This window comes from Corynebacterium tuberculostearicum (genome assembly GCF_046097465.1).
Classification (GTDB): Bacteria; Actinomycetota; Actinomycetes; order Mycobacteriales; family Mycobacteriaceae; genus Corynebacterium; species Corynebacterium tuberculostearicum_I.
This window is the reverse complement of sequence record NZ_CP175799.1, coordinates 514,057-570,303: the sequence shown is the minus strand read 5'-3', so window position 1 is coordinate 570,303 and position 56,247 is coordinate 514,057. Positions and strand designations below refer to the sequence as shown.

The 56,247-nt window shown below is 60.9% G+C and carries 57 protein-coding genes and 1 pseudogene (1 of these 58 only partly in view); 11 read left to right on the top strand and 47 right to left on the bottom strand.

The annotated features are described in order from the left end of the window. The 4 genes from groL to ACKFRX_RS02750 all read right to left on the bottom strand — a co-directional run. Positions 1–669, bottom strand: partial view of a chaperonin GroEL gene (gene groL / locus ACKFRX_RS02765; RefSeq protein ID WP_005326837.1) — the start only. 948 nt of this gene lie to the left of the window's left edge; 669 of the gene's 1,617 nt are visible here — the first part of the coding sequence; the start codon lies at positions 667–669; the stop codon falls past the left edge of the window. An 8-nt stretch (positions 670–677) separates the two neighbouring features. Then, positions 678–971 carry a co-chaperone GroES gene (gene groES / locus ACKFRX_RS02760; RefSeq protein ID WP_005322702.1) on the bottom strand — a complete coding sequence of 98 codons (294 nt, stop codon included), beginning with the start codon at positions 969–971 and terminating at the stop codon, positions 678–680. Between the two features lie 186 nt (positions 972–1,157). Then, positions 1,158–2,399: an FtsX-like permease family protein gene (locus tag ACKFRX_RS02755; RefSeq protein WP_250411585.1), complete on the bottom strand. Its 1,242-nt coding sequence runs from the start codon at positions 2,397–2,399 to the stop codon at positions 1,158–1,160. Then, entirely contained in the window at positions 2,383–2,988 is a 606-nt protein-coding gene (locus ACKFRX_RS02750; RefSeq protein WP_408928073.1) for an ABC transporter ATP-binding protein, read from the bottom strand. The genes ACKFRX_RS02755 and ACKFRX_RS02750 overlap by 17 nt, the downstream gene beginning before the upstream one ends. Before the next feature lie 112 nt (positions 2,989–3,100). On the opposite strand from ACKFRX_RS02750, the gene ACKFRX_RS02745 reads away from it, so the two are divergent. Next, the gene (locus tag ACKFRX_RS02745; protein WP_408928072.1) at positions 3,101–4,243 is read left to right on the top strand and encodes a sensor histidine kinase; all 1,143 of its coding nucleotides are present in this window, start codon (positions 3,101–3,103) and stop codon (positions 4,241–4,243) included. Next, positions 4,240–4,875 (top strand): response regulator, encoded by a 636-nt coding sequence (locus ACKFRX_RS02740; RefSeq protein WP_408928071.1) that lies wholly within the window; start codon positions 4,240–4,242, stop codon positions 4,873–4,875. The genes ACKFRX_RS02745 and ACKFRX_RS02740 overlap by 4 nt, the downstream gene beginning before the upstream one ends. 18 nt (positions 4,876–4,893) lie before the next feature. Here the strand turns inward: ACKFRX_RS02740 and ACKFRX_RS02735 are convergent, their stop codons facing one another. The 12 genes from ACKFRX_RS02735 to ACKFRX_RS02680 form a co-directional block, all read right to left on the bottom strand. Further along, positions 4,894–6,354 carry a fibronectin type III domain-containing protein gene (locus ACKFRX_RS02735; protein ID WP_408928070.1) on the bottom strand — a complete coding sequence of 487 codons (1,461 nt, stop codon included), beginning with the start codon at positions 6,352–6,354 and terminating at the stop codon, positions 4,894–4,896. A gap of 122 nt (positions 6,355–6,476) precedes the next feature. After that, complete coding sequence (locus ACKFRX_RS02730; RefSeq protein WP_005322709.1) at positions 6,477–6,905, bottom strand: hypothetical protein; 429 nt, start codon at positions 6,903–6,905, stop codon at positions 6,477–6,479. Between the two features lie 91 nt (positions 6,906–6,996). Further along, positions 6,997–8,040, bottom strand: a complete 1,044-nt coding sequence (gene tsaD, locus ACKFRX_RS02725) for a tRNA (adenosine(37)-N6)-threonylcarbamoyltransferase complex transferase subunit TsaD (protein WP_005326850.1) — start codon at positions 8,038–8,040, stop codon at positions 6,997–6,999. A 9-nt stretch (positions 8,041–8,049) separates the two neighbouring features. Continuing rightward, positions 8,050–8,538: a ribosomal protein S18-alanine N-acetyltransferase gene (rimI, locus tag ACKFRX_RS02720; protein ID WP_408928069.1), complete on the bottom strand. Its 489-nt coding sequence runs from the start codon at positions 8,536–8,538 to the stop codon at positions 8,050–8,052. Then, positions 8,535–9,242: a tRNA (adenosine(37)-N6)-threonylcarbamoyltransferase complex dimerization subunit type 1 TsaB gene (tsaB, locus tag ACKFRX_RS02715; protein ID WP_005326854.1), complete on the bottom strand. Its 708-nt coding sequence runs from the start codon at positions 9,240–9,242 to the stop codon at positions 8,535–8,537. The genes rimI and tsaB overlap by 4 nt, the downstream gene beginning before the upstream one ends. After that, the gene (locus tag ACKFRX_RS02710) at positions 9,242–9,751 is read right to left on the bottom strand and encodes a hypothetical protein (protein WP_005326856.1); all 510 of its coding nucleotides are present in this window, start codon (positions 9,749–9,751) and stop codon (positions 9,242–9,244) included. Before ACKFRX_RS02710 ends, tsaB begins: the two co-directional genes overlap by 1 nt. A 163-nt stretch (positions 9,752–9,914) precedes the next feature. Beyond that, positions 9,915–11,504 (bottom strand): aspartate:alanine exchanger family transporter, encoded by a 1,590-nt coding sequence (locus tag ACKFRX_RS02705; protein WP_408928068.1) that lies wholly within the window; start codon positions 11,502–11,504, stop codon positions 9,915–9,917. 89 nt (positions 11,505–11,593) lie between these two features. After that, positions 11,594–12,094, bottom strand: a complete 501-nt coding sequence (gene tsaE / locus ACKFRX_RS02700; protein WP_005326859.1) for a tRNA (adenosine(37)-N6)-threonylcarbamoyltransferase complex ATPase subunit type 1 TsaE — start codon at positions 12,092–12,094, stop codon at positions 11,594–11,596. Continuing rightward, entirely contained in the window at positions 12,084–13,181 is a 1,098-nt protein-coding gene (gene alr, locus ACKFRX_RS02695) for an alanine racemase (RefSeq protein ID WP_408928067.1), read from the bottom strand. Before alr ends, tsaE begins: the two co-directional genes overlap by 11 nt. 88 nt (positions 13,182–13,269) lie before the next feature. Further along, positions 13,270–14,793 (bottom strand): ABC-F family ATP-binding cassette domain-containing protein, encoded by a 1,524-nt coding sequence (locus ACKFRX_RS02690; protein WP_408921509.1) that lies wholly within the window; start codon positions 14,791–14,793, stop codon positions 13,270–13,272. Between the two features lie 192 nt (positions 14,794–14,985). Further along, positions 14,986–16,857 (bottom strand): glutamine--fructose-6-phosphate transaminase (isomerizing), encoded by a 1,872-nt coding sequence (gene glmS, locus ACKFRX_RS02685; RefSeq protein WP_408928066.1) that lies wholly within the window; start codon positions 16,855–16,857, stop codon positions 14,986–14,988. 96 nt (positions 16,858–16,953) lie between these two features. Next, positions 16,954–19,758: an FAD-binding and (Fe-S)-binding domain-containing protein gene (locus ACKFRX_RS02680; protein WP_408928065.1), complete on the bottom strand. Its 2,805-nt coding sequence runs from the start codon at positions 19,756–19,758 to the stop codon at positions 16,954–16,956. Between the two features lie 204 nt (positions 19,759–19,962). Between ACKFRX_RS02680 and ACKFRX_RS02675 the strand changes: the two genes are divergently transcribed. Next, on the top strand, positions 19,963–20,796 hold the full coding sequence (locus tag ACKFRX_RS02675) for a dienelactone hydrolase family protein (RefSeq protein ID WP_005328042.1): 834 nt from the start codon (positions 19,963–19,965) through the stop codon (positions 20,794–20,796). 4 nt (positions 20,797–20,800) lie between these two features. On the opposite strand, the gene ACKFRX_RS02670 is transcribed toward ACKFRX_RS02675, so the two are convergent. The 11 genes and pseudogenes from ACKFRX_RS02670 to eccCa form a co-directional block, all read right to left on the bottom strand. After that, positions 20,801–21,061 carry a hypothetical protein gene (locus ACKFRX_RS02670; protein WP_005322739.1) on the bottom strand — a complete coding sequence of 87 codons (261 nt, stop codon included), beginning with the start codon at positions 21,059–21,061 and terminating at the stop codon, positions 20,801–20,803. Next, positions 21,061–22,860 (bottom strand): hypothetical protein, encoded by a 1,800-nt coding sequence (locus tag ACKFRX_RS02665; protein ID WP_408928064.1) that lies wholly within the window; start codon positions 22,858–22,860, stop codon positions 21,061–21,063. Before ACKFRX_RS02665 ends, ACKFRX_RS02670 begins: the two co-directional genes overlap by 1 nt. Further along, on the bottom strand, positions 22,857–23,138 hold the full coding sequence (locus ACKFRX_RS02660) for a hypothetical protein (protein WP_005322741.1): 282 nt from the start codon (positions 23,136–23,138) through the stop codon (positions 22,857–22,859). Before ACKFRX_RS02660 ends, ACKFRX_RS02665 begins: the two co-directional genes overlap by 4 nt. A gap of 145 nt (positions 23,139–23,283) precedes the next feature. After that, a complete protein-coding gene (glmM, locus tag ACKFRX_RS02655) occupies positions 23,284–24,627 on the bottom strand; it encodes a phosphoglucosamine mutase (protein ID WP_179387396.1) in 1,344 nt (447 codons plus the stop codon). Between the two features lie 48 nt (positions 24,628–24,675). Beyond that, positions 24,676–24,953 (bottom strand): annotated as a pseudogene (locus ACKFRX_RS02650) (type II toxin-antitoxin system HicB family antitoxin). Positions 24,954–25,045: 92 nt separating this feature from the next. Continuing rightward, complete coding sequence (gene rpsI / locus ACKFRX_RS02645; protein WP_204610198.1) at positions 25,046–25,579, bottom strand: 30S ribosomal protein S9; 534 nt, start codon at positions 25,577–25,579, stop codon at positions 25,046–25,048. Continuing rightward, the gene (rplM, locus tag ACKFRX_RS02640) at positions 25,579–26,022 is read right to left on the bottom strand and encodes a 50S ribosomal protein L13 (RefSeq protein ID WP_034668278.1); all 444 of its coding nucleotides are present in this window, start codon (positions 26,020–26,022) and stop codon (positions 25,579–25,581) included. Before rplM ends, rpsI begins: the two co-directional genes overlap by 1 nt. A gap of 405 nt (positions 26,023–26,427) precedes the next feature. Then, complete coding sequence (locus ACKFRX_RS02635) at positions 26,428–26,715, bottom strand: WXG100 family type VII secretion target (protein ID WP_005322746.1); 288 nt, start codon at positions 26,713–26,715, stop codon at positions 26,428–26,430. A 69-nt stretch (positions 26,716–26,784) separates the two neighbouring features. Next, positions 26,785–27,099: a WXG100 family type VII secretion target gene (locus ACKFRX_RS02630; RefSeq protein WP_005328030.1), complete on the bottom strand. Its 315-nt coding sequence runs from the start codon at positions 27,097–27,099 to the stop codon at positions 26,785–26,787. A gap of 142 nt (positions 27,100–27,241) precedes the next feature. Further along, positions 27,242–28,366, bottom strand: coding sequence for a type VII secretion-associated protein (locus ACKFRX_RS02625; RefSeq protein WP_408928063.1), 1,125 nt, complete (start codon positions 28,364–28,366; stop codon positions 27,242–27,244). Beyond that, entirely contained in the window at positions 28,367–32,086 is a 3,720-nt protein-coding gene (gene eccCa / locus ACKFRX_RS02620; RefSeq protein WP_408928062.1) for a type VII secretion protein EccCa, read from the bottom strand. Between the two features lie 154 nt (positions 32,087–32,240). Between eccCa and eccD the strand changes: the two genes are divergently transcribed. Continuing rightward, positions 32,241–33,668, top strand: coding sequence for a type VII secretion integral membrane protein EccD (gene eccD, locus ACKFRX_RS02615; protein WP_408928061.1), 1,428 nt, complete (start codon positions 32,241–32,243; stop codon positions 33,666–33,668). Continuing rightward, complete coding sequence (locus ACKFRX_RS02610) at positions 33,668–34,816, top strand: S8 family serine peptidase (protein ID WP_408928060.1); 1,149 nt, start codon at positions 33,668–33,670, stop codon at positions 34,814–34,816. The genes eccD and ACKFRX_RS02610 overlap by 1 nt, the downstream gene beginning before the upstream one ends. On the opposite strand, the gene eccB is transcribed toward ACKFRX_RS02610, so the two are convergent. From eccB to secY, 12 genes are all read right to left on the bottom strand, one after another. After that, positions 34,806–36,092, bottom strand: coding sequence for a type VII secretion protein EccB (gene eccB / locus ACKFRX_RS02605; RefSeq protein ID WP_150851298.1), 1,287 nt, complete (start codon positions 36,090–36,092; stop codon positions 34,806–34,808). The two genes, ACKFRX_RS02610 and eccB, sit on opposite strands and share 11 nt — an antisense overlap. 74 nt (positions 36,093–36,166) lie before the next feature. Beyond that, the gene (gene truA, locus ACKFRX_RS02600) at positions 36,167–37,060 is read right to left on the bottom strand and encodes a tRNA pseudouridine(38-40) synthase TruA (RefSeq protein WP_408928059.1); all 894 of its coding nucleotides are present in this window, start codon (positions 37,058–37,060) and stop codon (positions 36,167–36,169) included. Between the two features lie 135 nt (positions 37,061–37,195). Then, on the bottom strand, positions 37,196–37,693 hold the full coding sequence (gene rplQ, locus ACKFRX_RS02595) for a 50S ribosomal protein L17 (RefSeq protein ID WP_049360576.1): 498 nt from the start codon (positions 37,691–37,693) through the stop codon (positions 37,196–37,198). A gap of 72 nt (positions 37,694–37,765) precedes the next feature. After that, positions 37,766–38,776 (bottom strand): DNA-directed RNA polymerase subunit alpha, encoded by a 1,011-nt coding sequence (locus ACKFRX_RS02590; RefSeq protein WP_005322760.1) that lies wholly within the window; start codon positions 38,774–38,776, stop codon positions 37,766–37,768. A gap of 114 nt (positions 38,777–38,890) precedes the next feature. Further along, positions 38,891–39,496, bottom strand: a complete 606-nt coding sequence (gene rpsD, locus ACKFRX_RS02585; RefSeq protein ID WP_005322762.1) for a 30S ribosomal protein S4 — start codon at positions 39,494–39,496, stop codon at positions 38,891–38,893. Between the two features lie 21 nt (positions 39,497–39,517). Continuing rightward, positions 39,518–39,922, bottom strand: a complete 405-nt coding sequence (gene rpsK / locus ACKFRX_RS02580) for a 30S ribosomal protein S11 (RefSeq protein ID WP_005322764.1) — start codon at positions 39,920–39,922, stop codon at positions 39,518–39,520. 3 nt (positions 39,923–39,925) lie between these two features. After that, the gene (gene rpsM / locus ACKFRX_RS02575) at positions 39,926–40,294 is read right to left on the bottom strand and encodes a 30S ribosomal protein S13 (RefSeq protein ID WP_005322765.1); all 369 of its coding nucleotides are present in this window, start codon (positions 40,292–40,294) and stop codon (positions 39,926–39,928) included. A 183-nt stretch (positions 40,295–40,477) separates the two neighbouring features. Then, positions 40,478–40,696, bottom strand: a complete 219-nt coding sequence (infA, locus tag ACKFRX_RS02570) for a translation initiation factor IF-1 (protein WP_004566852.1) — start codon at positions 40,694–40,696, stop codon at positions 40,478–40,480. A 263-nt stretch (positions 40,697–40,959) separates the two neighbouring features. Continuing rightward, positions 40,960–41,811: a L,D-transpeptidase gene (locus ACKFRX_RS02565; protein ID WP_179387389.1), complete on the bottom strand. Its 852-nt coding sequence runs from the start codon at positions 41,809–41,811 to the stop codon at positions 40,960–40,962. Between the two features lie 65 nt (positions 41,812–41,876). Next, a complete protein-coding gene (gene map / locus ACKFRX_RS02560; protein WP_408928058.1) occupies positions 41,877–42,671 on the bottom strand; it encodes a type I methionyl aminopeptidase in 795 nt (264 codons plus the stop codon). A 2-nt stretch (positions 42,672–42,673) separates the two neighbouring features. After that, the gene (locus ACKFRX_RS02555; RefSeq protein WP_239228607.1) at positions 42,674–43,219 is read right to left on the bottom strand and encodes an adenylate kinase; all 546 of its coding nucleotides are present in this window, start codon (positions 43,217–43,219) and stop codon (positions 42,674–42,676) included. After that, positions 43,219–44,544 (bottom strand): preprotein translocase subunit SecY, encoded by a 1,326-nt coding sequence (secY, locus tag ACKFRX_RS02550; RefSeq protein WP_005322770.1) that lies wholly within the window; start codon positions 44,542–44,544, stop codon positions 43,219–43,221. The genes ACKFRX_RS02555 and secY overlap by 1 nt, the downstream gene beginning before the upstream one ends. Before the next feature lie 375 nt (positions 44,545–44,919). Here secY and ACKFRX_RS02545 point away from each other — a divergent pair, with 375 nt between their 5' ends. Both ACKFRX_RS02545 and ACKFRX_RS02540 read left to right on the top strand, forming a co-directional pair. After that, entirely contained in the window at positions 44,920–46,227 is a 1,308-nt protein-coding gene (locus tag ACKFRX_RS02545) for a class I SAM-dependent methyltransferase (protein WP_408928057.1), read from the top strand. Between the two features lie 11 nt (positions 46,228–46,238). Continuing rightward, complete coding sequence (locus tag ACKFRX_RS02540; protein ID WP_408928056.1) at positions 46,239–47,741, top strand: FAD-binding oxidoreductase; 1,503 nt, start codon at positions 46,239–46,241, stop codon at positions 47,739–47,741. Between the two features lie 97 nt (positions 47,742–47,838). Here ACKFRX_RS02540 and ACKFRX_RS02535 read toward each other — a convergent pair whose 3' ends face one another. The 7 genes from ACKFRX_RS02535 to rpsH all read right to left on the bottom strand — a co-directional run bounded on the left by ACKFRX_RS02535 (position 47,839) and on the right by rpsH (position 51,209). Continuing rightward, positions 47,839–48,327 carry a hypothetical protein gene (locus ACKFRX_RS02535; RefSeq protein ID WP_408928055.1) on the bottom strand — a complete coding sequence of 163 codons (489 nt, stop codon included), beginning with the start codon at positions 48,325–48,327 and terminating at the stop codon, positions 47,839–47,841. A 238-nt stretch (positions 48,328–48,565) separates the two neighbouring features. Further along, positions 48,566–49,012 carry a 50S ribosomal protein L15 gene (rplO, locus tag ACKFRX_RS02530; RefSeq protein WP_005322777.1) on the bottom strand — a complete coding sequence of 149 codons (447 nt, stop codon included), beginning with the start codon at positions 49,010–49,012 and terminating at the stop codon, positions 48,566–48,568. A 3-nt stretch (positions 49,013–49,015) separates the two neighbouring features. Next, positions 49,016–49,201, bottom strand: a complete 186-nt coding sequence (gene rpmD / locus ACKFRX_RS02525) for a 50S ribosomal protein L30 (RefSeq protein WP_023020587.1) — start codon at positions 49,199–49,201, stop codon at positions 49,016–49,018. 3 nt (positions 49,202–49,204) lie between these two features. Then, a complete protein-coding gene (gene rpsE / locus ACKFRX_RS02520) occupies positions 49,205–49,828 on the bottom strand; it encodes a 30S ribosomal protein S5 (RefSeq protein WP_005322780.1) in 624 nt (207 codons plus the stop codon). A gap of 40 nt (positions 49,829–49,868) precedes the next feature. After that, positions 49,869–50,270: a 50S ribosomal protein L18 gene (gene rplR / locus ACKFRX_RS02515; protein WP_408927124.1), complete on the bottom strand. Its 402-nt coding sequence runs from the start codon at positions 50,268–50,270 to the stop codon at positions 49,869–49,871. A 3-nt stretch (positions 50,271–50,273) separates the two neighbouring features. Next, positions 50,274–50,810: a 50S ribosomal protein L6 gene (gene rplF, locus ACKFRX_RS02510; protein WP_005322792.1), complete on the bottom strand. Its 537-nt coding sequence runs from the start codon at positions 50,808–50,810 to the stop codon at positions 50,274–50,276. Between the two features lie 15 nt (positions 50,811–50,825). Continuing rightward, a complete protein-coding gene (gene rpsH / locus ACKFRX_RS02505) occupies positions 50,826–51,209 on the bottom strand; it encodes a 30S ribosomal protein S8 (protein ID WP_005322799.1) in 384 nt (127 codons plus the stop codon). A 355-nt stretch (positions 51,210–51,564) separates the two neighbouring features. Here rpsH and ACKFRX_RS02500 point away from each other — a divergent pair, with 355 nt between their 5' ends. Then, positions 51,565–51,813: a DUF6457 domain-containing protein gene (locus tag ACKFRX_RS02500; RefSeq protein WP_040424880.1), complete on the top strand. Its 249-nt coding sequence runs from the start codon at positions 51,565–51,567 to the stop codon at positions 51,811–51,813. Beyond that, complete coding sequence (fdhD, locus tag ACKFRX_RS02495; RefSeq protein ID WP_408928054.1) at positions 51,813–52,631, top strand: formate dehydrogenase accessory sulfurtransferase FdhD; 819 nt, start codon at positions 51,813–51,815, stop codon at positions 52,629–52,631. Before ACKFRX_RS02500 ends, fdhD begins: the two co-directional genes overlap by 1 nt. Here fdhD and ACKFRX_RS02490 read toward each other — a convergent pair. Further along, positions 52,628–53,413 carry a formate/nitrite transporter family protein gene (locus ACKFRX_RS02490; RefSeq protein WP_408928053.1) on the bottom strand — a complete coding sequence of 262 codons (786 nt, stop codon included), beginning with the start codon at positions 53,411–53,413 and terminating at the stop codon, positions 52,628–52,630. The two genes, fdhD and ACKFRX_RS02490, sit on opposite strands and share 4 nt — an antisense overlap. A gap of 142 nt (positions 53,414–53,555) precedes the next feature. Between ACKFRX_RS02490 and ACKFRX_RS02485 the strand changes: the two genes are divergently transcribed. Then, positions 53,556–54,437: a hypothetical protein gene (locus tag ACKFRX_RS02485; RefSeq protein ID WP_408928052.1), complete on the top strand. Its 882-nt coding sequence runs from the start codon at positions 53,556–53,558 to the stop codon at positions 54,435–54,437. Positions 54,438–54,888: 451 nt separating this feature from the next. Then, positions 54,889–56,163, top strand: coding sequence for an IS30 family transposase (locus ACKFRX_RS02480; protein WP_408928029.1), 1,275 nt, complete (start codon positions 54,889–54,891; stop codon positions 56,161–56,163). The last annotated feature ends 84 nt before the right edge of the window (positions 56,164–56,247 follow it).

Below are 56,247 nucleotides of genomic sequence, written 5' to 3'. Positions count from 1 at the left end.
GTTGCGGACGAGCAATACTGCGGCGTCATCCAGCACGGCGTGGTAGGTCTCTTCCTCCGTAGCGAAGTACGGGGAAAGGTAGCCCTTGTCAAAGGAAATACCCTCGGTGACATCGACGGCGGAGTCGATGGTCTGGGATTCCTCGACGGTGACCACACCGTCCTTGCCCACCTTGTCCATGGCGCCGGCAACCATCTCGCCGACCTCCGGGTCGCGGGAGGAGACGGTGGCTACCTGGGCGATTTCAGAGGAGGAGTTGACCGCGGTGGCGCGGGCCTTAAGCTCCTCGACGGCCTTTTCGGCCGCCGCCGCGATGCCGCGGTTGAGCTCGATCGGGTTGGCGCCGGCCGCCACGTTGCGCAGGCCCTCGAAGATGAGCGCCTGGGCCAGCAAGGTAGCGGTGGTGGTGCCGTCACCAGCGGTGTCATTGGTCTTGACCGCAACGGACTTGACCAGCTGCGCGCCGAGGTTCTCGAACGGCTCCTCGATGTCGATATCGCGGGCGATGGTCACGCCGTCATTGGTGACGGTGGGGCCACCGAAGGCCTTGGACAGCACGACGTTGCGGCCGCGCGGGCCGAGGGTGACCTTGACGGCATCAGCCAGCGTATCGACGCCGCGCTGGATTCCCTCGCGGGCTTCTTGGTCGAATGCAATGAGCTTTGCCATAAGTGGGCCTACTTCTCGATGACGGCGAGCAGGTCACGGGAGGACAGCAGCAGGTACTCCTCGCCGTTGTACTTCAGCTCGGTGCCGCCGTACTTGGAAAAGACCACGGTATCGCCTTCGTTGACGCCTACCGGGGTGACCTCACCCTTGTCGTTGGTGCGGCCTGGGCCTACTGCAACGACGGTAGCTTCCTGTGGCTTTTCCTTGGCGGAATCCGGGATAACCAGGCCGGAAGCGGTGGTGGTTTCAGCTTCTACGATCTGTACGAGGACGCGGTCCTCGAGAGGCTTAATGTTTGCCATGATGTTTCCTCCGTAGTGTTCGTATGCGCGCCGGTATGGCGCGCGCGTGCCGGTTGTGGATGTCCAGCACAGCCGTCGTCGCGGGTGAACAACTGTGGGTCAAACAACCTGATTAGCACTCTACCCTCGTGACTGCTAACCCTCAACAATGACCCGGCCCACATTCCGACACCCTCAGCGATCCCTTCAGCGCTCTCGTTGCCCGGCGCGGACAAAGCCGGCCAGCGCCAGCTTGACGACGCCCACGGCGATAAACATGGCACCAAAAATCACGGCGAAGGCCGGCCACCACAGCTCGTCTACCAGCGTTCGGCCGAAGGAAACCTGTGGGGTGAGCAGGTGGTGGAGTGGGAGGAGCGTCGCCAAGCACAGCGCCCAGACCACGCCGGCCGCAGTCAGGGTGAGGCACGCCGCCTCCCCTACTTGCACGCGCGCCCAGGCCGAGGGAGTGGCGCCAGCCAGCGTGAGGCCGCGGATATCGGAGGCGATGCGCCCGCGCATGAGCAGTGAGGTAAGCACGGCGCCCACGATGCTGGGGGCAAAGACCGGCCCTAAAAGGGCGACAAAGACCTGCCACGAGGACAAGGTGCCGCCGACGCCTGCATCGTTTCCAAAGCGCAGGCCCGAGCCGACGGCGACGATAAAGCCGCCGAGGAGCACCCACGGCACGATGTGTGGGGTGGAAAAGTGCCGGCGCACCCGCACGTTGGCCCCAGCGATGCCGGCCGCGCGGGTCCATTGGTCGATACCGGGCATGAGCCAAGGTAAGAAGAGGGCGACGAGGATGACGAGCCCCATCTCGGCCGACAAGAGGTCACCCGGGTCATCGATGTGCAGGCACCCGTAGACCGTGCCGCCGATAGCCGCGGCCGCAAGCAGGAATTTCACCAGAAGCCACATCGGGTGTGCGGGAGTACGCGGCCGGAACACGCGGCGCAGCGGAGGCAGCGCACCAACCAGGGCCGCGGACGTGCAGACGGATACCGCAATGGCGGTGACCTGGCCGGTAACGGCGATATCCGGCATGGGGATGCCGTCGCTGCGCAGGGCGCGCACGCACGGGTCAAGCAGAGGTCGGGCCGGCAGCACGCCGAGAAATCCGGCAGCCGCGCTGACCGCTGCGACTTGGCCCAGAATGAAGGCAACGATCATCCACCCGGGCATGCCCACCATGCGCCAAGAACGGTAGACCGGCTCGCGCTCGGCGATGATAAGGCGCATCTGCGATAGCGTCACCAACACCACCACGCACAGGGCCATGCCCAGCACCGTGCCACCCAGCGGGCCGGCGGGATTTTCTTCGGCCCCGGAGGAGGCAACCAGCATGGCCAGCGCCAGGGTGCACGAGGTGGAAGACACCACCAGGGTCAGCGCCACGGCCAGCCACGATAGCCAATTGGACTGTAAGTCCTTAAGCCACACCAGCATGGGCCACCTCCTCTAAGGAGATGATCCTGTCGGCCGCCTCAGCGGCGAGGTGCGAGTGGGTCACCATGACCACGCTGGCGCCATCGCGGGCGGCGGCGCGCAGGTGGGAAAGGACGGTGGATGCGGTGGCGTCGTCAAGCGCGCCCGTAGGCTCGTCGGCGAAGATATAGGGCGCCTGGGCCAGCAATGCCCGGGCGACGGCCACGCGTTGCTGCTGCCCGCCGGAAAGCTGCGCGGGCAGGCGGCGCTCCAACCCAGCAAGGCCGAACGAATTAAAGACCTCCGCCACCTTGCCGCGTGCAGGCCGCCGGCCGGAAAAGCGCGCGGTCAAGGTGGCATTGCGCTGCGCGTTGAGGGATTCCAGCAGGTTATAGTCCTGAAACACAAAGGCTCGCTGCTTGCGCCCCGGCGCATTGACTCGGCCGGAGGTGGGCTTATCGAGCCCGGATAACAGGTTCAGCAGCGTGGTTTTCCCGCTGCCGGAAGGCCCCATGATGGCGACGAATTCGCCTGGGGCGATGGACACATTCACGCGATTGAGCACGGTGCGGCGGCCGTAGCGCTTGCTGAGGTTATCTGCTTTTAACATGCCTTTGATTCCACTCGGCCGCGCAGAAGAAAGACATGGAGTGGGCCGCCCAGAAAATGGTAGAGCTAGCTCTACTGCCCCACCCTGGGTAAGGCGGCTAGGCTCATGGGTTATGCGAACCCTCAAAGCCTGCGCGTGGAGCCTCGTCCTCGGCGCGCTATTTATCCCGGCGTTGGTGGTTTCGGTGCTGATGCTGCCGTGGATTCCGCTGGTGGGACGCGCCGCGGAATTTGTCGGCCGGTTGGGTGCGCGGTGGATGGGCGTGGAGATCCCACCTCGGCGCGCAGGCCGGTGGTTTGATTGGCAGCAGTTTTATCACCTTATTGTGCAGCTATTGATTTCGGCTGCCTGCTTTGCCGCGTGGACTGCCGTGGGCTTTTCGGCGGGCGTGCTGGCAATTGCGCCGTTCGTGCCAAATACCGAATTCTTCTTTGGTGGGTGGTCTACCTCCAACCGGCCGCTCATTTTCTTTACCTGCTGGCTCACCGCGGCGCTGCTGGTGGCTTTATTGGTAGGACTTAACCGCCTCTTGGTCTTGGCGTCAACCTCGCTAACCCGGCTGGCGTTGAGCCCTTCGGCCGAGGAGTTGGCGGCCTCGCGCGCCACGCTTATCGATGCCTTTTCCGGCGAGCGCCGCCGCATCGAACGCGAGCTGCACGATGGCCCACAGCAGTACCTCACCGCACTCAAGCTCAACCTGGCCGCGGCGAAATTGCAGGCCCCTCCCGAGGCGCAACCGGCCCTGGCCGATGCGGAACATAATGCCTCATTGGCCTTGGCCTCCCTGCGGGCGACGGTGCGCGGCATTGCCCCGCAGGTGCTTTTCGACGCCGGATTAATCCCCGCCCTCGACGAGCTACTCGCCCACTCCGGACTGGAGACCGAACTACACGTCGAAGGTGCTGAGCGCTCCGTGGATGAAACCACTGCCCTGCTGGCTTACCACGCGGTGGCCGAGGCGCTTACCAATGCTTCCAAGCATGGCGCGGCCACCCAGGCGACGGTAACGGTTGCTTTCGGGCAGACGTTGCGCCTAGACATCGTTGATAATGGCACCGGACCCTGCCCCGGCCCCGGAGCTGACTTCGGCCCCGCAGCCAAGAAGCCAGGTGAGCCGGGCACCGGTCTCGCCGGGCTGCGCGAACGCGCCGCCGCACTGGGCGGAACGGTGAACTTTTCGGCAGCAGATGACGCGGCTGCGCGCGAACGCGGTGGCCGACTGCAGGTCGAATTACCGCTGAAGGAGGCCGAATGAAACTACTACTAGCGGAAGATTCCGCGCTGCTGCGCGCGGGGCTCGAGCAGCTACTTAGCACCTTGGGCCACAGCGTTACGGCGGCCACGGATGCCGAAGAACTGCGCGCTATTGCCGGGCAGGAAGATTTTGACCTGATTATCAGCGATGTACGCATGCCACCGACCATGACCGACGATGGCTTGCGCGCCGTGCATGACCTGCGAGCAGCCAATCCCACCCAGCCGGTGGTGGTGTTGAGCCAATACGTAGCGGCAAGCTACCTCGACCAACTCTTGGAGCACGGCGGCTTTGGCTACCTGCTCAAGGAGCGCGTTTCTGATGTGGAAGAATTCGTGCGCACGCTAGACGAGGTCGCCCGCGGCGGCACCGTGGTGGACCCCGAGGTGGTCACAGCGTTACTGTCGGCGCGGCGTACTGGTTTAGCCCAGCTCACCGCCCGCGAGCGGGAGGTACTGGGGCTTATGGCCCAAGGATTGAGCAATAAAGAAATTGAAGACACGCTCGTTCTTACCGCCGGAGCGGTAAGCAAGCATGTCTCCAATGTGTTTATGAAGCTCGGGTTTCGGCCCGAGGATTCCAACCGGCGGGTCAAGGCCGTATTGGCGTGGCTGCGCCATACGGAGCGCTAGCCAATGGGGCGACGCTAGCTACTTCTTCGAGCTGAGCCCGCCGAAAATATCGCTGGAGCTCAGGGAGCTGCCGTCCTCCGGATCCTTGGGCACCTCTGGGGTGTCTGGGTCGGTGGACTCGGTGGAGTCGGCGGGGTCGGTGGCGTCGTCGGCAGGCGCAGCGCCGCGATCCTTCTTCTTGAGGGAAACCTTGTCCACCAGCGTGTTATCGCCTTCGTTGAAGGTGGTGAAGGTGAGCTTGTCATCGGAGACGTCCACGCGCATGTAGTCCTCGGTGTAGTCCTGGCGCCACATGGCGGTGGACTCGTGGGCAAGCTTTGGATCGATGGTCTCCATGCGCGCGCCCTTGTGCTTTTTGTTATTCACGTCGGTGAAGTCGTAGTACTTGCCGCCGCCCGCGGTGGTGGTGGTCAAGTACAGCGCCTCGCCATCCTTGGGCTCGAGAACATCGCCGCGCTGCGGCTTCTTTTCAGGCAGGACCGGCTTGTTGTTCTTCATCAGGTGGCTGCGGGTGTAGATGTGGTCGTGGCCGGAGAGCACGGCATCGACATTGAGTTCAGACAGCACCGGGGTGAGCTTCTCGCGCAGGTTGGTGACGTCCTTATCAAAGTGATGCGAGCCCTGGGAGTACGGGCCGTGGTGCATGCCGACGACGATCCAGTCATTATCCGCGCCGCGGGATTCGATGGCCTCGCGCAGGAACTGCTCGTGGCGGGCGATATCGGCGTCGGAAGAAGCATTGGAGTCCAGGCCGATGAAGAGTACGTTATTGCGCTCGAAGTAGTGGTCGCGGATATCGTCCGCCTGATGCGGGTTGGAGAAATGCTCATCATGATGCTTCATGGTAAGGTTATAAGTCTCGTGATTGCCCGGGACCGTGTTGGTGGGGATGTGACGAATCTCCGGGGCGGAGAAGTACGCATCGTACTGCGGTACCTGCGCACCCCAGCCCTCAACCTGGTCACCCAGCGACCAGATCATGCTGGCATTCGGCACGTGGGAAGCCGCGTGACCGATGGTCTTGCGCCACTGTTCGGCTTGGTCATCCACCTTGAGGTCCACGCCGATCTGCGGGTCAGCGACGGTAAGGAAGGACCAGTCATCGCCGTTGGAGCCGGTGTTAAAAGTCTCTGGCTCGGACCAGCCGCCTTCCTCGGAACCAACGCGGTAGGAATATTCGGTATCCGGCTGCAGGTTGGTAGCGGTGGCGAACTGGGACTTGTACAGCAAGGCGCCAAAGTCGCGCTCGTCGGCGCGGAAGGTCGTGGTGCCTTCTGGGCCGGTGACCTCGAGGACCTCGTCTGCCTTGGACTTGGTGCGCCAGGTGACCATGACCTGGGATTCATCCTCGCCCGGTTGCAGGATGGTGCGGTAGATGGGCGAGTCAGCGGCCAGCGCCGGGGTGGCGGGCACGATGGCGGCGCCACCCACGGCGAGGGCGGTGGCGAAGGAGGCGACGAAGCGCGATGAACGAAGCATACAGTTTTCACCTTTGGAGTCTTAGAAGAAGCGGTACGGCTCCCTAGAACACCATAAGAATGTGAACACCGTATTACGAGCGCGCGAAAAGCGTTTGAACCCTACCTGTGAGGGGCTGGGGTTTAGAGGCTCTTATCGGAGTTGATAACGGCCGCGCGCCAGAGGGTGTATTCCTCCGGGTTATCTTCGCGGTAGTTCTTCACTGCGCGAATGCCCTGTTCCACGGACTCGATGACGGCATCGATGGTGGTGTCTTCGCCCTCAGCATCGACAAAAATGACGGGGCCGCAGATGGAGCGGATGGGATCCTGCAGGAAAGCGGCGTTGCCGGTGGCGGCTGCGTTGCGCGCCAGGGAGGCTACCGGGTTCGGCTCGGCGCCCTCGGCCTTGGCTTCGGGGTTGTAGAGCGCGGCGTAGGTGGTGCCATCTTCCTGGAATACAACGGAGACGCGGTCCTCGGTGGTGCCGCCCAGGAACTGGTTGGCGTGTTCCAGCTCGAACTCGAGCTTGCGGCGGGTGAGATCAGGGTTGACAAGGAAACCGACGGTCATGAGAGAAAGCTCCTTCAGAAAGCCAAGAGGGCATGAACGCTCTTTAGAGTACCGGCCCACTGCCCCGCCTGCAGCGCGAGCGAGAAGAACTTTAGGTTAACTGCGGCTCTTCTACATCCAGCTGGGTATCGGTGCCTACGCCGAGACCAGAGGGCTGGGCGCCTTCGTGGATGAGCTGCGCGCCGATGGCCGCGATCATCACGCCGTTATCGGTGCACAGGGAAAAGCGCGGCACGCGCAGTTCCACCCCGGCGGCGGCGCAGCGCTCGGCGGCCAGCTCGCGCAGGCGGGAATTAGCGGCCACGCCGCCTCCCAATAACAGCACGCGGGCGCCGGTGTCCTCGCAGGCACGCACGGCCTTGGCAGTCAGGACATCGGCCACGGCTTCTTGGAAACTGGCGCATACATCTTCCACGCTGATGGTCTCCCCTGCCTTTTCGGCGCGTTCCACGTAGCGGGCCACGGAGGTCTTGAGCCCGGAGAAGGAAAAGTCGTGGCGGTGTGGGCCGCGCAGATCCTCGGCGCGGGACATGCCGCGTGGGAAGTCGATGGTGGCCTCGCCGCGGGCAGCGAGCTTATCAATCACCGGGCCGCCCGGGTAGCCCAAACCAAGGAGGCGGGAGACTTTGTCGTAGGCTTCACCGGCGGCGTCGTCAAGCGTAGAGCCCAACTCGCGCATGGGCTTGCCGACGGCCTCTACCTCCAACAGCTGCGTATGCCCGCCCGAGACCAAGAGGGCCACCGAGTGCGGCAGCTCTTCGCCTTCCAGGTTGGCCACCGCAACGTGGCCGCCGAGGTGGTTAACGCCGTAGAAAGGCACGCCCCAGGCCGCGGCATAGGCCTTGGCGGCCGAGGCTCCCACCAGCAAGGCACCGGCCAGGCCAGGTCCCACGGTGGCGGCGATGGCATCCGGCTTTTCGATGCCCGCCTCATTCAGCGCCGCTTGCATGACCTGCGGCATGGCCTCAAGGTGGGCACGGGAGGCGATTTCCGGGACGACGCCGCCGAAACGCGCATGCTGCTCCATGGAGGAAGCAACGGCGTTAGCGATGATCTCCATGTGGCCGTCCTCGCGCAGCTCGACGATGCCCACGCCGGTTTCATCGCAGGAGGACTCGATACCCATGATCTTCATGACTGCTCCTTAATCTTCTGGGCGATCGGACTGACGCGGGCGCACCATCACGTGCGCATCCGCCCCGGAAGGTTGGTAATAGTTCTTGCGGATCCCCTGCTTGGCAAAGCCGTAGCGCTCATACAGGCCAATAGCGGGATCATTGCCCACGCGAACCTCGAGGAAGACCGGGGCGTCCTTGAGATCCGCGATATGGCAGATATTGTCCATCATCATCCGCGCGATGCCGCGGCGCTGCGCGGCGGGGTCGACGCCAATGGTGTGGATTTCAAACTCCGGGTCCGCGGCCGGGCCCATCATGCCGATGCCCGCATAGCCCAACAGCTTTACGGGCGTTGGTTCCTCGATCGCGCCTTCCACCCCGAAATAGAAGTTGAAGGGCTGGGCCATTTCTTCCCGGAAAATCCGGCTGGACCACGGAGTTTCGCCTGGAAAAAGGACCTCTTCCAGCTCGGCGCACCGGGGTGCATCGGCCGGGGTTAGCTCGCGCAGCCTCACAGCTCGACCTTCGGGATGGCGGCAGAAAGCTGTTGCTGCTTTGGCGGGACCGCATCTGGGCGGCGCAGGTACAGCGGCACGACGGGGGCCGGTTCTGCCTCGAGGTCGGCCGCGGCAACGAGGGCCGACGCGGTCGGATGGGCCGCGCGGTGCGGGAGGGCGGCGAATCGCTCGGGAAGTTGCCCAGCAAGGCGGTCAGGAATGATGACCTCGGCGGTGGAGGCAAGTTCCACCTCGAGTTCGGCCGGTTTCGTCACCGCAGGACCAGAAATGCGCTGCACACCGGAGTCGGTAGCGCGATAAGTGGCCCAGTAGATCTCTTTGCGGCGGGCGTCGGTAGCCACCAAGGCGGTCGCCTCGTCGGCCGCGGCGGCAGGTTCTACGTGGAGGTCGGCGGCGGCCGCGATGGCATCGTGGGTACAGATGCCGTGGAGGGGGATAGAAAGGGCGTCGGCAAGCGCGGAGGCCGTCGCCATACCCACGCGCAACCCGGTAAATGGTCCCGGGCCCACGCCGGTGACCACCGCATCGAGGTCGGAATATTCCATGCCCGCCTCTGCGAGGACCTCGGTGATGGTAGGAATGAGCAGCTCATTATGCGCGCGGGTATCCTCCAACACGCGCCCGGTGGTCTGCCCGGTGACGGTATCCACCACCCCGGTAACCAGGGCGGTGGTGGCCGTGTCGATCGCGAGGACGCGCATTAGGCAACCATCTTCCAGGTGCCATCCTCGCGCTGGAAGCCCAGCGGCTGGGTGCCCTGGATCATGGGAACGCCGCCATCAAGGCTCTGGCCCTGCTGCTCCATGGCCTTGACCTGCATGTCAATCATCTCGCACACCTCCACCTTTTTCGGATCCAGCTCTTCGATGAAGGGCTTAGCGCTCTGGGAAATGGCTACCGCGTAGCTCTTGCCTTCCGGCACCGCACCATCTTCAAAGGTGATGTTCTCGGTATCGATCTGTGCCTCTTTGACCTTGTCTTCGCGCATGCCCGGGCAGATGAAACCAATGGCGGGGTACTCCTCGCCATAGACATCGGTAGGCATGACGGTCATGACCTCCAAGTTATTTGGCGCCTTGGCCAGCGTGGAGGAGAGGTTGCCCTCCAGGTGGTTTTCCTCGCGCAGCGTGGAGGAGGCAAGAAGAACCATCATGACAACGATAAAGATGGCGATGATGACGGCAGTGAGGTTGCGAGCGAATTTAGTCATGGGGTGAGTATGGCTCCTTGAAAAATGTTTAAGTTTCAGGCGGGCGGCGGTAATTCTGGCAACCGATGCTACCTGGTTCACCGCAACACAAAACCCACAGGGTAGTGCCTGCCAGTGTAGGCGGGCGACCCTGTGGGTGAGTAATTAACGCGAGATATTGCCGCTATAGCAACAGCAAGAGCAATACCTGCGAGGCAATAATCTTGCCGATAATTGTGGTGGGATAGACCGTGGCCCATCCGCGGCCGGCCAACTCGGTGCCGGTTTGATCACGAATGTAGGCAAAGACTGCGGGGTTGGTGGTCATGCCGGCCGCACAACCCATGGCCTCGTCCCACTTCAGCTTGAGCACCAGCATGCCGATGACGCCGATCAGGATGGCGGAGACCAGCGTAATGATAAGGCCCACGCCCATGATGGTCAGGGAGGACGGATCCGTCAGGGCATCACGGAAGGAGGCGCCGGCCGAGGTGCCCACGCCGGCCAGGAACAAGGTAAGGCCCATATTGGACAAGGTCTCACGGGTGTGGAAGGGCATCTGCCAGTTCAACGGGCCGGTACGGTTGAGGTAGCCCAAGAGCAGGCCAACGACCACGGGGCCGCCACCAAAGCCCAGCTGCAGGGTGGAGCCACCCGGCATCGGAATCGGGATGAGGCCAAGCAGCATACCCAAGGTCAGTCCGATGGCCATGGACAGCAGGTCCGCATTACCCAACGCGGCCTCAGAGTCACCGAGGTACTTGCGCACGTACGGCAGGCGGCTCGGGCTGGTGACCACGCGAACGCGATCCGAGTAGTTGAGCACAGTGTCTGGGTGCGGGACGAGGTCCTTATCGCCCTTACGGATACGAGCGATGATAAAGCCGTGGTCGAGGGCCTTGATCTCGCGGATGGACTTACCGGCAATTTCCGGGTTGGACACGGTAACGCGGGTGTATTTAAGCCCAGCGTCCTCGGTCAGCTCCACTGGGTGTTCTTCACCCAGGATCTCAATGGCCTTATCGACGGCCTCTTCGGAGCCGTTGAGCAGGTAGGCCTCCCCCTCGCACAGTGGCATTTCCGGGACGGCGAGGCGGTGGCGCTCCTCATCGGAGATGATACGAGTAGCCACTACGGTCTGGCCGGTAACGCGGTAGATATGGCCAGCGGTGTCATTGAAGTTCTTGGTCAGGCGCACGCCTTTGGCTACGAGCTCGGCGGGAATCATGCCCTCTGCGCGGGCATCTTCCTCATGGTTGGCTTTGACAACCTTGGCGCCGATGGCGGCGACGAGAATCGCGCCAATCACCGCGCCTGGGTAGGCCAAGGAGTAACCGACGACCGGGGTGGAATCGCCCACCATTTCCACCACGGCAGCCATGCCCGGCGTGGAGGAGAGCGAACCGGCGAACATACCGACGGCCTCTGGCACGCTCATGCCAAAGGCACGGATAAGGCCATAGCCAACGGCGACCAAAATAACCAGCATGCCCAGCATAAAGACGGTGAGCTTCCAGCCGCGGGTTTTAAACTCACGGACGAAGGAAGGCCCGAAGTTGAGGCCAATGGCATAAACGAAGATCGCCAGGCCAAATTGATAGACCAGCGGCGGAATTTGGATATCAGGATTGGCAGTAGATAGACCCAGTGCCACAAACATCGCGGCCGCGGCACCGAGAGAGATGCCGAAGATCTTGATCTTGCCAATCGCTAGACCCACCGCCATGATGACGAAGAGAGATAGCAAAGGACTTGAGGCGAGAAAATTCAACACCTTAATAGAATTACGTGGTGGTTATACCCGGATCAAGTTTGCTTTCTGGGATATTCATCACTTAATCCCCCTTAAGGTCAAGATATGTGCTATACAACACCTTGCCAAGACCATGTGAAGCGGCGAACATCCTCTTCTGCGCCGGCATAGTCCACCGGCTCGCGGTCAATGCTGATAAATAGGTAGCGCTCCGCAATCTGTTCCACGAGTCCCCCGCCCCATTCGGCAATAACCACGGCGTCCTCTAGCTCCGTGTCCAGATCCAGCGCGTCGAGCTCCCCTAGCGGGTCCCCAGAATTAGCACCGCCTTCATCGAGCAGGCGGTAGGCATCCACGTGCACAAGGTCCGGCCCGCCCACCGTTGAGCGGTGCACGCGGGCGATAACGAAGGTTGGCGAGGTAACGCGACCTTTAACTTGCATGCCCTTGGCGACGCCCTGCGTCAGCGTCGTCTTTCCAGCCCCCAACGGCCCATCCAGGATCACTACATCGCCGGCTTCAAGCGCCGCACCCAGCTCTTCACCAAAGGCATAGGTGTCTTCCACCGTGGATAGGTCGCGGCTGCCGGATTCCGGGAAACTACTGCGCATCATCTTCTCCTATATATTCGCGTTCGGTGCGGCCATCGGGCAGGCACACCACCTCATAGTTGATGGTGCCTGCTGCCGCGGCGAGATCCGTGGCGGATACTCCCCCGTTGCCAAAGATCACGGCATCTTGCCCCGTGTCCACGCCATGCGGGTTCTCACCTAAGTCCACCACGATCTGATCCATGCAGATTCTTCCTACTTGCGGGTAGAGGTGCCCACCAATGCCCACGTGCAAGTCGCCCTGATAGCCGCGCGGCAGGCCATCGGCATAGCCACAGTCCACCGTGGCCAAAAATCCCGGCTTATCCGCCTTCCATGTGAGTCCATAGCACGTGCCCTCACCCGCTTGAATGGGCTTGACGTTAAAAATCTGACCGGACCAGGTCATGGCCGGGCGCAGGCCATGCTCGCGCCCCTCGATGGGCTCCAAGCCATAGCAAGCGGCGCCGACGCGCACCTGCTCGAAATAAGAGGACGGACGTGTCAGCACTGCGGGCGAATTGGCCAGGTGATTGACCGGGCATTCCAAGCCAATCTCACGCGCGAGCTGCAGGGCCGTGCGGAACGCTTCCTCTTGGGCGTCATTGTGCGGATTATCCGGCTCATCGGCGCACGCAAAGTGGGACATGAGCCCAAGCACCTTGATGTGTGGGGCATCGCGCAGCACCTTAAAGGTCTCTGCCCAATCCCCTTCGTCCACACCGGAGCGGTGCATGCCGGTTTCCACCTTGACGTATACCTCGGCAGGAAAATCGGCCTTGACCAGCTTATGCGCCTGCTCAAGGGAGTTGACCGCTACCTCGATTCCGTTCGCCAAAGCTTCTTCGAGGATTTCATCTGTTTGCCAAATCCACGCCACGATGGGCGCATCCACGCCCGCGCGGCGCAGGTCCACCGCCTCCCGCAGGGTGGCCACGCCAAAGCAATCCGCACCGGCGCGCGCCATCACCGGCACAACCTTGGCCGCGCCGTGCCCGTAAGCATCGGCCTTGACCACGCACATCAGCTTGACCTCCGGACCCACCTTTTCCTTGATGCGGCGGACGTTGTGCGCAATGGCGGAGAGATCAATCGTGGTTTTCAGCATGCCCACCATTGTGCCACTGCTCACCCTTGGGCTGAATTCGGGCAGGGTGTGGCGCACTGACTCGCGATACCTCCACCTTGGAGTCGGCTCATCCAATGTCCTCTATAGAAACTTGCCTCGTAAGTTTGATCCGCGAGCAGAAATCTTCATCATGGCTAACCACTAGCAATGCGCCCCGATAGTTTTTCAAAACTGAGACCAACCAATCAACAGTTGAAATATCGATGTTGTTAGTCGGCTCATCGAGCATTAGCAATTGCGGCGCCGGATCCGCTAAGAGCACTCTGGCGAATTCCGCCCTAAATCTTTCGCCTCCCGAGAGGGTCCCTGTCAACGCATGAACCGAGTCAGATTGAAACAACAACTGAGCTAGCTGATCACGGATGAACTGCGGATCCTCTCGTGGATTCGCGTTGGTAACCACGTCCCATACGCTTAGAGAAGGATCTAATCCAATTCGTTGACGCAAATACCCCGAGTTGCCGATCACGTAGCCCGCCTCACCGGAGTTAATTCGGTTTAAGAGCGTGGTCTTGCCACTTCCATTTGGTCCTGACAAGCGCACCCGTTCTGGGCCGACAATCGTCAGCCCAGGAATCGAAATAACCCGCTTTCCTTCCGGCAGCTCAGTTTGTGGCAGCTCGATATAGACCGAATCATCATCTCGTATGTTTCGCTCAGCTCGAGCTAAAGAGCGTTGGGCCGCTTCAACTGCGTCTGAATGGATTTGCGCTCTGCGTGATGCCGTCTTTTCGGATCGCTGCTTATCAAGCTTCATCGTCATGCCTGGTTTGCGCTTCGACTCCGCGAACTTCTTTCCACGGCGCGCATCACGCGCAATTCGTGTTTGCATTGCTTGTTGTTCGCGGAGTTGCTGCTTATAAGTCGCCTTGGCGGTAGATACTGCTTTTTGAGCTACTTCCTGTTCTGCATTAATCGTGGCTAGGTAGTCGGAATAGTTGCCTTGGAAGAAGCGTAGGTTCCCATCCCTTAATTCCGCTACCTCGGAAACTACATCCAACAGGTCTTTGTCATGGCTTACCACTAGCACCGGCGCCGCGGCATTTACCAACATATCTTTCAGATGCTTCTTAGCAGTTCCGTCGAGGTTATTGGTCGGTTCATCGAGGACAATGAAATCCGGCTCGGACAAGAACACCGCCACCAAAGCGACGCGGACCGCTTCACCTCCAGAGAGGCTTTTGATAGGGCGGTCCAACGGGATATCCAATCCGGCGGCGGAAAGGGCAGCGGCAATGCGCTCACCGACGTCCCATTGCTCCCCAATTAACTCATAGAGTTCTGGTTCATACTCACCGGCTTCGACTGCGGAAATCGCCGTGAGCACTTGGGTGACACCGAAGATGTCTGCTACTACATCATTTTCATTCCAAGCAAGGTCTTGTGGCAGGTACGCTATCGATTCCGGCTTTTCCACCGTTCCAGCAGTAGGCAAGATTTTGCCAAGGATGACGTTTAACAGAGTTGTCTTTCCTGCACCATTATCCCCAATCAGCGCAGTTAAAGGGCTAGAAAAGGCACCGTTTAGGCCACTGAAGCAGGTTGTGCCATCGGGCCATACTAGGGAAAGGTCGTTCAATAAAATAGGCATGCTTAAATCCGTTCTTCCTTTAGTGTTTTACGCAAAAACACGACGGATGAGCACTGCCTACTCCTTTCACCGACAACAATTGCTCCCAATAGCATAACAGATTCAAGCTTCAAAGAAATGCCAAAGCCCCCTTACCTCCCACGCAAGAAACGCGGCAAGTAAGGGGGCTTAACTAGTACCGTTCGGCGTGGATTACTCCACGGTCACGGACTTGGCCAGGTTACGCGGCTGGTCCACGTCGTAGCCCTTGGACTTGGCTACGTGAGCGGCGAAGATCTGCAGCGGCACGGTGGCCAGCAGCGGCTGCATGAGGGTCGGCGCCTTCGGGATGCGGATGACGTGGTTAGCGTAATCCTCCACGGCGGTATCGCCTTCTTCCGCAATCACGATGGTGATGGCACCGCGGGCGCGGATCTCCTGAATATTGGAAACGACCTTGGAGTGCAGGGAGTCGCGGCCGCGCGGGGACGGCACGATAACGAAGACCGGCTGGCCTTCCTCAATCAGTGCAATCGGGCCGTGCTTGAGCTCGCCGGCGGCAAAGCCCTCGGCGTGCAGGTAGGCGATCTCCTTGAGCTTGAGCGCGCCTTCAAGAGCTACAGGGAAGCCGACGTGGCGGCCCAGGAAGAGCACGGATTCCGCATCCTTCATGGAGTTGGCCAGGTTGGCCACCTGGTCCTCTTCATCGATGACGTTTTGGACCTTGTCCGGCATGTGGCGCAGCTCAGCGAGAACGCTCTGGATTTCATCGGCGAACATGTTGCCGCGCAGCTGGGCCAGGTAGAGGCCAAGCAGGTAGGTGGCGGTAATCTGCGCCAGGAAGGCCTTGGTGGAGGCTACGGCGATTTCCGGACCGGCGTGGGTGTAGAGCGCGGCATCGGATTCGCGCGGGATGGACGAGCCCTGGGTATTACAGATGGCAATAACCTTGGCGCCCTGCTGGCGGGCGTGACGCACGGCCATCAGGGTATCCATGGTCTCACCGGACTGAGACAGGGCGACAACCAAGGTCTTTTCGTTCACGATCGGATCGCGGTAGCGGAACTCGTGGGCGAGCTCGACCTCGGTAGGAATGCGGCACCAGTGCTCGATGGCATAGCGTGCCACGTGGCCGGCGTAGGCGGCGGTACCGCAAGCGATGACGATGATCTTGTCGATGGACTTCAACACGGTCTCATCGATGCGCAGATCATCGAGAGCCAGCTGGCCCTGTTCATCGAAGCGGCCGAGCAGGGTATCGCGCACAGCGGCGGGCTGGTCGTGGATTTCCTTTTCCATGAAGGAATCGAAGCCACCCTTTTCGGCAGCGGCGGCATCCCACTTGATTTCAAAAGGCTTGCCCTGTGCAGGGTTGCCCGCATAATCGGTGATTTCTACCTCGTCGGCGGTGATGGTCACGACCTGGTCGTTGTCCATCTCCACGGCGGACTTGGTGTAATCGATGAAGCCAGATACGTCGGAGCCGAGGAAGTTCTCGCCCTCGCCCAGGCCGATAACCAGCGGCGAGTCGCGGCGAGCGGCAACGATGCGATCGGCCTGCTCGGCGTGGATGGCCAGCAGGGTGAATGCGCCCTCGAGGCGGGAGCAGGTCAGCTGCATTGCCTTGGTGAGGTCACCAGCGGCCTCGTTGTGGAAGACATCGCCCAGCAACGTAGCGGCAACCTCAGTGTCGGTCTCGGAAACGAAGTTGTAGCCCTTGTTCAAAAGCTCGGACTTGAGCTCGGCAAAGTTCTCAATGATGCCGTTGTGCACCACGGCCAGCTTGCCGCCATCGACCACGTGCGGGTGCGCATTCAGGTCGGTAGGGCCACCATGGGTAGCCCAGCGGGTATGGCCAATGCCCAGCACGGAGTCTGGCAACGGGCGGGCCTCAATCTCGGCATCCAGCGCAGCGACCTTACCGACCTTCTTGCGCCAGCTAATGTCCCCATCGGCGTACATTGCTACGCCAGCGGAGTCATAGCCGCGGTATTCCAAACGGCGCAGCCCTTCCAAGACTACGTCGAGGGCGAAGTAATCACGGTCACCACCAGCGTGACCAATATATCCAACAATTCCACACATGGTTGCTGATTTTACAGCACGGGGAAGAAACCTCTAGGCGGGCGGGGCGTCGGCAAGCGGGGGCATAGCGCCCCGCCCGCTAGTGCGCTGGGAAAACTAGCGCGTCGCCTGCTCCAAAAGTTCCAAAATGTGGTGATAATCCTCGCCGGTAGCACGGGTCAAGCCGAGCTCGCAGGTGCGGTTGGTCGAGGCGTGATACTGCGCCCCGATTTCCTTGACTTGCGCTGCTTCGGCGCGCGTTGCGGCGTCGGTTAGCTCCGGGTGGAGCATGCCGCGATCGCCGGCATAGCCACAGCAATTCCAGTCAGTGGGAATGTGTACCTCGGCCGCTGCGGCGCGGGCTACCTTCTCCACGTCTTCCATCATGCCCAGCTGGAAGGCAGAGCAGGTGGGGTGCACGGTCACGGAGGCCGCGGGGTTCTTGACCGCAAGCTGCGGCAGGAGGGTATCGGCCGTAAAGCTAATGGCGTCGATGACGGTAATGCCTACCGACTCCAGCATGTCCTTAAATCCGGCGGTACAGCTGCTGGCGTCCACGATGACCGGCAGGCGCGCACCATCGGTGGCCTCCATGACGATATCGCGCACGCGCTGCTCCATCGCATCGTGGCCGGCCTGCATGCCCTTGGACGCCCATGGGGTGCCACAGCAGAGCTTGTCGATGCCCTCCGGAACCTCCAGCGCTACCCCGGCGCGCTCCAAGAGAGTCACGAAGGAATCGGTAGTGCCTTTGCCACCGCCCTGCGGGCCAAACATGGTGTTCACGCAGGCTGGCAGGTAAATTCCGGTGGTCTGCGCGTAGCGGTCACCCACGCGCCCGGCCAAGCGGCCGCGGGACTTGCCGCCCTTGCCCAGCTCCGGCTGGTACTGCGGCAGGTTATCGGTGCCGATGAGGCTGCGGCCCACATCGGTGACCTTCTTGACCAGCTCGGTGGGCAGCAGGTGCGCGCCGGTGAGCGCCAGCCCGGCGCCTTGGCTAACCACCTGCCAATTCTTGGCGGCAGCGCCCCACAGCTTCTGCTGCGCCGGCTGGGCCTCCTCGCGGCGCAGGCGCTTGATGAACTTGCCGGTATCGATACCTACCGGGCAGGCGGTGCGGCACATGGAATCCACCGCGCAGGTCTCGATGCCCATGTATTCATAGGCCTCATCCAGCTCGGCTACGAGCTGGCTATCGCCGGCTTCTTCCGCGCGCTTGCGGGCGCGGCGCACCACAATGCGTTGGCGTGGGGTAAGCGTGAGATCACGCGACGGGCAGACCGGCTCGCAGTAGCCGCACTCCACGCAGCGGTCCACTTCCTCTTCCACGGTGGGGTTGAGCTTGATGTTTTTGATGTGCGCATCGGGGTCATCGTCCAAGATGACGCCCGGGTTCATCGTGTTGCTGGGATCGCAGGCCCGCTTGAGTTCCTGCATGACCGCGTAAAGCTCGTCGCCATACTGGCGGCGTACATACGGCGCCATGGCGCGGCCGGTGCCGTGCTCGGCCTTGAGGTTGCCCTCGGCCGAGAGAACCAAGTCCACCATGCCCTCGTTGAAGTCGTTATACCGACCGATAGCGTCATCGCCTTCAAAGCGGTCCGTGAGCAGGAAGTGGATATTGCCGTCCTTAGCGTGGCCGAAGATAACGGCGTCGTCATAGCCATAGCGGGCAAAGAGTTCCTGCAGGGAAGAACAGGTATCAGCCAAGTCCCCCACGGGCACGACGATGTCTTCCAAAAGCGCGGTTGTACCGGACGGGCGCGCCTCAGCGACCTGGGCATACAGGCCCTTGCGGAAGCTCCATGCGGTATTGCGCGAAGCGGCATCGGCCGAGAAGGCAGCCGGCGATTGCAGCGGCAGCTCGCGCAGGAGCTGCGAGCCCTTGCCTTCCTTCTCGCGCAGTTCTTCTTCCGCGTCGGCATGGTACTCAATGAGCAGTGCGGCCTGCTTGTCCACATCGAATCCGGTGATGGCCTGCGGGACCTTATCAAAGCCTTGGCCTACGCGGATCGAGGCAGAGTCCATTAGCTCCAGGGTGGCCGCCCCAGTATCTAGCAGGGCCGGCAGGGACTTGGTGGCGGCGGTGAGGTCATCAAAGACAGCCACCGTGGTGGTGGTCAGCTTGGAAATCGGCACCGTGCGGAATACCGCTTCTGCAATGAAGGCCAGGGTTCCCTCCGAGCCGATGAGCAGGTGCTCAAAGAGCTTGACCGGACTATCAAAATCCAGGAAGGAATTGAGGCCATAGCCCATCGTGTTTTTCAGCTGGAAGTGGCGGCGGATGATGTCCACGGACTCCTGGTTATCGCGCACGCGACGCTGCAGGCGGGTGAGCGTTTCCACCAGCTCCGGTTCCTGCTCTTGGAACTGCCGGTCTGCATCCGCATCGGCGGTATTGATCACGGTGCCGGTAGGCAGCACGAAGGTTAGCGATTCCAGAGTGTTATACGTATTGAGCTCGGTACCGCAGGCCATGCCGGAGGAGTTATTGGCCACTACGCCACCGATGGTGCAGGCAGATTCACTGGCCGGATCCGGGCCGAGCTTGCGGTTGCGCAGGCCCAGGCGGGCGTTGACCTGGCGCACCGTGGCGCCGGGCTGGACGCGCACGCGCTTGCCCTCATCCAGCACCTCAATGCCGCGGAAGTGCTTGCGCACGTCCACCAGGTAGCCATCGCCGGAAGCCTGGCCGGCAAGGGAGGTACCACCGGAGCGCAGGGTGACCGGAACATTCTGCTGCCGGCCCGCGCGGAAGATGGCGGCCACGTGCTCGGCCGAGCGGGCCTCAATGACTGCCTTAGGGGTGTACAGGTAGTGCGAGGCATCGGAGGCATGTGCCACGCGGTCAATAACCTCGGTCTTTACCTCCATCCCATAACGAGTAGAAAGTTCTTCCACATCAACGACGCCGGTAGTCATGTACCGCAGCCCGCCTTCCCAGAAAAATAGAGTATGTAGTTGCCCACACATTGCACTCCCCTACCCACAGGGGCGCAAGTTAGGAGGGGCTTAGGAAAGCCTTTCCACCACACCCGCGGCTCGGCTGGATACTACGCAGACATTTCTCAGATAAACCCGCACCCTTTCCCGCCTAGCGGGTGATCTTCATCTATCCTTGAATGCGTGTCTGCGAATTTGAATAAACATCTAGCAACGTTGTCGAAGCGCGGTCGCAACCGAGTTTTGGTTGGCGACCTTGACTATGCCGGAGTCACCGGCAAGGTTTATACCCCTGCGGAGGGCCAAAGCCTGCCCGCCGTGGCCTTTGGCCATGACTGGATGCACAAGATTAAGGATTACCACGCCACCCTGCGCCACCTGGCTAGCTGGGGCATCGTCGTGGTAGCCCCCGATTCCGAGACCGGCCCCTTCCCTAACCACCGCAACCTGGCCGCGGATATGGAATCCGCGCTGCAGATTGCCGCTGGGGTAAAGCTTGGCGCTGGCAATATTACGGTCTCCCCGGGCAAGCTCGGCATGATTGGCCACGGCATGGGTGGTGGCACGGCCGTGCTTGGCGCCTTGGATAACCAGAAGGTCGCCGCCGTCGCCGCGATTTACCCTTCCATCACCGCGCCGTCTGCGGTGCAGGCGGCCCGCCGCATTACTACCCCGGGCTTGGTCATTGGCGCCGGCCAGGAAGACATTTTCAATGCCGGCAACCCCGCCAAGCTGGCCCATAACTGGAATGGCCCAGTCTGCTTCCGCGCCATCGACAAGGGCAGCCACGCCGGCTTTACCGAAGATCGCCTGCGCAAGCTCGCTATCGGCACCGCCGCCTTCCAGTCCGGCCCTACCGAAATCGCCCGCGGCTTGGTCACCGGCTTCCTGCTGGCCACCCTCAATGGCGATTCCACCTATGACGCCTTTGCGGATCCAGAGGCGAGCGCCAAGAAGGTCGAAAGCCTCGTAGGCGAGGACTTGGCCGAGCGCGCCGGCGTCACCCGCGACGCCTAAGGTATTAGCCCCGCCGCAGCACAGATTGCACCTGCCCCGACGCGTTCCTTGAGCGCGCCGGGGCAGCGCCATATCGTGGCCTTGGCACCGCCGCCGCTTGCCGACGCCCCACCTGCCCCTTCTCCCTTCGCGCCTCTTGCATGGCTTTATCCGCAGACTTTTCTAGCTCGTCTTGCGCTTTCGCCAGCGTTTTTTCAAATTCCAGCAGGCGTTTAGCCGTCCTTTCCCGAAAGCCCTGCGCAAATTCTGCGAAGTCGTTATTCATTACCACTGACCTGCCTTTCGTGCCTTAATGGTTGGTTCTTCTGGCGCCGGTGCCGCCTCCTGCTGCGGCGCTGGTGCCGGTGCTGGCGCTTCTTCTGGAGCCGGCTGCGGTGCCGGGGCCGGCTCCGGTGCCGGTGCTGGTTCAGGAGCCGGAGCAGGGGCTGGTGACGGTGCCTCTGCTGGACCGGCCGCCTGGAGGTGTGCCACCTTTTCTGGTGGCGGCGTTGGCTCCTCTACCTGAGACAGCTCAGGAGGCGGCGCCATAACGCCATCATCACTAGCTGGCTCGGGTTCGGGGCATGGCTCCGGCTCCGGCTCGGGTTCGGGCTCAGGTTCCGGGCAGGGATCAGGTTCTGGTTCTGGCTCAGGTTCAGGGACGGGGTCCGGTTCAGGCTCTTGCACCGGGCAATCCGCGTCGGACATGTTCTCCAGGCACTGCGCGGCGCCTTCCACAATGAGGCCCACGCCTACTAAAGCGATTCCGGCCCCTACCAGGCCGAGACTGCCACTGCAGGAGGATTCAATTCCACAGCCTTCTGAGCTGGTTTGGGTCGTTTCCACACATTCTTCGGTATTTCCCGCGGTATTTTCCGGGCAGAGCGTTTCCTCGCCTGCGCCCGATCCAGAAGCGGGTTCCGTATCCATGTCTGGTTTAGGTTTCGGCTCTGGCTGAGATTCAGGTTCCGGGCACAGTTCTTCTACTTGCTGTGGCTGTTCTGGCGGCTCCTGCGGCGGAATGATCTCCGCCTGCGCCGGCCTGGTGATCTCTACGTCGCGCTGGGACTGTGATGGACGCTCGGTAAATGGTTGCTCGGTGCACTGATTGCAGTGGCAGCCCGCGCCGTGTTCTGCAGTGGTCTCCGTGTGCACTTCCGTCTTGGATGATTGCTCCGGCTCGGGCTCGGGGCATTCCTTTGGCGGAACAGGTGGTGGCGAAGGAGGCGTCGGCTGTGGCGGCGCGGAAGTCGTCTGGCTCGATTCTCGCTTTGAGTCAGGCTCCGGCATGGGCTTGGGCTCTGGTGGGCACTCCACCTGGGCCGGCTCGGTGGGCTGCGAGGGCGGGGGCGGGCACTCTTCCTTCGGCATCGGCTTAGTGGGAGTAGGAGTCTCCGGGCATTGTTCTACCGGTGCGGGGCAGGCGTCATCTGTAGGTTTAGCTGGCGTCGGGCATTCTTCCGGCATTGGGCGCTCACAGACGCATTCGCAGCGCGATTCAAACTCGTTATAGCAGGACTCAATCGCATCATCGCGGTCACGGCAGGTGCTAGCGATATTGTGATTCGTCTCTTCGATAACGCGCCCGCCGATGGTGGAAAGAATCGGGATGATAAACCTGGCCAGCGGGTGCTTGGTAGCCACCATGGACAAGATATTCAGCAGTGGGATGACCGCAGAGATGAGCTCGGTAAGGGCGGTGTCGGAAACATCGACGACGTCGGCAATAGCGCCCGAGCACTGCTCCGCCGAACTGGTGAGATGGGCGGCATCCTGGCGGTCAATGTCGAAGTCTTCCTGCACGCCGCACAGGTGCTCGCGCATGGCGCCTTGAGCAACCTCGGAATCATCTTGCTGCAAATAGCCCGCTAGTCCAGCACCGCCTCCCTTCGGGCGGTTACCGCCTACGGCCGCAACGGTGTTTTTCACCAGGTTTTCGGGCGCGATGCCGTCCACCGCACCGACTAGCTCCCCCAGTAGGTTCATCGGCATGCTGGGGCCCGAGTAGCTTCCCAAGCATGCGAACTGGAATTGGGAAATCGCGTTGGAATAGTCCCCCAACAGGGATTTTGTCAGCGTACTCACTTGCTGTCCGCCTCCCCGCCGCGTGCAAAGGAGCTGCCGAAGGACTCATCAAAATCAGCAATGGCGCGCACCTGTTCATGGGCGGCGTGGGCGGTGGCGGATAAATTATCCAACCTCTGCCCGCCGCGCTCATGGATGCGCGCCAAGACATCACGAATGCGCTCACCGTGGCCGCCAAAGTTGCGTCCAGCCGCGGCCACCGGAAAATCCGGCACCTCAGCCCGGTGAGCATCGCGTTGTTCGTCGTTATCGGCTACGACCTGCCGTAGTGCGGACATCGCCTCCAAGGGGCGAAGAAAAACCTCAGACACTGGTGTATTCCCCCAAATCCATATGCGGTAAAAGTTCTCACCTTCATTGGACTGGGGATTGCACCAAATGGTTCCCTAGGATGCCAAAATTCTTCCGCACCCGGCGGTTGCGCTAGACCGAGGAAACGATGGCGGAAAGCCTGCCGGCGACCTTGCGGGCCTGCTCCTTATCGGCGGCCTCCACCATGACGCGGAAAACCTCCTCAGTGCCGGAGGGGCGCAACAGAACACGGCCGGTTTCGCCGAGTTCTTCCTCGGCCTGGGCAATGGCTTCTTGTACCTCGGGGGCGTCCATGATGACGCCCTTATCAGAAACCGGCACGTTAATGAGCACCTGTGGCAGCACGGTCATTACCGATGCCAATTCCTTTAGGGACTTCCCGGACTTAGCCATGCGCGCCATGATGGACAGGCCAGTAAGCGTGCCGTCACCAGTCGTGCAATCATCTGGCAACACGACGTGACCAGACTGCTCGCCGCCCAAGGAGAAATCGCCGCGGTTAAGCTCTTCCAGCACGTATCGGTCGCCTACTGCGGTGTGGCGCACCTCAATGCCTTGCTCCTGCATGGCTAGCTTCAGGCCCAGGTTAGACATGACGGTTGCTACCAGAGTGTTGTAGCGCAGGTCATTATCCTCCTTCATGCCTACGGCCAGCAGGGCCATAATCTGGTCACCGTCCACAACATTGCCCTCGGCATCCACAGCCAGGCAACGGTCGGCGTCGCCATCATGGGCCAGGCCCAGATCGGCGCCATGCTCGACGACGGCCGCCTGTGCCTTTTCAATGTGTGTCGAACCGCAGTCCTCATTAATATTGAAGGCATTCGGCTTGTTGTGGATAGCAATAACCTCTGCACCAGCCGCCTCGTAAGCGATCGGAGCAACCTTGGAGGCCGCACCATTGGCGGTGTCTACGACCACCTTGATGCCGCCCAGGTCGGTGGAGACCACTTCCTTCAAGTGGTTGAGGTAGCGCTCGCGTCCGTCCGGAGCCTCCGAGATGATGCGGCCCAACTTGGTGCCGGTCGGGCCATCCTCGGTGAGGTTTTCCATGGTGGCCTGAATCTGATCTTCTACCTCGTCTGGTAGCTTCTTACCACCTGCGGAGAAGAACTTGATGCCGTTGTCTGGCATCGGGTTGTGGGAGGCGGAAATCATCACGCCCAAATCCGCACCATAGTCATCCGTCAGGTAGGCAATCGCCGGCGTCGGCAGCACGCCCACGCGCACCACGTCCACGCCGCGGGAAGCCAGCCCGGACGCAATCGCTGCATCCAGCATCTCGCCAGAAACACGCGGGTCGCGGCCAATAATGGCCAGCGGCTGGCGCTCATAGGATTCGCGCTTGGCGGTAAATACCTCTGCAGCGGCCTGGCCTAGTTGCAAGGCCAGAATTGGGGTCAGCTTCTTGTTCGCGAGGCCGCGAACGCCATCGGTTCCAAAAAGTCGAGTCATGCAATCAATTATGCACTCCTGTGCCCATCGATTGCATGTTGGGGCGGTCTAGGCGGAGGCAAGCTTCTGGTTTATCAATGCGTTGAGTGAAATTCCTTCCGTCCTTGCTTCCATCACTAGCTTGCGATGCAGCGACGGAGAGGTTCGAACGTTGAATTTTCCCGAATATGACCGAGCCCCAACGGTTGCGGGATGACTTCCCCTGAAACCTGCATATCTTCTACTACTTCCGCAACCAACTTCAGCAGTTCCTGCTCTGCACAGCTACGGTCAGAATCCAGCCACGATAGTGAAGGAAACTCGGCAACCGTCGCCACAAACTCAATATTCTCTGCCGAAGCTCAAAACGACGAAAGCCGCCGCCTCCCAAAGGAAGCAGCGGCTTTGCGTTGCGCTTGCGCGCGCAGTAGAAGCGAGATTAACGCTTGGAGTACTGCGGTGCGCGACGTGCCTTGTGCAGACCAGCCTTCTTACGCTCAACTGCACGAGCATCTCGGGTGAGCAGACCAGCCTTCTTGAGGGCGGTGCGGTCAGCCGGGTTGTAGATGTTCAGTGCACGAGCGATAGCCAGACGCAGGGCGCCAGCCTGACCGGTTGGGCCGCCGCCGTTAACGGTGACCTTGAGGTCGAACTGGTTCTCGCGCTCCAGCAGGGTCAGCGGAGTGAGGATATCCTGCTGGTGCAGCTTGTTCGGGAAGTACTCGCCGAACTCGCGGCCGTTAACCACGATCTGGCCGGAGCCAGCAACGAGGCGAACACGGGCGACGGCGCGCTTACGGCGACCGACGGTCTGGATCGGGCCCTCGTGTACCGGAGCGGCAGCCTCGACCTCTTCGGTCTCGGCCGGTGCGATGGAATCACCGATGGTGTTGGTGAACTCTTCGGTAGCGGCGCTTGCTGCAGCAATGTCAGCAGCGTCGGCTACGTTGTTGTCGATGTTCTGCTCAGACATTACTGTGCCACCTGCTTAAACTCGAAGGTTTCCGGCTTCTGGCCGGCGTACGGGTGCTCTTCGCCTGCGAAGACGTGCAGCTTCTTGATGGAAGCGCGGGAGAGCTTGTTGTGCGGCATCATGCCGGCAACGGATTCTTCGATAACGCGAACCGGGTTGGCGTCCAAAGACTGACCCAGGGTCATGGACTTCAGGCCGCCCGGGTAACCGGAGTGGCGGTAGCGCATCTCGCGGCCGCGCTTGGTGGAAGAAACGTGGATCTTGTCAGCGTTGATGATGATGACGTGGTCACCAGCGTCAACGTTCGGTGCGAACTGTGGCTTGTGCTTGCCGCGCAGCAGGTCTGCAACGGTGGAAGCGAGCTTGCCCAGCACCACATCAGTAGCGTCGATGACGTACCACTTGCGGGTGATGTCACCGCTCTTTGGGTGGAAAGTAGACAATTTGACTCCTTGAAAGTCTGTCTCGGAACTGCCGGCCAGCGCTAAGCATCCATTCACTCCCGTACAGCGGCCGGTGGAGACCTGCAGGGAGCGCTTCGCCAGCTGCTTGCCGACGAGCGAACACATAGGTCTCCTACCCTACTTGCTCACCTGCCCAAAGACCAAAACACCGAAACCGGCACCTTCCGCGGCTCAAACGGGAGGTGCCGGCTCGTGGGTACGGACTAGAAAGGTACGACTTCAAAGAGTGGAAGAGATAGCAAGAGAAAAGAACTAGAAAAGGAGTACTCACGCTGGTTTCTTGGCCAAGGCTGCGGCTGCGTCCGCCTCCTGCCACGCGGGTGTGGTTAGTGGCACCGCAGCCCCGACGGGGACAGCGTGGGACCGTGCAAACAGGGTGTGGATTTAACCCCAGCTTGCGGCGGCGCGACGGTTGACGTCGCTCATTGCATCGTTGCCTTGCGAAACGGTCTTGGAGATGGTGGCGAGCACGGTGTTGAGTTCTTGGGACGCCTTATCCCACTTGGCCTGCGCTTGGTTATAAGCCACGGCGGACTCGCCCTCCCAGGTGCTCACCATCGGCTGTAGGCGCGCCTTCAGGTCTGCCAAGGTGCTGTTGATGCGACCAGAGGTGGCGTTGATGTCGGCTGCGGCGGAAGAAATGGCACCGAATTCGTACTTGATCTCGGACATGTGGTGGTTGATTCCCTTCTGTGAATCTATAGCTTTTGGGCTGCGGAGTAGTGAACTGTGCGGTGCGGTTTAGAGGGCGAGGCCGCCGCCCACGTTGGAGAAGGCCTGGGTGTTTTCTGCTTCCACGTTGTCGAAGTTGTGGGCGTTGCTGCGGATATTGTCAGAGATAGAGGCCAAGGCCTCACGCAGCTGCTGCGCAGAGGTGTTGTAGCGCTGCATCAGGTCATCAAAAGAGACCTGGGCCTGGCCAACCCAGCTGCCACGGACGGAGTCGACGACGCCCTGCAGGCGGGTGAGCTCGCCTTGGACTTCATCATTGGTGTTATCGACTTTGCCGGCGGTGGCAACCATGACATCGGCTTGTGTCTTGAAAGTCTGAGACATAAGAGTGCGCCCCTCCTTAGGGCGGATGAGATTGTGTGTATTTCCCCCGAAAAAGCAGCTGTGCTTCGCATCTGTGCTTTCTCACCTTTATTGGACTGAGCTTTCCGCCAAACGGTTCCTGGCTGAGGCAAAGTTTTTGAGACTATTTTTTGACCAGGCTTTCCGTGGCCATGCGGCAGGCAGCCTTTTGAACGGCGTTGGAGTTATGCCGGGTATGGCATCCCACGGACATCTGGTGCCCACGGTCTTCCCAGGTGGTCCATTCCACCAAGGAGCCGTCCCCGGGGTCTTCGGTGTAAGTCAGGCGCCCGGCCTCATCGGTGGCATCGCGAAGCGCCGGGTCTTCGTCTACCTGCGCGTGAATTTCTTTAAACAAGGCATCCGCTGGCACGTTAAACATCTCATCCGCCGCCAGCAGGATGCGTAGATTCGGGTCTTCGCCGGTGGCGGTGACCAGGCCATCTTCGACCTTGGTGTGGAACCCACTGGGCACGACTACTGACATTCCCTCCACGTCTAGGCGCTTTTCACCGGGGCTTAATTCGTCACTGCCGGATTCCGGCGCACCAGTAGTACCCGGTGGTGGCGAGGCCGGCGCGGACTCCGTTGCGCCCTCGCGGCTTGGCTCGGCAGCGCGGGGTTGCGGGTGCGATGCATCCGGAGCGGCGTCGTCATCGTCTGAAGCTTGGGCACCGATAGCCCACCAGGAAGCTCCGGCTACGGCGATGATGACCACGGCAATTGCGACATGAAAGATATCGATGGCTCCGAGCCAACCGCGCAGGCGGTCGGTCCAGCGTGGCGTTACCGGCTCGTCGTAGGCAGGCGCCTCCATCACCGTAGTGGGAGGTGCCGAATCCGTGACTTCAGGAACCGGGTGAGGAGGCGGACCGAGTGGGTCCGGGGCCGCTAGCGGGGAGACGGTTGGTTCTGGGTCGAGGAGGCGCACGCCTGTGACTTCCAATTGCCGGCAGATGATAGCGGTGGCTTCCTGCGCAATGTCCGTGCCGGAAGAGTCTGCCACCACGCAGGCTTCCACGTCGGGCCAAGACGGTCCCGCCATCTTGGATATCTGATCCATGACTTGGCCTAAGGCCCAGCCTTCCACAATGCCGGTTCCCGGCAGGTCATAGCGATAGACCGTTTCGGGCCCTTCAAAGATTGTGGCCGCATCCAGGATGGTGACGGTAATGGGGCCGGCGGTGGTCTCCCCACCAGTAGGGATAGGGGTGTCGGTTGGCGTATGCGCGCTGAGATTGGTGGTCATTTACTTTTCTCCTTCTAGGTACACCGCTTGGGCGACGCCGAGGTTTTCACCGCGGATGCTCCACTGACCGCGCCCGGGTGGTTGGTGGCAGGGCTTGAGGCCGAAGATGGTTCCTTCGTCGCGGTCGGCGTCGAAAAGCAGCAGCGCCGGCTGCAGATCGCGCACCGCGGAAAAGAATTGGCCAAAGAGGGCACGGCCGATGCCGCCGGATTTGCGAGCGATAACAAGGTGCAAGCCAATGTCGCGGGCATGTGGGAGCAATTCCAGCAGTGGCGAGAGGGCAATATCGCTCAGCAGGTCCGCATCATCGATGACTAGGTAAATATCTGGGCCCTGCCACCAATCTCGTGCGGCGAGCTGCGCCGGGGTAATGTCCGGGCCAGGCAGGCGAGATTCCAGGGTCCGGACTGTATCGACAATGGTCTCTTGCGCACTCGACTGCGTCGCGGCGTAGGCAGCAACCATGTTCTGGTCCAAGGTTCCTAGGTGGGCTCGGCGCTGGTCGATGACCACGAGCCGGGCGTCTTCCCTCGCAAAGGCGCTAATGCCGCGCATGATCTGCGCCAGGAAGGTGGACTTGCCACAACCCTGCGCGCCTATGGCCACTAGGTGCGGCTCGCGCGATGGATTCCAGGTCAGCGTATCGAGGTCGCGCCCGCCGATGCCCCAGGCGATCTCACCGGCGGGAACATCCCCTTGAGCTGCGAGTGCGGCCGGGGTAAGCACGGCGGGCAGCATCTTGAGCTGAGGAACCGGCTGAGCCTCCGCATGAACGCGGCAGATGTGAGCGATGTCCTGGTTAGAGGTGCGAGCTAAGAGCATATTCTCACCCGTCAAGGTGAGCCCGCGGCCCGGCGCGCAGGGAAGCTTTTGCTGTAGTTTGCGGTCGATGAGCGAATCCAAGGCCTCGCCTAGGCGCAGCTCGAGGCGGTTGGCAATGAGATCGCGGATAGCGGGGCGCATCGTGGTCCACCGCGAAGTGGCAATGATGACGTGCACGTGGGCGGAGGCGCCATCGGCGACGATCTCGGTAACCTTCTCCGCTATGTCTTCAAACTCCGCATTCGAGGTACCGATGTGGTGCCAGCCATCAATGACAAGGAAGGTTGCGCACCGTTCTGGGCGGCGGATAAAGCCAGCTACTTCGTCGACGATGCGCCGTACCTTTTCGCCCTCCTCGCGCCCGGCAACTCCGGCCACGTGGGGCAGTCGCTCCAGGGATGCTAGCTGACCGCCGCCAAGATCGATGACGTAGAAGCGTGCCGCCTGCGGATCATGCCGTAGAGCTAGCGCAGAGACGATCGTGCGCAGCGCACTCGATTTACCGGACTGTGGACCGCCACACAGGGCCATGTGTCCGCCGTGCTGGGTGAAATCAATAATCAGCTCGTCCTGGCGTTGGTAGTACGGCCTATCGATAATGCCGATGGGCGCGCGCAGCGACCCTTGGTCCACTGCGGGCGAGACTGCACCCGCGTCATCTGCACCGGAAAGCCCCGGCAACGCGGATAGCTCAATGACCGGCGGTAGCGGCGGCAGCCAGATGCGGTGCGCCGATTGATCGCGCAGGTGGGCCTCTTCCGCCGCGGCGCGCACGACCTCGGTAAGCACAGTGGTGGAGTCATCGAGAACCACCGCAGCGCTAGTATTGTCCTCTTCCTGGGACCAGCCATGAAAGAGCTGCACGCGGCCGTGGGAGGCTGCGGGGTGGTCCGGGGAGGCGTCGGCAAGCGCCCGGCGCGGCAGGGGCCCGGACACGTAGGAAGCTTGGAAGCGGGTCAAGGCCTCGGCATCGGATTTGAGGTAGCCCGCGCCGGGCTGGCCGGGCAGGTGGTAGGCATCGGTCACGCCCAATACCTGGCGGGATTCCGCTGAGGAGAAGGTTTTCAGGCCGATTCGGTAGGACAAGTGGGAATCGAGCCCCCGCAAGCGGCCTTCTTCGAGTCTTTGGGAGGCCAAAAGCAGGTGCACGTGGAGACTGCGCCCCAAGCGGCCGACGGCGACAAAAAGTTCCGCGAAATCCGGGTGCTGGCCCAAAAGCTCCGAGAACTCATCGACCACAATGACCAAGGCCGGCAGAGGCCCGTGCTCACGCACCGCGGTGGCAGAGGCGTTGTACTCGCCGACATTGGCAAAGTTTCCGGCGGTACGCAGCAGTTCTTGGCGGCGGTTCATCTCGCCGGAGATGGCATCATACATGCGCTCTACCAGCGTAGATTCCTCCTCCAGGTTGGTAATCACCGCGGAGGTATGCGGCAGGCGGTCGCATCCTAAGAATGTCGCGCCGCCCTTGAAATCCACGAGCACGAGGTTAAGCTCGTCCGGGCTATGGGTAGCCGCCAACGCGGTGACAAGGGTGCGCAGCAGCTCCGACTTTCCGCTGCCAGTCGCACCGATGCACAGGCCGTGCGGGCCCATACCGCCGTGGGCAGATTCCTTGAGATCTACCGTGACGGGCTGGCCCACCGTATCGATGCCGATGGGCACCATGAGACGCGCCGAACCCTCTCGGCCATGCCACATGCCACTGGCCGCTAGCTCTTCCACATCGCGATAGCCCAGAAGGCCCATAAGGTCACTGCCGCGCCTGCCAGAAGTGCTATCGGGGCGGCGGTAGGAGGCCATACTGCGCGCAAGCAAGGTCGCGCCGGCCGTACTCATTCCGTCGGGAGAACCGAGGTCTTCCACCCCTGCCGCGGTGACCACCTGCAGCTGCTCCCCTGCCACGAGGCTTAGTCCTTCGTGCTCGGCGCGTACCCCCAGCGCCGAAGACGGCGCCCCACCGACCTCAATGATGGTGGTGTAGGAATCATCATGGAAGAAGTCCTCGGTGCCCGTGGTCAGCACGCCATCGACTATGAGGATGCGAAAGCGCGCCTTTTCCGGTGTGCGCGCATGGGGCAGCCACTTCAGCCACTCCCACTGGCCACCGATGGCCTCGATCCCGCAGGTTTCCGGGCCATGCGCCAAGGCCATCTGCAGCACCATTGCGCGCACCATATCGCGGGAGGGATCTGCGGGCTCTTCGCTCCGAGTCGACGCCATTCCGGACACGGACAAGAAGCGAAAGGCCTGCAGTTGGATAACCACCGGCATATCGGGAACGGTGCCCACCGCCTTAATGGTCTGGCGCATGCTTACCGCACACACCGGGTCCAGGTCTTCAGTGGCGCCGGAATCCGGCACGTTGATGGGGGTGCACAACGTCGTTGGTCCAGTTCCCACGCGTACCTCGAGGGCGTCCGAGTCATCCGGGCCACGCTCCCACATGCGGCGCGAGCCGACTAGAGCGCTAAGTTCCACCGGTGCCGGGTGGCGATAGCTTTCATGTGCACGCTGCGCCGACGCATTGCGCAGCGCCTTTTCCCGCAAGGCTTTGATGTGGCGCAGGTAGGTACGCCGGGTTTCATCCGGATCCTGCCCACTGTTATTGGGCCCAAACATCATGGCCATACTCGCCAGCATCATCAATGGAAACATCAAGGCCATCGGGCTAATCTGCCGGGAATCCCCAGCGCCTAACACCATGAGGGCGACCATGCCGAGCATCGCCGCAATCATCACCACCGGCAGCAGCAGCCGCACCAGCGGCACCGGTTGTGGACGCACCGCCTCTGGGACCTCCTCGGCCTCGATGCTGCCGGTGGGCAGCGGCGGCGCAGCATCCCGTAGTGGCATGGTCAACGGCTCAATGACGCGGGTATCCCCGATCCCAAGCATGCCTAAATAACCTCCCCCGAGCCACGCGCCAAGCGCCCTTGGCCCCCTGCCAAGATTCCCCGCGCTGCGGTGGACACGTCGCCACTAGTAAGCCACAATATGTGGCATTGGGCAAGGGGGACGCCCACAATCCATACATTTTTCGGGGGACATCATGACTACTGCAACGGCGCATCATCTGCGCCTTACCGTTCGCATTCATGCCGGCACCTTCCACAAGGAGGCGGACGTGGCGCTACCGCTAAGCTCCAGCGTGGGCGAGCTTTTGGCGGAAATCACTGACTTGGTGGATGCGCCCACCATTTCTGAGCCTTGGCGCGCGAGCACAGCCTCCGGCCGCGCCATCGATCTCACCGCCCCATTGGCTGCCACTGCGCTCACGGAAGGCTCCATCCTGGTTATTAGTCCGCGCGAGCGCCGGCCTGCACCGGTGATTCGGGATGCGGCGGAATCGCTCGCCGCCGCGGCTGAGGAAGATACTACCGCCGCCCTTCCCACCGTCTGGGCATGGGCAGGAATGCTTGCCGCCTTCGCCCTCGTGTGGGTTAGCACCCTTCCCCTCGCGGCGTGGGCGGCGTTGACCGCTGGAGCCCTGTTGCTCGCCTTGTGGACCCGGGCCTTATCGCTGGTACACCTTAGCCTGGTAGCCGGCATGGCGTGTGGCTGGGTGGTGATTTCGCCCTCGCTTGGCGAAGCCCCCTTTGCCGCACTCACCGCCTGCGTCGCCCTCCTCATCGCGCTGCTTGCCTGCCACGTCACCGGGTTGAGCACGGTTCGCACTACTGCCGTGGCACTCACCGTCTCGGTGCTGTTGTTGGTCGCGGCTTTGGGCTACCTGCTGCCCGGACCAGGGACGGGTCTCCAGGGCAGCCACGGTACGGCGGCTGCCGCCTGCGTGGTGATCGCCGGCATTATCCTGTTGGCCGCAGCTCCTGCGCTGACCGTTGCCACCGCTGGACTCAAAGTCCCGCAGCTGCCCACGGCCGGCCAAGACCTCGCGGTTTCGGATGCCGTCCAGCCGGATGTCGATATCCGTGCCCGGCGCGCCGGCAGCGCCTATGAGGGAATGTGCTGTGGGCTGGCGCTCTGTCTCATTCCGGCTCTTTTCGCCCTCTCGCTGACGGGCAGTGGTCCGGCCTTGGCGCCGACGAGCGGCGCGCCCGATTCTCTCGCCGAGTACGTTGCGGTGCTCTTTGGTGCTGAGCACACCGGCGCGGGCTTCGTCCAAGCACTCTGCGTGACCACCGCGGGTGCCGTCGTTATGCATGCCGCCCGGCACGGTCGTGCGTTGGCTAGCTGGGCCCTGATGCTGCTGGCGATGACCGCCTGTCTCGCTACGTGCTTGTGCGCTACCCACGCGGTGGCGAATTCCGGGATTGCCGATGCCTGGGCACCAATCCTTGTTGCCTGCCTGGTTCTCCTCGCCATGCTGAGCGCCCCGCTGTGGGCGCCCAAGGTGGACGGGCTCGAGCCCACCACCATCGCGTGGTTTGAACGCATAGAATCCCTCGCCATTGCCGCTAGTTTGCCGCTGGCCGCGCACCTAGCCGGTGTCTTCGTGCTCATCAGGGGGCTTGGATAATGCGCGTGCTACCTGCCGCTTTAGTAGTTGCATTCGCTGCAGGACTGACTGCTGCTCCCTATGCGGCTGCTCGCGAGCCGGACCGCGAATGCGCCGCCGCGCATTCCTCACCGCTTTCGCCCCAACCAAGCGAGGAGCAGCTAGACTACCGGGCCCGTTTACATTCCTTTGCTACCGGGGAAGGCGTCAAAGTAGCCGTTATCGATACTGGCGTTGCCCGTCACGACCAACTGCGGCATCTCAGCAGTGGCGCGGACCTTGTCGCGCCGGAGTCCCCAGAGCCGCATCGCGATTGCGACCTGCACGGCACCGTCGTGGCCGGTGTCATCGCCGGACACGATATCGGTATCGCCCCGCGAGCAGAAATCTACGCTGTGCGCCAGACCAGCGCGCACTATCGCCAGGAAGCGGAGGACAGTACCACCGGATCGCTGGACACCCTGGCCCGCGCCATTGATGACGCCGCCGCTGCCGGTGCCCGCGTCATCAACATCTCCGTTGTCTCCTGTGTCCCGCCAGATGTGGCCGCGCAGGTCGATACTTCCCGATTGGATCGTGCTTTGGCGCATGCGGAAGACTCCGGGGCCGTGGTGATCGCGGCATCCGGCAATGCGTCCTCTGGCAGCTGTGAGATGGGTGACCGCGTCTTTCCGGCGGATTCGCCCACGGTGCTCTCAGTAAGCGCCCAAGCGGATTCACACGAACTCGCTGACTACTCTCTTAATTCGGCCGATGGCCCCCAGCTCGCTGCGCAAGGTTTCATTCCGCTAGCGCTCAACCCCGCGGGTGGATGGGCCGATGGTAAGGAAGGCACGGACGGAACGGCGCAGTTCCATGGCACCTCTTTTGCCGCGCCGGTGGTCAGCGGCACCGCTGCCCTTTTGACGCAGCGCTTTCCCGACGATAGCCCCGCCGCCCTCCGCAAACGTTTGGAGGACGCCGCGGAACCAGGCCACGGCTTCATCGACCCGCTCACCGTGCTCACCCACGTGGAGTCCGCCGCAGAAGTCGATACTCGGGCTATGACCATCCGCCCCGCCGACGAAGGCGACTCGCGCGCCCCCACACGCAGCGCCTGGGTGCTGGGTGGATTAGCGCTGGCGCTTGCTGCGTGGGCGGTATGGCGCGGGCTACGACCTAAGAGCTAACCTGCAGCGCCTGCTCACGGTTGAGCGCGGAGCCTTCCGGCAGCAACCGCAGGATCTCCCACGGCACCTGTGCGCCCACGCCAGTACCAAGGGCTTCCAAGGTCTCCTTGTCCTTGACCTCGTGCCGTTGGCCCGTGGGTGAAACCACGTGATAGCCATGGCCGCTGTCTACGCCTACGCCACCAGCGTTGAGCCCACCAAAGCGATGGGCCACCGACTCACCTGCCAAGGCGACAGTGCCCGCTTGGGCAGGTACCACTACCCCGCCGCCCTCGTTAGCAGCACACATCCAGCCATCGTCCGGGCTTAGGAAGCGGAAGGACGTGGAGGGAAGGTTGAGGTTTAAGGGGGCGTCGGCAAGCGCAGCAATCTCCTGCGGCGTGGCTGTTGTCTCCTTGGCACCCACGCCTGTGAGTATCTCCGCCTGCGTAGGCGTGAGCTCAGCTACGCCCTCGGACGTACGCGCCCACAAACCTTGGCCGGTATCGACGACCTCGGGTGGTTCGGCCGGAAAGTTCAGCGGTGGCAGCTCCGCAAAGGCATTGAGCAGCTCGGGTGGCACGGGCCAAGTGTGGGTACTATCGTCCACGCCCACCGCCCGACGCACGACACGCCCTTCGGTGCTGGAGGGATCTGGCAGCGCCACGCGGCCTTCCTGGGTGACAAGCCACTGCGTGCCCTCGGATTCCACCAGTGCGGCGCGCTCCTCACCGAGGCTTTTCTGCTCGGGCTCGGCAAGGACAATAACCTCCTGCGACGCTACCTGGTGACCGCCAATGCTGGTCGGGTTATCTGTAGACGGCGCCTCATCCTTGCCGGCCAAACACGCTGCCCATCGCTCTTGGGGATTCTCGCCTGCCGCCGCGAGGTACCCAGGGGCATCCGAGATACCCACCGGTGAGCCCAGTAGCGCTTCTTGCAGGTGCTCATCCCCAATGGTCTGCGCCTCGGCCGCCTGCCCGGCGATAATGCGCGCCGAAGCCAGGTTGAAAACCGGGTGGTAGGTGTCATTGACATCCACAAAGAGCTGGCCCTGCTCCGAGCGCACAATCGGCGCATCACCCGGCTGCGGGCTCGGCTGCAGCCAGGCCAACATGCCAGAGCCCACCGCAAGGAAGGCGACGCCGACCCCGCCGAAAAGGAGCGCTTTGCGGCGCCTAGCCAAAGGATCGTGAATCATGCGGATATCGCCTAAGACGAGCCCATGCTCGACGCGGCGGCGCAAGAATTTATGACCCGATACCTGGGCCTTGGTAGTAGGCAGCGGACGTGCCATGATTTTCCCCCGAAAAGTCTGTGTACACCCAGCACACAGGCTATCCCAGGTAGGCGACCGCTGCCACTTGGGCGTTAGTCAGCGCTGCGCCTTTCGCGGGTGACCTCGGCGCGCGCGGCTAGCTTGTCCGCCGCTGGGTAATCAACGGCGACGAGCGAGAGTCCCTTTGCCGGGGCCACGGGGATGCTGGAAGAGCGCTTCGTCTCCTGCAGCAGTGCCGCGGCGAAGTCGGTATCGCGCCGCCCCTCGCCCACGCGCAGGCAACAGCCCACCAGCGAGCGCACCATCGACCAGCAAAACGCATCGGCGCTCACGCGGGCCTCAAAAAGCTCCGGTTCTTCGGGGGTGGAAACGTCGCGCCAGGAAAATTCCTGCAATTCACGGATGGTCGTGGCGTTCGGCTTGGCCTTACAAAAGGCCGCAAAATCGTGCAGGCCCACCAGGGCGGTAGCGGCTTCTTGCATGGCATCGATATCCACCGGCTTAATCCACTCGGCAGTATCCCGCGCCCGGGTCGGCAGCGCGCCGCGCGGATTGGTAGTAATCCGATAGACGTAGCGCCGCCGCAGCGCCGAAAACCGCGCATCAAAACCCGCGGGGGCAAACTCGCAGCCGTGCACCCGAACATCTTCTGGCAGAAGCTTTGCTAGCCGACGCACCAGCTTCCCCGGCTCCCCCGCCACCGAGCGCTGCGCCAGCATCTCCGTGGGAACGTCCACATGCGCCACCTGGCCACGAGCGTGAACGCCGGCATCCGTGCGCCCAGCGACCGTAAGCGGCACCTCCGTGCGCGCAATCATCGCGAGCTTCTCTTCGAGGACGCCTTGCACCGTGCGCAGACCGCCCTTCTGCTTGGCCCAGCCATGAAAGTCCGTGCCGTCATAAGCCAAGTCCAAGCGCAGGCGAACAAACCCGTCCGCCGGCCCTTCGGGGGAAGTCGATGCTGCATCTGTCATAGTGGGCTTCATGCTACCGGAGGATTAACTGCCCGCCGGCGCTGGGTCGGCCGTGCAACGCCCCCTTACTGGGATGCGGACATGAAAAAGCCGCCGCCCTCCCACGAGTGGGAAAGGCGGCGGCGAAGCGCTAGGGCCGAAGGGAAATTACTTCTCCTCGGACTCCTCAGCTGCGGTCTCCTCGGCAGGTGCCTCGGTCTCAGCAGCCTCGTCTGCCTTAGCTTCCTCAGCCTCTGCGGCCTTGGATGCGGCAGCGCGGGTAGCGCGGTTAGCCTCGGAGGTCACGGTCTCCTCGAGAACGAGGGAGATCTGGGACATCGGGGCGTTGTCACCGGCGCGGTTGTCCAGCTTGATGGTGCGGGTGTAGCCGCCCTCACGGTTCTCAAACTTCGGGGCAACCTCGTCGAACAGGTAAGAAACAACATCCTTGCGCGGGATGAGCTTCAGGACTGCGCGGCGGTCAGCAACGGTGCCGGACTTAGCCTTGGTGATGATCTTTTCGATGTACGGGCGAAGAACCTTCGCCTTGGCATCGGTGGTCTTGATAGCGCCGTGCTCGATCAGGCTGGCTGCCAAGTTGCTCAGCATGTGAGCCTGCTGCTTGGCGGAGCCGCCGAGACGGGCACCCTTCTTAGGGGTTGGCATTGTGTACTCCTCGTATGCGGTAAAAGTTGAGCGCGCGGCAATTAGGTCATTGCCGCAAGTCAGCGGGGTTCTTTACTCGGAATCCTCAGCAGCCGGATCCTTGAAGTCACCGGTTTCTGCGTCATAGCCCTCGAGCTGGGTCGGGTCGAAGTCCTCAGGGGTGTCCTTGAGAGCCAGGCCCAAGTTAGCCAGCTTGATCTTTACCTCATTGATCGACTTCTGGCCGAAGTTGCGGATATCCAGCAGGTCGGACTCGGTGCATTCAGCAAGCTCGCCCACGGTGTGGATCTCCTGACGCTTCAGGCAGTTATAAGAGCGGACGGAGAAGTTCAGGTCCTCGATCGGCATGCCATAAGCAGCGATGTACTCGGTCTCCTGCGGGGAGGGTCCGATTTCGATGCCTTCGGCAGCGTTATTCAGCTCGCGAGCCAGGCCGAAGAGCTCGACCAGGGTGCCGCCGGCGGAAGCCAGGGCATCGCGGGCAGAAATCGAGTTCTTGGTTTCGACGTCGATGGTCAGCTTGTCAAAGTCGGTGCGCTGCTCAACACGAGTTGCCTCGACCTTGTAGGAGACCTTGAGAACCGGGGAGTAAATCTGGTCGACCGGGATACGGCCGATCTCACCGGAGGTAGGAGCGGCTGGGACATAGCCACGGCCGCGCTCGACGACGAGCTCAATGTCCAGCTTGGCGGTGTCATTCAGGGAAGCGATGTGCAGATCCGGGTTGTGGATCTCCACACCAGCCGGAGGCTGGATATCGCCCGCGGTGACATCGCCCGGGCCTTCCTTGCTCAGGTACATAACAACCGGCTCATCGGAGTCGGAAGAAAGCACCATGCTCTTGATGTTCAAGATGATCTCGGAAACGTCTTCCTTCACACCGTTGATGGTGGTGAACTCGTGGAGAACACCATCGATCTTGATGGAGGTTACCGCTGCACCCGGAATGGAAGACAGCAGCGTACGACGCAGCGAGTTACCGAGGGTGTAGCCAAAGCCCGGCTCGAGCGGTTCGATGACGAACTTGGAACGAGACGAGTCGATGAATTCCTCGGTGAGCTGAGGACGCTGGGAAATGAGCATTGAAATTCTCCTTTTCGGCGACCGCTATTTGACGCCGGTAGAGGGGTAAAAATCTTCGGGATTGAAGATTCCTGGTTATCCGCCAGACCATTACAGGCCGTGCGGTATAACAGTTTACTTCGAGTAAAGCTCGACGATGAGCTGCTCCTGCAGCGGAATGTCGATCTGAGCGCGCTCGGGCAGCTGGTGCACGAGGATGCGCAGGGTATCAGGAACAACCTGCAGCCATGCCGGTACGTTGGCATCGATGAGGGCGTCCTGAGCATCTTCGAACCATTCCATCTTCTTGGAGCGGTCACGGACATCGATGATGTCGTACTGGGTGACCTTGTAGGAAGGAACGTTGATGTTCTTGCCGTTCACGGTGAAGTGACCGTGGGAGACAAGCTGGCGAGCCTGGCGGCGGGTGCGTGCCAGACCTGCACGGTAAACTACGTTGTCCAGGCGGGACTCGAGCAGGATAACCAGGTTATCGCCGGTCTTGCCCGGGAGGCGGTTAGCCTCTGCGTAGTAGCGACGGAACTGACGCTCCAGCACACCGTAGGTGTACTTTGCCTTCTGCTTCTCCTGGAGCTGCAGCAGGTACTCAGATTCCTTGATGCGGTTGCGGCCAGCCTGTCCCGGTGGGTACGGGCGGCGCTCGAATGCCATATCGCCGCCGACCAAGTCGACGCGAAGACGGCGGGATACGCGGGTAGCGGGGCCAGTGTAACGAGCCATTTTCTTACCTCTTCCTTTCCCTTAAACCTTGCGGCGCTTGGTCGGACGGCAGCCGTTGTGCGGCTGTGGGGTTGCATCCGTGATCGAGGAAACCTCGAGGCCTGCAGCCTGCAGGGAACGGATGGCGGTCTCGCGGCCGGAGCCCGGACCCTTGACGAATACGTCAACCTTCTTCATGCCGTGATCCATTGCCTTGCGTGCAGCGTTCTCGGCTGCCATCTGAGCGGCGAACGGAGTCGACTTACGGGAACCCTTGAAGCCAACGTGGCCGGAGGATGCCCAAGAGATAACAGCACCGGTCTGATCGGTGATCGAGACGATGGTGTTATTGAAGGTGGACTTGATGTATGCGTGGCCGAGGGCCACATTCTTCTTTACGACGCGACGGCCGGAACGGCGCGCGCCGGAACGAGTCTTTGGAGGCATGAATTACTTCTTCTTTCCTGCGATCGTCTTCTTCGGACCCTTACGAGTGCGCGCATTGGTCTTGGTGCGCTGGCCACGTACAGGCAGGCCACGGCGGTGGCGCAGACCCTTGTAGCTTCCGATTTCAATCTTGCGGCGGATATCAGCCTGAACCTGACGGCGGAGGTCACCCTCAACCTTCCAGGTAGCCTCAATTGCGTCACGGAGCGCCGACAGCTGGTCATCATCCAGGTTGTCAGTGCGCAGGTCAGGAGAAATGCCAGTCTTTTCTAGCAGTTCCTTGGCACGGGTTGGACCGATGCCGTAGATGTAGGTGAGAGCGACCTCCATGCGCTTATTGCGGGGAAGGTCAACACCAGCTAGACGTGCCATATGGCGTGTCCTTTCGGGTTGTTACGGCGGTTTTCTCCCCATCCGTCCCGCTCCATGCAACGCTTCGCCCGGACCGTGCCGGGAATCCTTGGGTTGCTTACCAGTGCGGGCTCAGGCCACCGTAGCCTGAGGTGGACAGGGTGAACCTACAGGTTCACCCTTGGGTGAGGAGGCTTACTGTCTTTACTTGTAGCGGTAGACGATGCGTCCGCGGGTCAGGTCATAAGGAGACAGCTCTACAACCACGCGATCCTCTGGGAGGATGCGAATGTAGTGCTGACGCATCTTGCCAGAAATGTGTGCAAGAACCTTGTGTCCATTGTCGAGCTCGACACGGAACATTGCGTTGGGCAAAGGCTCGATAATGCGGCCTTCTACCTCGATTGCGCCTTCCTTAGCCATAACCTCTACTTTTCTGGCGACGGACAAGTGCGCCGTCACCTGCATGTTTGTTGTCTACTGCGGTGGCGTATCCGCGCCAGCCTCGCTGACGCTATACACCGACTTAACAGCATACGCTGCAGCGACACGTTTTCCAAACCGCTGCGCTTTCCGACGCCCCGCTCACTCGCCCGCCACTCACCCTAAGCCAGCAAAATCCCCCGAACCAGGTCTCCTTCTCGGGAGCCGGTTCGGGGGATGAGGCTTTCGCTTAAGCGCGGGCCTTAGTAGATAAAGACCTTATCGCCAACCTGTACATTATCCCAGTAGCGCTTTGCAGCGTCTGGCGGAAGGTGAACGCAGCCATTGGAATCAACAGCCGGGTCATCCAGGTGGAAGGCGTGACCGTTATTGGTGAAGTAGATGGAGTACGGCATCGGTGCGTTATTGAACTCGCGGGAAATCTCATGCTCTACCTTGCGGGTCACATGGAAAGTACCGCGTGGGGTTTCCTGACCGCGCATGCCGGCGGACATTGCCGGGGACACGTAGGACACCTTGCCGCCATCCTGCAGCCAGGTGCGTCGACCATTGAGGTCGACACAAACCTTCGCATCGGTCGGGCACGGGCCACGGTCGAACTGGTTAGCACGACGCTGTGCTTCCGCCTTGCGTGCTGCAGCCTCAGAACGAGCCTTCTCGGCAGCGACGCGCTCAGCGTTGGCGCGAGCAGCGGCCTCGCGGGCCTTGCGTGCTTCCTCATTTTTCTGTGCAATCAAGCCTGGGAAGAGGAATTCTACGGCGCCGTCCACAGCGGTCTGGACGCTAGGAGCCAGCTCCGGGGAGAACTTTTCTGCCTGGTCCAAGATCTGGTTGCGGGTATTCCAGGCCTGCTCGCGGCTCTGGCCGTAGAAGTTATCCAGCTGCTTCTTTGCCTCAGCGGTGAGCTGGTCCAGTCCGGACTGGGAAGAGAACTGAGCGAGGTCGGAATTTGCCTTGGAGCTGAGCTGATCCAGGTTCGGAATCTCCTGGGCGGAAGCGGCAGGAGCCGCAACGGTGGTGCTCAAGGCCATCACGCCAGCGACTGCGGGCGCTGCAACCGTGGCACGGATCTTGCGGAAGCTAAATTTAGACATGGCTGTGAGTATAAACCTTTCAGGGGCGTATGCCTAGTGCAACAGGCAATATCGGGGAATAAATGTCAGTAGCGGCGGGTGAGAATACGGGGACCATCGGCCGTCGCGGCCACCGTATGCTCCCAGTGAGCGGCAAAGGAGCCATCGAGGGTAACGACCGTCCAGTCATCTTCTAGCACGGCGGAATCCTCTGTGCCCAAAGTTAGCATGGGTTCAATGGCCAGCACAGAGCCTTCTTGGATCAGCGGGCCACGGCCCGGGCGCCCCTCATTGGCCAGGTAAGGATCCTCGTGCATGGTGCGGCCAATGCCGTGACCGCCATAGCCATCCACGATGAAAAGATCCACGCCGAACTTCTGCTCGGCCCGGCGGGTGGCTTGCTCTAGGGCATGGGAGACGTCGGTAAGCAGATTGCCCGGAACCATAGCCTGCATGCCCTCCATAAGGACATACTCGGTGGCCGTGTTGAGGGCCGCGACATCAGCATCGAGCTCTCCCACCGCGAAGGACCAGGCACTATCGCCTACCCAACCGTCCAGCGTGGCACCGCAATCGATGGACACCAAGTCGCCTTCTGCCAGGATGGTTTCCTTATCCGGAATGCCGTGCACGATGACGTCATTAACAGAAGCACAGATGGAGCCCGGAAACCCCTCGTACCCCTTGAAGGTGGGATAGGCGCCGGCATCGCGAATGGTCTGCTCAGCCACCGCATCCAGCTCGAGGGTAGATACACCAGACGCCGCAGCAGCGCGGGCTTCCTGCAGTGCCTTGCCAACAATCTCGCCGGCGGCCTGCATGGCGTCTAGCTCGCCCGGGGTGCGGGCGGGGATGCGCTTACTGCGGCGTCGAAAAGCCATGCTTACTTACCCAGGGCTTCCATCGCACGGGCGTTGATTTCCTCCACGGTGCCTTCGGCCTTGATGGAGATGATGGCATCGCCGTAGTGCTCGATAAGCGGGAAGGTTTCCTCGCGGTAGACACTGAGGCGGGTGCGGATGGTCTCCTCGTTATCGTCGGCGCGGCCACGGGCCATCATGCGCTCAACCACAACATCCTCGGAGACCTCGAAGTTGAGAACACCGTCGAGCTTCTCGCCCTTCTTAGCCAGCAGCTCCTCCAGGATGTCTGCTTGCTCGGTGGTACGTGGGAAGCCGTCCAGCAGGAAGCCATTCTTGGCGTCATCCTGGTTAAGGCGGTCCTCGACCATGCGGGCAGTGACGTCGGTAGGTACCAGCTTGCCTGCATCGATGTAGGACTTTGCCTCTACACCCAACGGGGTGCCCTCGCCGATATTGGCGCGGAACAGGTCGCCGGTGGAGATGTGCGGAACGTTTAGCTTCTCGCTGAGGATAGCTGCCTGGGTGCCCTTGCCGGCACCGGGAGGTCCTAGAAGTACAAGACGCATTACTTAAGTAGTCCTTCGTAGTTGGATTGCAGTAGCTGGGACTCGATCTGCTTGACCGTAGTCAAAGCGACGGAGACCATAATCAGGATGGCCGTACCACCAAAGGCGGACGTGCCGCTGGCGGAGGAGCGGCCCACGCCGAGATCCAAGAGGATATTCGGCAGGATGGCAATAACTGCCAGGTACAGGGCGCCCACGCACAGCAGACGGTTCATCACATAACCAAGGTACTCCGCGGTCGGACGGCCCGGGCGAATACCCGGAATAAAGCCGCCGTACTTCTTCATATTATCCGCCTGCTCTGCCGGATCGTACTGAACCGAGACATAGAAGTAAGCGAAGAAGATGGTCAGGACGAAGTACAGCACGATGTACTGCCAGGAGGAAGGTGCCTGCAGGTGCGCGATGACATTGCGCTGCCACCAGTTATCTGGCGTGCCGGGAGAGCCAGAGTTCACAATCTGGGTAATGAGGACCGGCATGTAGATAAGGGAGGAAGCGAAGATGACCGGGATAACGCCGGCCTGGTTGACCTTCAGCGGCAGGTAGGTAGAGGAACCACCGTACTGGCGGCGGCCGACCATGCGCTTTGCGTACTGAACCGGAATGCGGCGCTGGCCCTGCTCGATGAAGGTAATGCCAACAACCAGGATGACCAAGCCGGCTACGACCATGGCGAAGACGAGTCCACCATTGTTCTGCAGGATGCTTACACCATCGGTTGGCAGGCGAGTTGCGATACCAGCGAAGATGAGCAGGGACATACCGTTACCGATGCCCTTTTCGGTGATGAGCTCACCCATCCACATCACCAGCACAGCGCCGGAGGTCATGGTGATGACCAAGACGATGAGGGTAAAGAAGTTACGATCAGCTGCCAGGACCTGTACGCCCTGACCCAGCAGCTGCTCGCGGTCTGCCAGCGCGACAATGCCGGAGGATTGCAGCAACGCCAACGCGAGGGTCAAGTAGCGGGTGTACTGGGTCATCTTGGCCTGACCGGATTGGCCCTCCTTCTTCAATTCCTCAAAGCGGGGAATGACCACAGTCAGCAGCTGCACAATAATCGACGCCGTAATGTACGGCATGATGCCGATGGCGAAGATCGACAGCTGCAGCAGCGCACCACCCGAGAAGAGGTTGATGACGGAGTAAAGGTCACCGGACTGCTCGGTCAACTGGCGCAAACGGCCAGCAATAGACGCATAGTCAACACCCGGGGACGGGATCTGTGCACCGACGCGGTACGCGATGATCATCACGATGGTGAAGATGATCTTCTTACGCAGGTCGGCATCCTTAAAAGCCTGGACAATGGCGGACACTACAAAATCCTCCTGGCCTACCGCTGCCGAACGCGAAATCTAGGGAGGGTTTCGCATTCATTCACGGAGGTGGAAACTCATCTACCCCTAGGAAACCGCACCCCCTGCGCCAGAAAGCTTAGGGGAAATTCAGGTTTCCTTCAGGGACGGTTGAACACTTATGACCCCATTACCCTACCAGCCTTGCCCCGCATAGCCACATTAAGACCCAATAGTGTGACCATGATTGCTTGTTCTTTCGCGCGTTTTGCATCTGGGGTTTACCATGAGGGGGTATTGCACACACGCAATTCTCCTGAAATATCTCCGACCTCACAGCCCTTCGCGCTTCGAGGCCGTTATTGGTGTGAACCAAATGTTTCGAAAGAAGTACTTATGAGCAAGAAATTCACGCCGATGACCATTGCTGAGATCATCGACGTTTTTGTCCCTAGCCCCAACCCCTTCCGCTGGGAGGCCTTCGATGGGTCCGCGACCGGACCGGAAGACGCCCAGTACAAGGTGACTATTAATAGTCTCGAGGGCCTCTCCTTTATCGCTACCCACCCCGGCGACGTGGGATTTGCGCGCGCTTATGTCACGGACGGCATTACGGTGCATGGCGATCACCCAGCCCACCCCTATGGCATTTTTGACGCGCTGCATGCCATGTATGACAAATTCCAGAAGCCGGATGCCAAGACCCTGGCCCGCGTCGTTCGTTCCCTAGCGTCCATGGGCGCCTTCCAGATCCAGCCGGTCCCTGAGGTGGAGCGGGCTTCCTGGTTGCGCCGCAAGCTACACGACGGCCTATCCAAGCACTCGAAACAGCGCGATGCTGATGTCATTTCTGATCACTATGACGTGGGCAATGATTTCTACGAGCTCTTCTTGGGCGATTCAATGACCTATACCTGCGCCTACTACCCCTCCCCAGACGCCACGCTAGAGGAAGCGCAGGAGAATAAGTACCGCCTGATCTTTGACAAGCTGCGCCTCAAGGAAGGCGACCGCCACTTGGATGTGGGCTGCGGCTGGGGCGGCATGGTGCGCTACGCGGCGCGCCGCGGCGTGAAGTCCATCGGCGTCACCCTATCCAAGGAACAGGCCGAGTGGGGCCAGCGCAAGATTGAGGAGGAAGGCCTCCAAGACTTGGCGGAGGTCCGCTTCATGGATTACCGCGATATCACCGAAGAGGGCTTCGATGCTATCTCCGCCATCGGCATTATTGAGCACATTGGCGTGAAGAACTACAACGACTTCTTCAAATTCCTGCACGGCAAGTTGAAGGTCGGCGGCCTGATGCTCAACCACAACATCACCTACCCGGATAATCACAAGACCCCCAAGGGCGGCTTCATTGACCGCTATATCTTCCCGGACGGCGAGCTCACCGGCTCCGGCAATGTCACCAAGGCGATGCAAGACAATGGCTTCGAAGTCATCCACACCGAGTCCCTTCGCTTTGACTACATGCGCACGCTGCATGACTGGTGCGAGAACCTGAAGGAGAATTGGGACGAGGCCTGCGCAACCGTGGGCCTGCCCACCGCCCGCCTCTATGGCATTTATATGGCCGGATCCGAGTGGGGCTTTGAGCGCAATATCATCAACCTGTATCACTTCCTCGGCGTCAAGCTGGGCGAGGCCGGCTCCCGCGCCGGCGTGCCTGAGCGCCGCTGGTGGGAAGATAGCCGCTTTTAAGGAGGGGTGCCATGACTCTCATTGATAACCTGCGCGAACGGCTCGCCGCCGCCCAGCCGCGGCCGGTGGATGCCATGCCCATTGAGCCGGTGGGGTGGCAGGCGCACCAGGAGGGCGTCGATAAGCTGCTGGCGAGCTTCCGTGCTGTCCCGGCCGGAAAGCGCGTACGCCTAGCCAAGAAGACCTCCAACCTCTTCCGCAGCCGCAGCGAGGAGCAGGAGGGCCTCGATGTGTCCGGCCTTAGCGGCGTCATTGAGGTCGACCCAGTTGCCCGCACCGCCGATGTGCAGGGCATGTGCACCTATGAGGACTTAGTCGATGCCACCCTGCCCCATGGCCTCATGCCCTTCGTCGTCCCGCAGCTTAAGACCATTACTTTGGGCGGTGCGGTAACTGGCATGGGCGTGGAATCTACCAGCTTCCGCAACGGCCTCCCCCACGAGTCCGTGCTGGAGATGGATGTCCTCACCGGCACCGGCGAAATTCTCACCTGCTCCCGTGAGTCCAACGTTGATCTCTTCCGCCTGTTCCCCAACTCCTATGGCTCGCTGGGCTACGCGGTGCGCCTCAAGATTGAGCTGGAACCCGTGCCCGCCTATGTAGAGCTGCGCGAAGAGCGGTTCCACACCGTGGAGGAGGCAAGCCGCGTGCTTGCCGACGTCGCCTCTTCCCACACCCACCGCGGCGAGCCCGTCCATGGCCTCGACGGCGTGGTCTTTTCCGAAGACGAGGCCTACCTTGTCTTCGCCCGCTTTACCGATGAAGAGGGCCCAACCTCCGATTACACGCGGGACAAGATTTACTACCGCAGCCTCCAGCACGCCTCGGGCATCCGCCGCGATCGCCTCACCATCCGCGATTACATCTGGCGCTGGGATACCGACTGGTTCTGGTGCTCGCGCGCCTTTGGTGCGCAGAACCCGAAGGTGCGCAAGGTGTGGCCGCGTGAGCTTCGCCGCAGCTCCTTCTATTGGAAGCTGGTCCGCCTCGACCGCAAGTACGAGCTGGAATATAACTTCATCAAAAAGCCGCACGGCAAGCCGCGCGCCGAGCGCGTGGTGCAGGATATTGAGGTCACACCGGAGAACCTGCCGGAATTCCTCCACTGGTTCTTTAACGCCTCCGATATTCAACCGGTGTGGCTGTGCCCCATCCGTCTGCGCGATGGCGTGGACAAGCTCGTAGGCACCGGCGACATTGCCTCTGACTCCGGCGACCCATGGCCCCTCTACCCGCTGCGCCCCGGACAAACCTGGGTCAACGTCGGCTTCTGGTCCGGCGTGGACGGCGACCACGTCGATCCATCCGCGCCGAATAATGGCGCCTTCAACAAAGTTATCGAATCCAAGGTCAACGAGCTAGGCGGGCACAAATCCCTCTACTCCGAGGCCTTCTATTCCCGGGAGAAGTTCGAAGAGCTCTACGGTGGCAGCCTTCCTTCGACTATTAAGGCGGTTACCGACCCAGATGACCGCTTCCCTGGCCTATACGAAAAGACCGTGGACGAGGCCTAGCCCCCCCACCCCGCACGGCCTGATACGCACAGAGGGTGGAACGCCTTTCCCAGGCGTTCCACCCTCTTCCTTTGCCCAAATCTAGGGTCTTCGCGCTTTAGTAGGCAGCGGTGATGTTCTCATAGCCGTTGACCTTCAGCGCATCCATGACGCGCTGCACAGCAGCCTCGTCCTTGTCCGGGTTATAGGTCTCCGGGAAGGTCAGGTGGGCAGAGTGATCATCCTTGAACTCAATGTTCATGAACTCGTGGCCGGCCTCCTGGGTAGCAAGTGCCAGCTCGCGCTGCACGGCCAACTTGCCGCTCTGCAAGTTGCCGCCGTTGAACCCTGGATCGACCTCTTCGGTGCCCTCGGCGTCACCGTTGATGACGTCTTCCTCGTCACCGGTGATACGACCCTTCTCAGCGTGCGCACCCGGCTGCTGGTCCTGAGCGGTCTGCTCGCCAGCCTCGGCCGGTGCGGTTTGGGTGGTCTCAGCAGGATCCGGCTGGGACAGCTGGTCCTGAGCATCGACCGGTCCGGTGGAGCCCGCAAACGGCATAATCGCAGCAATTGCGGTGGCGAGCAGGGAAGAAATAGACGACATAAGAGCCTCCTTAACATTTGATGATTTTCAACTAAGGGAAACTCTAACACTCGTGAATATAAATCGCTATACCCCGAGCCTTATTTATTAATAAAGGTTTCCTGTCAACTATTTTCAGCACCAATGGCACGCATAGCCTAGGCGCCACGTTATATAGCGGCACTAGGATGCCTACAAAACGGAAACATCCCCCTACCCCGCGTGTGCGGAGAGGGGGATGAAATCTACCTAGTAGAGATTACTTGGTGTTGGCGGAACCGCCAGCAGCCTCGATCTTCTCTACAGCAGACTTGGAGAACTTGTCAGCGGTGACGTTCAACTTAACGTTGATGTCGCCGTTGCCCAGAACCTTGACCGGCTTGTTAGCGCGGACCAGGCCAGCAGCTGCGATGTCAGCAACGGTGATGTCGCCGCCATCTGCGAACTTCTCAGCCAGGTCAGCAACGTTAACTACCTGGTACTCAACATGGTTCGGGTTCTTGAAGCCCTTCAACTTAGGCAGACGCATGTGGATCGGCATCTGGCCACCCTCGAAAGCAGCGGAAACCTGCTTACGAGCACCGGTACCCTTGGTACCGCGACCAGCGGTCTTACCCTTGGATGCCTCACCGCGGCCGACGCGGGTCTTAGGCTTGTTTGCTCCTGCGGTTGGGCGCAGGTCGTGCAGCTTGATGATATCAGCCATGGTTTACTCCCCTGCCACTTCTTCGACGGTGACCAGGTGGCGAACCTTGTGAACCATACCGCGAACGATCGGGGTGTCCTGCTTAACTACGGACTGACCGATGCGCTTGAGGCCAAGAGCCTCAATGTTCTTGCGGTGGTTCGGCTTGGTGCCCACCAGGCCCTTTACCTGTGTAATCTTCAGAGCCATTGCTTATGCCTCCTGACCTGCGCGCTTGCGCAGCATACGGGCCGGGGTGACCTCTTCGATGGACTTGCCACGACGTGCGGCAACCTCTTCAGGGCGGACCAGCTGCTTGAGGCCGTCCACGGTAGCGCGGACGACGTTGAGTGCATTGTCGGAGCCCAGGGACTTCGACAGGATGTCCTGCACGCCAGCGCATTCGAGCACTGGACGAGCAGCACCACCAGCGATAACACCGGTACCAGGTGCGGCAGGCTTCATCATGACGATGCCAGCTGCGTCGCGACCCTCGACCGGGTGGGTGATGGTGCCGGCAATCATCGGAACGCGGAAGAAGTTCTTGCGAGCCTCTTCAGCGCCCTTCTGGATTGCGGCCGGGACTTCCTTGGCCTTGCCGTAGCCAACGCCAACCTGACCCTGGCCGTCACCAACGACGACGAGGGCGGTGAAGGACATGTTGCGGCCACCCTTAACGGTCTTGGAGACGCGGTTGATGGTCACAACGCGCTCGATGTACTTATCGCGCTCGTTGTCCTGCTGGTTACGACGATCGTTGCGGCGGCCGTTGCCACCGCGGTTGTTCTTGTTGTTCTCGGCGGAGCGTCCGCCGTCACGCTGTTCACGGTCCGACATTAGGCGTTCCTTCCGTTGATGTTTCCGTTGACGATGATCATTAGAACTTCAGACCACCTTCACGTGCGGCGTCAGCCAGCGCAGCGACGCGGCCGTGGTACTTGTAGCCTGCGCGGTCAAATACGACGTTCTCGATGCCAGCGGCCTTAGCGCGCTCGGCAACCAGCTCGCCTACCTTGGCAGCCTTGGCCTTCTTATCGCCCTCGAGTGCACGAACGTCCGCCTCCATGGAGGATGCGGAGACCAGGGTGTGGCCTGCCAGGTCATCGATGACCTGGACGTGCATGTGACGGGAGGAGCGGTGAAGAACCAGACGCGGTGCCTCAGGGGTGCCACGCAGGGTCTTACGGATACGGAAGTGACGGCGTGCGCGTGCTTCGCGACGACGAGAGGAAATGTCCTTGCCGACTGGAGTGCGCTTGGTGTTTTCAGTGTTTGCCATTGCTTACTTACCCGTCTTTCCGACCTTGCGACGGATCTGCTCGCCCTCGTAGCGAATACCCTTGCCCTTGTAAGGATCGTCCTTACGCAGACGACGGATATTAGCGGCGATCTGTCCGACTAGTTGCTTGTCAATACCGGTAATGGACAGCTTGGTTGCGCCGTCCACTGCGAAGGTAATTCCCTCCGGAGCCTCGATGAGGATCGGGTGGGAGTAGCCCAGGCTGAATTCCAGGTCCTTACCCTTCTGCTGGACACGGTAGCCGACACCGAAGATTTCCATCTTGATGGTGTAGCCCTCGGTCACGCCAACAACGGCGTTGTTCAGCAGGGAGCGGGACAGGCCGTGCAGAGCACGGTGCTTGCGGTGGTCATCAGGGCGGGAGACGGACAGTACGCCGTCTTCCAGGTTGATGGCGATAGGCTCTGGAACGTTAACGCTCTGGGTGCCCTTAGGGCCCTTAACCTCAACGTCTTGGCCGTTGATCTTGATTTCGACGCCGTTAGGTACGGCGATTGGTGCTAGACCGACTCGAGACATGTGTCAAACCTCCCTTTACCAGACGTAGGCGAGAACTTCTCCGCCTACGCCCTTCTCCTCAGCCTGACGGTCAGTCAGCACGCCGTGGGACGTGGAAATGATAGCCACGCCCAGGCCGCCCAAGACCTGTGGCAGTTCGGTGGACTTTGCGTACACACGCAGACCCGGCTTAGACACGCGACGCAGGCCAGACAGGGAGCGCTCGCGGTTATTGTACTTCAGCTCGAGGGACAGGGTGTGGCCCTCGACGGTGTAGTCAGCGATGTAGCCTTCCTGCTTCAAGATGTCGGCAATGTTTGCCTTCAGCTTGGAGGTAGGCATCGACACGGTGTCATGGTGCGCATTACTTGCGTTGCGCACGCGCGACAGCATGTCGGCAATAGGATCAGTCATAGTCATATGAGTGACCGTGTACCTTTCTCGTTGCGGTTCCCGTGCTCACCAAAGCGTTCTCCGTGTGATTTCGGGCTACTCACGCTCCCTACGGTCAATACCGTAAGGCGCTCGCCACCCTTTGATTCAGACAACGGTCCGCTATCTACGGCGAGGGGCCTACAACAAAGTTGATGTTCAGTTCTTGCATCGGCTCGGCGCTTTCTGCAGCTCAGCGCGCCAAAATCCGCATTGATTGGGGCACGCTGACGCCTCGGCGCAAGCACGAGGTACTATGCTACGCCATAACCTGCGGTTTTCCAAATAGTATTGCGCCTTCATTAGAGTCGAGACCAGCACGAACGTATATAAGGAGATGGTGATGAGCCAAACACACGAGGACCCCATCCAATCCGCACACGAGTGGCTCGAAGAAGCCGCCCGTCACCTCGGCCTCGATCCTCAGGAGGCAACCGCACTCACCCGCGAGATCCTGGACCTCACCAAGGACGTTGCGCACAATCGCTCCCGCCCCGCGGCCCCACTTACTGCCTTCCTCGTGGGTCTAGCCTCCAGCAATGTAGAGGAAGCCCGCAGCAATATCGATGTCCTGAAGCAGGAGCTGCAGTAATGGCCGGCCGCAAGAACTCTACCTTTGCCGTCACCAAGGTCCGCCTGGGAGATGGCCTGCAGGTCGATACCCGCGCCGATACGGTCGCCGGCGAGGAGCCCCTCGAGATCCGCGCGGGTGGTCAGACCATCACCACCACCATGCGCACCCCTGGCCATGACATTGAGCTGGCGCATGGGTTCTTGCATTCAGAGGGCCATATTGCTTCGCTTAGCGACGTCACCGAGGCCCGCTACTGCGCCGGCGCCACCGTCAACGGCATGAATACCTACAACCTGCTCGACATCGATCTGGCGAAGAAGAACGTACTGGACCTGAGCGATCTGCGGCTAACCACCACCACTTCCGCCTGCGGCGTATGCGGCACCTCTTCTATCGAGGCTTTGACTAAGCAGACCCGCTACCCGATTCCGCATATACCAGTGGACCCCTATGTCGTCGCCAAGCTGCCAGACAAGCTCCGGGCTGAGCAGAAGCAATTTAAAAAGACCGGCGGCATCCACGCCGCCGGTGCCTTCACCTTGGACGGTGAACCGGTAGTCATTCGCGAGGATATCGGCCGCCACAATGCTGCGGATAAGGTCATCGGCCACCTCCTATTAGAGGACAAACTCCCCGCCGATGACCTTATTTTGGTGATGAGCTCGCGCGCCAGCTTCGAGCTCGTCCAAAAGGCCGCGATGGCCGGCTTCGGCATGCTCGTTGCCGTGAGCGCCGCCTCCTCCCTAGCGGTGGAAACGGCCCGCGAAACCGGCATGGCGCTCGTCGGCTTCGCTCGCGGCGACCGCTTTAATCTGTATTCCGGCGGGCTCGCCTAGTCGCGGTAGGCCTCCGGCCCACGGTTAAGCCAGGCGTATACGCCGCCAATCAGCAGACCGCCGCCAATCAAATTGCCGATCCACACCAGGATCCAATTGAGCGCCACATTGCCCACAGTCAGGGTTGCAGGCAACGGATCGGATCCAAAGAGGGTGAGACTAAACAGGCAGAAGTTCGCAATTACGTGCTCCAGGCCCAGGCCAACAAAGGCGCCAATAATCGGAATGATGACGAAGAACTTAGAGACAATGTCCTTAGCAAAGATGGCGCCGACGATGCCCATATTGACCACGAAGTTTGCCGCGATGGCCTCTACCAGCATGCCTTGTGGGGACTTGGTGAGTTTTCCTTCAGAAACCGTAACCAACAGGTGCGAGGGATCCAGGTCTGCAAATTTGGCGGACATAGCCATGATGGCGGCAAAGATGATCGCGCCTACCAGGTTAAAAATGGTGGTAATGAGCAGCAAGTAGAGCGCTTTACCCCACGACACATGCTTATTGCTGGCGGCATAGACCATGTACATCATGTTGCCGGTAGCCAGCTCCGCGCCTAAGAGCAAGATGGCGAACAGGCCCACACCGAAGAACAAGGAAAATGCCACTGCGCCCATCCCTGGCGCTACTCCATTGACGGCCTGGCCAACCACACCGGCGAAGGCGGTACCAATGCACAGGTACACACCCGCCAACGTGGAGCGCACCGCAAAGCGAGAGAAAGATTCATCCAACAAGGTGACCTTTTTGACAGCTGCCGCCTTGGCAGCATCATTGAGAGACAATTTTTACCTCATTAATCAGAGCGAATTCAATCCCTCTAATCCTATCCTGACCACCTGTTTCCGAGCCAATTCACGGTACGCGCGTCCTTTCGTTGTAAGCTAAGGCTTTCCCCTAGCCCCTAATCTTCTCTTCGGAGGTCGCATGGATTCCCACTACCGGCCGCGGAGGGAACCGAATCGGCTTCCCACTAACGGGCGCCGGCACGTTCCATCGCGTTCCCAGCACACAGATGCGGATCGCGAGTGGCGCCAGGCCGAGTCGCGCACCCGCCAACAACAACGCCGCCGCCCGCCGCGCCGCATCGAGGACACCTCCCTCCCTCGCCAGCGCCGCAAGCCCACCCTGTGGCACCGCATCAAAGAAGCATGGAAAACCTCTGGCATCCTACGCGTCGTTGTGGGAATCGTCGCCACGATAGCGATCGCCAGCACCATCAATCGCGTGGTCAATCCGCCCGAAGGCCTGGAGACCAACGAGGTCACTGCCCAAGAGGCGCCTGCTATCGACCCTTCCCCCGCGGTAGAGCTCTTCATCCCCGCCATCGAGGTACACGCGGAGTTTGAGGATGGTTCCTGCCGCGTGGTCAATGGCGCTATCAATCCAGACACCATGAATAAGGCCTGTACCTACACTGCCGATGATCGCCCTTACTCGCTGCCAGGCACCACGGCCCAAGACATCGTCGTCATCGCCGGACATACCGGGGCGGGCGTGCCAGGCGTGTTCAATAATCTCTACGATGGCTCTGCCAATGAGCACAAAGTTCATCTGGGAGACAAGCTCTACGTGCGCACCGCCAATTCCGGACAGAACTGGCTCATCTACACCGCAACCGATCTGCACGACCCGGATAAGCAAGGGCTTTCCGACGACGCCTCTATCTGGGGCGATGGCCCCATGCCCGGCCGCCTGCTCACCATTAGCTGCATCCAACCTGCCAACCCTTTGGAGCCAGCGGTACGCAACGCGGTCGTCGGCTGGCAGTACGAGGGCACCACGCACACGGAAGCCGAAAGCGCCTAAGCCGGCTATCACCATCGCCTCCGCCCCGCCGACCGCCAGCTTGAGTTCAGAGGGTCGTTGCAACACTTTCCCTTAGGAGGGTGTTGTTGTGTCTGGGGTTGTTGGCCCGTTTCATTCGTTGTCTGAATCGGATCGTCGTGGCTTAGTTGCCTTGGTTGGCAGTGGGCGTAGTGTCCGTTCGGCGGCTGGTGAGCTTGGCTGTCATTACGGGCATGCTTTGAATTTTTGCCATGCCTTTGGATTGCCAGTCGTGTATAAAGCCAAACGAGTTGATCGCCGCGGCAGCCAGGCTGTCCAGCTTGTAGAGCTAGTCCGAAGCGGACTGTCGGTACGCCAAGCTGCTAAAAGATGTGGGATGCATCTTACCGCTGCGTATGCCGTAGCTACGGAAGCTGGGTGCCATATCCGGTTAAGTCAGTATGCTCGGAAAGTCCGCCAGACGCAGTTAAGAGTGGAATACCTGCGCCTTCGGCTGGCGAGCCTGCCTGGTGGTGATGCTGGCGCGGCAGTAGGAATTGATCGTCGACTGCGTTTAGATTTCGAAAAAGGACTCACCAAATCCCAGGGTCGACGAGAAGAGTTCATACCCGTCGGCGAAGACGCCAGCACGTATAACAGACTTATGAAAGCGCTGCGCCAACGCCATGATGTCATCGAATCCGGAAGGCTTGCCCCTCCCGCCTTACCTAGCGGGGTAGATCCGTATAAACGCATCAGCAATCGCTACATTTGCTTCGAAGAACGCGTCATTATCGCCGATCTTCTCCGCGAAGATGTGCCGCTGCGTGAGATTGGGCGCCGTTTAGGGCGAAGTGCATCGTCAATTCAGCGTGAAGTACGCAGAAACCACAGTGCGGAAGGCCCGTATCGTGCAGAAACAGCCCAGTTAAAGGCCTGTGCGCGGAGGTTGCGGCCGAAAATACCGAAACTACTAGCCAACAAAAGACTATGGGACTATGTATGCGCACAATTGCGGGCACAATGGTCACCTGAGGAGATTTCTAATCGCCTGCCCATCGACTACCCCACTGATAAGGACATGCGCATTAGTCACGAAACGATTTATGACGCCTTTTACCTGCAGGCCAAAGGAAGACTCAAAGACCTTGGCCTGGACTTGCCGACCGGTAGAAAGAAACGCAAGAAACGCCAAACCCGCTCCAGCACACCTGCCCAGCAACGCTTCGTCGACGACATGATCCTCATAGACGACCGGCCAGATGAGGTAAGTGAACGTATTTTGCCAGGCCACTGGGAAGGCGACCTCATCCTCGGTAAAAACAACCAATCAGCGGTAATCACGCTAGTAGAACGCGTCAGCCGATTTGTTGTCCTTGGCCACTTACCGGGAAGGCATACCAGCAAAGAAGTATTCACAGCCCTGCACAAGGCAGTTACAGGAATCGATAAAGCTATCTGGTCATCAATTACCTGGGACCAAGGAAGCGAAATGGCTGGTCATAAAGCTTTTACCATGGCCACTGACATTCCCATCTACTTCTGCCATCCAGGATCACCATGGGAACGCGGCAGCAACGAAAACACCAACGGCAGGCTCAGAAGAAACCTTCCCAAAAACAGCGACCTGTCCATCTACAGCGCCGAGGACCTAGAAATGATCGCCAACATTCACAACCACAAACCACGCAAAGCACTCAACTGGCGCACCCCAGCCGAAGTCATGACCAACGCCCTCACACAAACCGGTAGCATCAAACCAAACTAACCATCATCGTTGCAACGACCCCTAGAATCCGCCCAGCACTGCTCAAAACCAAAAAATCCCAACGCCCCTTTCGGGGAGTTGGGA

Bases quoted from the DNA above. Each gene is read 5' to 3' on its own strand.
- rpmD (WP_023020587.1), bottom strand. From the start codon at position 49,201: ATGGCTCTGAAGATTACACAGGTAAAGGGCCTGGTGGGCACCAAGCCG.
- ACKFRX_RS02610 (WP_408928060.1), top strand. From the start codon at position 33,668: ATGCGCGTGCTACCTGCCGCTTTAGTAGTTGCATTCGCTGCAGGACTG.
- rpsM (WP_005322765.1), bottom strand. From the start codon at position 40,294: ATGGCACGTCTAGCTGGTGTTGACCTTCCCCGCAATAAGCGCATGGAG.
- eccD (WP_408928061.1), top strand. From the start codon at position 32,241: ATGACTACTGCAACGGCGCATCATCTGCGCCTTACCGTTCGCATTCAT.
- ACKFRX_RS02660 (WP_005322741.1), bottom strand. From the start codon at position 23,138: ATGTCCGCACTACGGCAGGTCGTAGCCGATAACGACGAACAACGCGAT.
- groES (WP_005322702.1), bottom strand. From the start codon at position 971: ATGGCAAACATTAAGCCTCTCGAGGACCGCGTCCTCGTACAGATCGTA.
- eccCa (WP_408928062.1), bottom strand. From the start codon at position 32,086: ATGCTTGGGATCGGGGATACCCGCGTCATTGAGCCGTTGACCATGCCA.
- rpsE (WP_005322780.1), bottom strand. From the start codon at position 49,828: ATGTCGGACCGTGAACAGCGTGACGGCGGACGCTCCGCCGAGAACAAC.
- rplQ (WP_049360576.1), bottom strand. From the start codon at position 37,693: ATGCCAACCCCTAAGAAGGGTGCCCGTCTCGGCGGCTCCGCCAAGCAG.
- ACKFRX_RS02680 (WP_408928065.1), bottom strand. From the start codon at position 19,758: ATGACTACCGGCGTCGTTGATGTGGAAGAACTTTCTACTCGTTATGGG.
- map (WP_408928058.1), bottom strand. From the start codon at position 42,671: ATGGCTTTTCGACGCCGCAGTAAGCGCATCCCCGCCCGCACCCCGGGC.
- rpsK (WP_005322764.1), bottom strand. From the start codon at position 39,922: ATGCCTCCAAAGACTCGTTCCGGCGCGCGCCGTTCCGGCCGTCGCGTC.
- glmS (WP_408928066.1), bottom strand. From the start codon at position 16,857: ATGTGTGGAATTGTTGGATATATTGGTCACGCTGGTGGTGACCGTGAT.
- ACKFRX_RS02540 (WP_408928056.1), top strand. From the start codon at position 46,239: ATGACTCTCATTGATAACCTGCGCGAACGGCTCGCCGCCGCCCAGCCG.
- ACKFRX_RS02750 (WP_408928073.1), bottom strand. From the start codon at position 2,988: ATGTTAAAAGCAGATAACCTCAGCAAGCGCTACGGCCGCCGCACCGTG.
- glmM (WP_179387396.1), bottom strand. From the start codon at position 24,627: ATGACTCGACTTTTTGGAACCGATGGCGTTCGCGGCCTCGCGAACAAG.
- truA (WP_408928059.1), bottom strand. From the start codon at position 37,060: ATGAAGCCCACTATGACAGATGCAGCATCGACTTCCCCCGAAGGGCCG.
- tsaB (WP_005326854.1), bottom strand. From the start codon at position 9,242: ATGCGCGTCCTCGCGATCGACACGGCCACCACCGCCCTGGTTACCGGG.
- tsaD (WP_005326850.1), bottom strand. From the start codon at position 8,040: ATGAAGATCATGGGTATCGAGTCCTCCTGCGATGAAACCGGCGTGGGC.
- eccB (WP_150851298.1), bottom strand. From the start codon at position 36,092: ATGGCACGTCCGCTGCCTACTACCAAGGCCCAGGTATCGGGTCATAAA.
- ACKFRX_RS02735 (WP_408928070.1), bottom strand. From the start codon at position 6,354: ATGCTTCGTTCATCGCGCTTCGTCGCCTCCTTCGCCACCGCCCTCGCC.
- ACKFRX_RS02625 (WP_408928063.1), bottom strand. From the start codon at position 28,366: ATGACCACCAATCTCAGCGCGCATACGCCAACCGACACCCCTATCCCT.
- rpsI (WP_204610198.1), bottom strand. From the start codon at position 25,579: ATGTCTGAGCAGAACATCGACAACAACGTAGCCGACGCTGCTGACATT.
- rplO (WP_005322777.1), bottom strand. From the start codon at position 49,012: ATGGCTGATATCATCAAGCTGCACGACCTGCGCCCAACCGCAGGAGCA.
- ACKFRX_RS02500 (WP_040424880.1), top strand. From the start codon at position 51,565: ATGAGCCAAACACACGAGGACCCCATCCAATCCGCACACGAGTGGCTC.
- tsaE (WP_005326859.1), bottom strand. From the start codon at position 12,094: ATGCGCAGTAGTTTCCCGGAATCCGGCAGCCGCGACCTATCCACGGTG.
- ACKFRX_RS02555 (WP_239228607.1), bottom strand. From the start codon at position 43,219: ATGCGTCTTGTACTTCTAGGACCTCCCGGTGCCGGCAAGGGCACCCAG.
- rpsH (WP_005322799.1), bottom strand. From the start codon at position 51,209: ATGACTATGACTGATCCTATTGCCGACATGCTGTCGCGCGTGCGCAAC.
- alr (WP_408928067.1), bottom strand. From the start codon at position 13,181: ATGCTGAAAACCACGATTGATCTCTCCGCCATTGCGCACAACGTCCGC.
- ACKFRX_RS02535 (WP_408928055.1), bottom strand. From the start codon at position 48,327: ATGTCGTCTATTTCTTCCCTGCTCGCCACCGCAATTGCTGCGATTATG.
- fdhD (WP_408928054.1), top strand. From the start codon at position 51,813: ATGGCCGGCCGCAAGAACTCTACCTTTGCCGTCACCAAGGTCCGCCTG.
- ACKFRX_RS02740 (WP_408928071.1), top strand. From the start codon at position 4,240: ATGAAACTACTACTAGCGGAAGATTCCGCGCTGCTGCGCGCGGGGCTC.
- ACKFRX_RS02565 (WP_179387389.1), bottom strand. From the start codon at position 41,811: ATGTCTAAATTTAGCTTCCGCAAGATCCGTGCCACGGTTGCAGCGCCC.
- ACKFRX_RS02745 (WP_408928072.1), top strand. From the start codon at position 3,101: ATGCGAACCCTCAAAGCCTGCGCGTGGAGCCTCGTCCTCGGCGCGCTA.
- ACKFRX_RS02710 (WP_005326856.1), bottom strand. From the start codon at position 9,751: ATGACTAAATTCGCTCGCAACCTCACTGCCGTCATCATCGCCATCTTT.
- rpsD (WP_005322762.1), bottom strand. From the start codon at position 39,496: ATGGCTCGTTACACTGGCCCCGCTACCCGCGTATCCCGCCGTCTTCGC.
- ACKFRX_RS02730 (WP_005322709.1), bottom strand. From the start codon at position 6,905: ATGACCGTCGGTTTCCTTGTCAACCCTGATCTCACCCGCCGCAAGCTC.
- ACKFRX_RS02630 (WP_005328030.1), bottom strand. From the start codon at position 27,099: ATGTCTCAGACTTTCAAGACACAAGCCGATGTCATGGTTGCCACCGCC.
- ACKFRX_RS02485 (WP_408928052.1), top strand. From the start codon at position 53,556: ATGGATTCCCACTACCGGCCGCGGAGGGAACCGAATCGGCTTCCCACT.
- rplF (WP_005322792.1), bottom strand. From the start codon at position 50,810: ATGTCTCGAGTCGGTCTAGCACCAATCGCCGTACCTAACGGCGTCGAA.
- rplR (WP_408927124.1), bottom strand. From the start codon at position 50,270: ATGGCAAACACTGAAAACACCAAGCGCACTCCAGTCGGCAAGGACATT.
- ACKFRX_RS02635 (WP_005322746.1), bottom strand. From the start codon at position 26,715: ATGTCCGAGATCAAGTACGAATTCGGTGCCATTTCTTCCGCCGCAGCC.
- infA (WP_004566852.1), bottom strand. From the start codon at position 40,696: ATGGCTAAGGAAGGCGCAATCGAGGTAGAAGGCCGCATTATCGAGCCT.
- ACKFRX_RS02590 (WP_005322760.1), bottom strand. From the start codon at position 38,776: ATGCTCATTTCCCAGCGTCCTCAGCTCACCGAGGAATTCATCGACTCG.
- ACKFRX_RS02545 (WP_408928057.1), top strand. From the start codon at position 44,920: ATGAGCAAGAAATTCACGCCGATGACCATTGCTGAGATCATCGACGTT.
- ACKFRX_RS02690 (WP_408921509.1), bottom strand. From the start codon at position 14,793: ATGCCTATTTTATTGAACGACCTTTCCCTAGTATGGCCCGATGGCACA.
- ACKFRX_RS02755 (WP_250411585.1), bottom strand. From the start codon at position 2,399: ATGCTGGTGTGGCTTAAGGACTTACAGTCCAATTGGCTATCGTGGCTG.
- ACKFRX_RS02670 (WP_005322739.1), bottom strand. From the start codon at position 21,061: ATGAATAACGACTTCGCAGAATTTGCGCAGGGCTTTCGGGAAAGGACG.